We start from the raw sequence: 57,671 nt of genomic DNA on the forward strand, positions 1-57,671 counted from the left end.
AGACGCTGTAATTCAGCTGGAAATAGCAGTCGAAAATCATGAACTCATTACACAGCAAGATATCGATCACCTCGACGAGATAATCCATTTGCTGTTTCAACCGCGGGAGCCCCGCGACACCATTTCAATCGTCAGGTAAAGGGAACAACTTTATGAATACGAAATTACTGATTGTCGACGATCATGAACTAATCATTAATGGCATTAAAAATATGCTGGCAGCTTATCCACGTTATCAGATTGTTGGCCAAGCTGATAATGGGCTGGATGTATACAATTTGTGCCGCCAAACAGAGCCAGACATTGCGATTATAGATCTCGGATTGCCCGGTATGGATGGCCTTGATGTCATTATTCAACTGCTTCGCCGCTGGCCGACGATGAAGATTCTGGCATTAACAGCCCGCCATGAGGAACATCACGCCAGCAAAACGTTAAGCAGTGGCGCACTAGGTTATGTTCTGAAAAAAAGCCCACAGCAAATTCTGCTGGCAGCCATTCAAACGGTCGCGGCGGGTAAACGTTATATTGACCCTGCACTCAATAGTTCTCTGGTTAATAAACTGGCACAAGGTAGCGATGCCCGCCAACCGGTGCTAACGCCACGGGAGCGACAGATCCTAAAACTTATTACCGAAGGTGCCTGTAACCGTATTATCGCAACTCACCTTTCCATCAGCCAAAAAACTGTAGAAACCCACCGCCTTAATATGATGAAAAAACTGGATGTGCACAAAGTCGCTGAGCTTATCCATTGGTCATACCGCTTAGGACTAAATGAATAATGTCACTGGTGTTTTATTGATGATAGACACAAATAAAAACCCCCTATCAGTATCTCACTAATAGGGGGCCTACAAATATCAATGCTCAACTCCAAGCAGCGAATGAATCAGCCCGAATGAACTTATATGAGTAAGTTATTCGGGCCAATACGAATGACTAACATCACCGGAGCATCAAGGGTAAAGAGTATTAGCCTTGGCTAACCGGCGTCTGTTTCGGTGCAAATAACGCTTTCTCATATGCCTTGGCTTTTTTATGGTCAAACTGATGTTCCCACTTAGCAATAACCAGCACTGCTAATGCATTCCCCACCACATTCAGTGCAGTACGTGCCATATCCAGAATACGGTCCACACCGGCGATAAAGGCCAAACCTTCCAGTGGAATACCTACACTGCCTAGCGTTGCTAACAAGACAACAAACGAGACTCCCGGAACACCGGCAATCCCTTTAGAGGTCACCATTAAGGTTAGGACCAGAATGATCTCTTGCCCAATGGACAGCTCGATACCATATAACTGGGCAATAAATATGGCGGCAATACTCTGATAAAGGGTAGAACCATCTAAGTTGAAGGAATAGCCCGTCGGAACCACAAAGCTGGTAATCGATTTTGGCGCGCCATAGGCTTCCATTTTCTCGATGATTCGCGGCAATACAGTTTCTGAACTGGCGGTAGAGTAAGCTAAAATCAGCTCATCTTTCAAAATTCGAATCAAGGTCCAGATCCGTAATTTACATAATCTGGCAACGGTGCCCAGCACGACCAGTGCAAAAAATAGAATCGCGGCGTAAACCAAAATAACCAGCTTGGCCAATGGAATAAGCGAGGCAAAACCAAAATTGGCAACCGTCACCGAGATCAAGCCAAACACCCCGATAGGCGCATAGCGCATAATCATATGAGTGACTTTGAACATGCTTTCAGAAATTGCTTTAAACACATTCAACAGTGGCTCTTTGGTTTCTTTTGGCAATGAAGACAGCCCTAAACCAAACAACACTGAGAAGAAGATAATTGGCAACATATCGCCTTTCGCCATGGAAGCGAAGACGTTGGCAGGAATGAGCGACAATATAGTGCTCACCAGGCTGTGGCTACCACTTTGTACTTGCTCAGTGGTCTTTTCATACTGGGAGATATCGACCACCGTCAATGCCGACATATCAATGCCGTGCCCCGGTTGAAACACATTCGCCAAGGTGATCCCAACAATAATGGCGATGGTAGTGATAACTTCGAAATAGATAATGGTTTTCAGGCCAATTCGCCCAAGCTTCTTCGCATCACCAACACCAGCAATACCCACGATCAAGGTCGAAATAACTATCGGTACAACAATCATTTTAATTAAGCGGATGAAGATATCACCTGCCGGACTTAAAATATTACTAACTAACCACTCTCTGGATTCAATTTGATTATGCAGAACCGCACCAACCAAAATACCTAATACCAGCGCAATGAGTATTTGCCAGGCCAGACCTATTTTTACACTTTTCATACCCTAAAAATTCCTCAAAGCATCCTATAAAATGCAAGTTACCAAGCATTTCAAATAGAATACTTAATCATTAAATACGGGGCTATAGTTGATAAAACGTATGGTTCAGCCTCCCGCCAGCCGACCACGTTATAAATCAGTATCATTTCTGGACACTCTTCTGCAAGCCTTGTTTACACTAAGCCCACATGATGCTGAGGCATAACTTCAGCCCCAAAAATCTTTAAACCACAGTAAATATTTGTTATTAAAATAATAAAATCCATCAGAGACAAATAACATCGCAACTGTCTGTATAAAAAATAAGCTAAATTAAATTACGTGATAAACTCTCATTGTGTTTTATTTTTTGACTTATTTTGTTTTTATTTTGTTAAATTCGGCCGTTTTAATTCTCCGCTTATTCTGGAAGTTTCGCAACCAAAGTCGATTTTTTTCAGCGAAATGAGAGAAATTTATTCAAATAGAGAAAATAATAAATTGCATATTTATTCCATTGGGCTTTGTATTTATATATTCATATTCTCAGTTGATATATATATGTAATTCTAATTACAGTAAGATATAAAAATATAAATTTCCCGATGATTGTAAATTGATTTTTAATTTTTTGGTTAACAACTACTATTAAATTGCATTAGTCACGCTACGTTAGTACTTTTAGTGACATTCCCCCTTCAATATTCTTATTTCACGCTAGAAATGAGCTGATCTGCACATTTCCTTTCCTTTATTGCATGATCACAAGGCGCGTCTCCTATCATTAAGATATCGATTCACCACGCAGCACATTAAGTAAGTCTCTAAATCAACATCTTTTATGCGTGATCTGCCGCCCAAAAAAGAAACAAAACGGCCCTCCACACTATAATTAACTTTTGATTGACATATTATTAACAATCTCAAGGAGAACTATTATGAGCCAAATACATAAACACCCTATTCCAACTGCAATTGCAGAGCATGCCCTGATAAACCCTGAACAATATCAGCAATATTATCAACAATCTGTGCAGAACCCAGATGAATTTTGGGGCGAACATGGCAAGATTATTGATTGGATTAAACCGTATAAAACGGTTAAAAACACCTCCTTTGACCCCGGTCATATCAGCATCCGCTGGTTCGAAGATGGCACACTGAATCTTGCAGCTAACTGCCTTGACCGTCACCTGGCAGAGCGTGGCGATCAAACCGCAATTATTTGGGAAGGTGATGATCCTAACCAATCAAAAACCGTCACCTATAAACAGCTTCACCACGATGTATGCCAGTTTGCTAATGTGCTGAAAAAACTGGGCATCAAGAAAGGTGATGTGGTTGCAATCTATATGCCGATGGTGCCAGAAGCCGCTGTTGCTATGCTGGCCTGCGCGCGTATTGGCGCCGTGCACTCTGTTATTTTTGGTGGATTCTCACCTGATGCCGTTGCTGGCCGAATTATCGACTCTAACTCAAAACTGGTGATTACTGCCGATGAAGGCATTCGTGCTGGTCGCGCAATTCCACTGAAAAAAAATGTCGATGAAGCCTTAAAAAATCCAGCTATCACCAGTATCAAAAATGTGGTCGTCTTCCAACGTACTGGCAATGCCAGCTATTGGAAAGACGGGAGAGATTTGTGGTGGCATGACCTGATAAAAGAAGCCTCCACCGACTGCCCGCCAGAAGAGATGAATGCCGAAGACCCACTGTTCATCCTTTATACCTCGGGTTCTACTGGCAAACCAAAAGGGGTTTTACATACCACCGGCGGTTATCTGGTTTATGCCGCGTTGACCTTTAAATACGTTTTTGATTATCACCCCGGCGATATCTACTGGTGTACCGCAGACGTTGGTTGGGTCACCGGCCACAGCTATTTGCTGTATGGCCCACTGGCTTGCGGTGCTATTACTCTGATGTTTGAAGGTGTTCCTAACTATCCAGGCGTCAATCGCTTGGGTCAGGTTATCGATAAACATCAGGTTAATATTCTGTATACCGCCCCTACCGCCATTCGTGCCTTAATGGCCGAAGGTGACAAAGCCATCGAAGGGACAAAACGCGACTCCCTACGCATTATGGGTTCAGTTGGTGAACCTATTAACCCGGAAGCATGGGAATGGTATTACAACAAGATTGGTAACAGTAAATGCCCGATTGTTGATACCTGGTGGCAAACTGAAACGGGCGGTTTCATGATAACGCCACTGCCAGGAGCCACAGAGTTAAAAGCCGGTTCAGCTACTCGCCCCTTCTTTGGGGTACAGCCAGCGTTGGTCGACAACTTAGGTAACCTGCAAGAAGGTGCAGCCGAAGGCAATCTGGTGATAACCGACTCTTGGCCGGGTCAGGCCAGAACCTTATTCGGCGATCATGACCGTTTTGAGCAGACCTACTTCTCAACCTTTAAAGGCATGTATTTCAGTGGTGATGGCGCTCGTCGTGACGAAGATGGCTACTACTGGATAACCGGCCGCGTCGATGACGTACTTAACGTTTCAGGTCACCGCCTAGGGACCGCTGAAATTGAATCCGCATTGGTTTCACACCCGAAAATTGCCGAAGCTGCCGTCGTCGGGGTCCCACACAGCATTAAAGGGCAAGCTATCTATGCCTACATCACGCTGAATCACGGTGAAGAACCGACACCAGAGCTGTATACCGAGGTGCGTAATTGGGTGCGTAAAGAGATTGGCCCAATTGCGACCCCAGATATTTTGCACTGGACTGATTCACTACCAAAAACCCGTTCAGGCAAGATCATGCGCCGTATTCTGCGCAAAATTGCGGCTGGCGATACCAGCAACTTAGGGGATACCTCAACACTGGCCGATCCGGGCGTAGTGGACAAATTACTGGAAGAAAAACAATCAATGCAAACACCGTCGTAAATTGTGCCGCCTACCGGCGGCAAACTTAATTAATGCCTCAAAGGAGAGACTCTGATGAATGACAGCATTTATCAAGAGATTGAAAATAACCCGCGTTTCAAAGAGTTGGTGCAAAAGCGTGGCCGCTTTGCCTGGACACTGTCGCTCATTACCCTAGCGCTGTATGTCGGTTTCATTTTCCTTATTGCTTTCGAACCACAATGGCTCGGTACCCCGCTATATGCAGGCTCCAGCATTACTCGCGGCATACCCGTTGGTGTGGGGTTGATCGTTATTTCTTTTGTTCTTACAGGTATTTACGTTATTCGTGCTAATGGCGAGTTTGACCGTCTGACGGCAGAAATTCTTCGTGAGGTGAAGCAATGAAGACTCGCCATTGGTCCGTACTTTCCTTACTGACTCTGCCTGCGCTGTCACAGGCAGAAGCAATTACCGGCGAAGTTCATCGCCAGCCGCTCAATATTCAAGCGATCATTATGTTCGTATTGTTTGTTGGCGCGACATTATATATTACCTACTGGGCATCAAAGCGTACCCGTTCCCGGGGTGATTATTATACCGCTGGCGGGCGCATAACCGGTTTCCAAAATGGTTTGGCCATTGCTGGGGACTTTATGTCTGCGGCATCATTTCTGGGTATTTCCGCGCTGGTTTATACCTCTGGCTATGATGGCTTGATTTACTCCATCGGCTTTCTAATCGGCTGGCCAATCATTCTGTTTTTAATTGCCGAGCGGCTGCGTAATCTGGGTCGCTATACCTTTGCTGATGTGGCTTCTTATCGCTTGAAACAAAGGCCGATAAGAACATTATCTGCCTGTGGTTCGTTAGTGGTGGTCGCTTTATATCTGATAGCTCAAATGGTCGGTGCCGGTAAGCTGATAGAGTTGTTGTTTGGCTTGAACTACCACGTAGCCGTGGTGTTGGTGGGCATCCTGATGGTACTGTACGTCTTGTTTGGCGGCATGTTAGCCACAACGTGGGTACAGATTATCAAAGCGGTGTTACTGCTGGCGGGTGCTTCATTTATGGCCATTATGGTTATGAAGTCGGTTAACTTTAACTTCAATACCTTATTCAGTGAGGCCATTAAAGTTCACCCTAAAGGCTTGGCGATCATGAGCCCTGGAGGGCTAGTCTCTGACCCAATATCAGCATTGTCGCTCGGCTTGGCATTAATGTTTGGTACCGCAGGCTTACCACACATTCTAATGCGTTTCTTTACGGTAAGTGATGCCAAAGAAGCCCGCAAGAGCGTGTTCTATGCCACTGGCTTTATCGGTTACTTCTACATATTGACCTTTATTATTGGTTTTGGCGCAATCCTGTTGGTCGGCCCGAATCCAGCCTTTAAGGATGCGGCGGGGGCACTGCTTGGCGGTAATAATATGGCAGCAGTGCATCTAGCTGATGCCGTGGGGGGTAGCTTCTTCTTAGGCTTTATCTCGGCAGTTGCTTTCGCAACTATTTTGGCGGTGGTTGCCGGTCTGACATTAGCGGGGGCATCTGCTGTTTCTCATGACCTTTACGCCAGTGTCATCAAGAAGGGTAAAGCAAATGAACGCGATGAACTGAGAGTTTCTAAAATCACAGTGGTTATTTTAGGGTTTGTGGCAATCGGCTTGGGGATTTTGTTTGAGAAGCAAAACATTGCTTTCATGGTAGGTTTGGCATTCTCCATTGCCGCCAGTTGTAACTTCCCAATCATCTTTATTTCAATGTATTGGGATAAACTGACCACGCGTGGTGCAATGATTGGTGGCTGGTTGGGGTTACTGACTGCGGTGATCCTGATGATTTTAGGCCCAACTATCTGGGTAACCATTCTAGGACACGCAAAACCAATTTATCCATATGAATACCCGGCATTATTCTCAATGATAGTGGCATTTGTCGGGATATGGTTCTTCTCCGTCACTGATAATTCAGAAGAGGGTAAGCAAGAACGTCTGCGCTTTAAAGCACAGTTTGTCCGTTCACAAACGGGGTTGGGCGCCTCTCAAAGTAGCTCTCACTGATCGTATTTGGTGGATAAAAGGCCCCTCGGGGCCTTTTTTATGGCTTCAACCAGCGGTCTAACCAAGGGAAAACCACATCTTGCTGCTCTTGGTAAAATACGTGCCCCAACGCGGGCCAGCTACGAGTGACTAAGCGTGATTCCGCATTTTGTGACCGCCAGATTGCATGCACTTTACTGTAAGCCTGCTCGACCGCATCCGATGGGAACAATTTATCTTTCCCGCCGTTAAAAAGAAGCATCGGTTTTGGTGCCGCTAAGCTGGCAATATCAGGGAAATCCAACTTATTGGCAATACCAGGGTGGAGCATGTAAAAAGCGGATTGCCCACGAAGTACATTATTACCTGGGGTCATCAAACCTTGATAGTTACCAAACCAAGAGATAGCCGCAGTGGCCGCGACCTTATCCGATAATGCAGCTAACTGCCAGGCACGATACGCTCCCATAGAAAATCCAAGAGCACCAATACGTTGGCGGTCAACTGATGGAAGTGTCGCCAGAAAATCAACCGTTCGTATATCTTCATAAGCCATCGTGCCCGCTAATGAACGGCCAAGATTAAAGAAGTTACTGGCTAAGGCCTGCTGTTGCTCATAGCTGATAGGGCCTCTATCACCCCAGCCAATAGCATCAATAGAAAGCACGACATAACCACGTTTTGCCAACTCATCGCCAATGAATTTACCGCTAAAGAATTTATCCGACCAAGCCTGCGCTGAGGCAAGCTGTGCGCTATCGCCCCAAGGGCGGATCATTTTCTCTTTGCCAATATCAAATTTAGACCCATGGTCATGCAAAAGAACAATCGCCGGATGAGGGCCTTTGCTTTTCGGTGTTAATAGCAAGCCTTGGACACGGCTTTCATCTGTGATGTTTAATGCTATTTTTTCAGCAATATAGCGGCCACGATCCTGCTGATCTATTTTCTCTGCTGAAAATGCAATTGTTGAGTCAGGGGTGAGCAATGCTTGTCGGAAGATCTTTCTGGTGTCGCTTTTCCACTGTGCAAAGTCAGTGTATCTCCCTGCCAGCCATGAACTTTGATAAGTCATCTGTTTTTTTAGCTGTGGATAAAATACTGGCAGATTATTTTCAGTAATAGCTTCTTTTTGATACGTCACAGGACTGGCCTGTGCTGTTGCGGCAGTAAGTATCGCTGACAGGGCGAGCGAACAGACAAATAGACCGGCATTCATTCAAACCTCACAATCAAAACATCGTTTCAATTTTTGATTGAATGATTTTAAGGTAAAAAAGGTTATTTTCTGTGGCGAGGGTTATAAAAATGACAGAAAGCACAAAGAAAAGGTTATTCAATGTTCAAACTGCATGTCATGCTCGAGTCGAACCTGTACACCAGACAAACAAAAAAGGCCACCCGTTAGGGTAGCCTCTTTTGCTTGTTTGATGCCTGGCAGTGTCCTACTCTCGCATGGGGAGACCCCACACTACCATCGGCGCTACGGCGTTTCACTTCTGAGTTCGGCATGGGATCAGGTGGGACCACCGCGCTAAGGCCGCCAGGCAAATTCTGTCTAAACTAAACCCGCTATGCAATACTACACACAGCCAGCCAGCCCAATCTCGGAACTTCGCTGAAAATATCAATCTTTCAAATCTAAAACACCTTTGGTGTTGTAAGGTTAAGCCTCACGGATCATTAGTACTGGTTAGCTCAATGCATCGCTGCACTTACACACCCAGCCTATCAACGTCATAGTCTTTAACGTTCCTTCAGGGGGCTTAAAGCCCCAGGGAAGACTCATCTCGAGGCAAGTTTCCCGCTTAGATGCTTTCAGCGGTTATCTCTTCCGAATTTAGCTACCGGGCAATGCCATTGGCATGACAACCCGAACACCAGTGATTCGTCCACTCCGGTCCTCTCGTACTAGGAGCAGCCCCTCTCAATCTTCCAACGCCCACGGCAGATAGGGACCGAACTGTCTCACGACGTTCTAAACCCAGCTCGCGTACCACTTTAAATGGCGAACAGCCATACCCTTGGGACCTACTTCAGCCCCAGGATGTGATGAGCCGACATCGAGGTGCCAAACACCGCCGTCGATATGAACTCTTGGGCGGTATCAGCCTGTTATCCCCGGAGTACCTTTTATCCGTTGAGCGATGGCCCTTCCATTCAGAACCACCGGATCACTAAGACCTACTTTCGTACCTGCTCGAGCCGTCACTCTCGCAGTCAAGCTAGCTTATGCCTTTGCACTAACCTCACGATGTCCGACCGTGATTAGCTAACCTTCGTGCTCCTCCGTTACTCTTTGGGAGGAGACCGCCCCAGTCAAACTACCCACCAGACACTGTCCTCACCCCGGATCACGGGGCCGAGTTAGAACATCAAACATTAAAGGGTGGTATTTCAAGGTTGGCTCCATGCAGACTGGCGTCCACACTTCGATGCCTCCCACCTATCCTACACATCAAGGCTCAATGTTCAGTGTCAAGCTATAGTAAAGGTTCACGGGGTCTTTCCGTCTTGCCGCGGGTACACTGCATCTTCACAGCGAGTTCAATTTCACTGAGTCTCGGGTGGAGACAGCCTGGCCATCATTACGCCATTCGTGCAGGTCGGAACTTACCCGACAAGGAATTTCGCTACCTTAGGACCGTTATAGTTACGGCCGCCGTTTACTGGGGCTTCGATCAAGAGCTTCGCCTTGCGGCTGACCCCATCAATTAACCTTCCAGCACCGGGCAGGCGTCACACCGTATACGTCCACTTTCGTGTTTGCACAGTGCTGTGTTTTTATTAAACAGTTGCAGCCAGCTGGTATCTGCGACTGGCTTCGGCGCCGGGAGCAAGTCCCATTACCTAATGCCAGCGTGCCTTCTCCCGAAGTTACGGCACCATTTTGCCTAGTTCCTTCACCCGAGTTCTCTCAAGCGCCTGAGTATTCTCTACCTGACCACCTGTGTCGGTTTGGGGTACGATTTAATGTTACCTGATGCTTAGAGGCTTTTCCTGGAAGCTTGGCATCAACTACTTCACCACCGTAGTGGCTCGTCATCACACCTCAGCGTTGATAAGCAACCGGATTTACCAAGTCACTCCGCCTACATGCTTAAACCGGGACAACCGTCGCCCGGCTAGCCTAGCCTTCTCCGTCCCCCCTTCGCAGTAACACCAAGTACAGGAATATTAACCTGTTTCCCATCGACTACGCTTTTCAGCCTCGCCTTAGGGGTCGACTCACCCTGCCCCGATTAACGTTGGACAGGAACCCTTGGTCTTCCGGCGTGCGGGTTTTTCACCCGCATTATCGTTACTTATGTCAGCATTCGCACTTCTGATACCTCCAGCAACCCTCACAGGTCACCTTCAACGGCTTACAGAACGCTCCCCTACCCAACAACACCTAAGTGTCGCTGCCGCAGCTTCGGTGCATGGTTTAGCCCCGTTACATCTTCCGCGCAGGCCGACTCGACCAGTGAGCTATTACGCTTTCTTTAAATGATGGCTGCTTCTAAGCCAACATCCTGGCTGTCTGTGCCTTCCCACATCGTTTCCCACTTAACCATGACTTTGGGACCTTAGCTGGCGGTCTGGGTTGTTTCCCTCTTCACGACGGACGTTAGCACCCGCCGTGTGTCTCCCGTGATAACATTCTTCGGTATTCGGAGTTTGCATCGGTTTGGTAAGTCGGGATGACCCCCTAGCCGAAACAGTGCTCTACCCCCGAAGATGAGTTCACGAGGCGCTACCTAAATAGCTTTCGGGGAGAACCAGCTATCTCCCGGTTTGATTGGCCTTTCACCCCCAGCCACAAGTCATCCGCTAATTTTTCAACATTAGTCGGTTCGGTCCTCCAGTTAGTGTTACCCAACCTTCAACCTGCCCATGGCTAGATCACCGGGTTTCGGGTCTATACCTTGCAACTAGACGCCCAGTTAAGACTCGGTTTCCCTACGGCTCCCCTATTCGGTTAACCTTGCTACAAAATATAAGTCGCTGACCCATTATACAAAAGGTACGCAGTCACACCACGAAGGTGCTCCCACTGCTTGTACGTACACGGTTTCAGGTTCTATTTCACTCCCCTCGCCGGGGTTCTTTTCGCCTTTCCCTCACGGTACTGGTTCACTATCGGTCAGTCAGGAGTATTTAGCCTTGGAGGATGGTCCCCCCATATTCAGACAGGATGTCACGTGTCCCGCCCTACTCATCGAGTTCACAGCAAGTGTGTTTTGGTGTACGGGACTATCACCCTGTACCGTGCGACTTTCCAGACGCTTCCACTAACACACAAACTGATTCAGACTCTGGGCTCTTCCCCGTTCGCTCGCCGCTACTGGGGGAATCTCGGTTGATTTCTTTTCCTCGGGGTACTTAGATGTTTCAGTTCCCCCGGTTCGCCTTGCATGGCTATGTATTCACCATGCAATAGTGCAACGAATTGCACTGGGTTTCCCCATTCGGGTATCGTCGGTTGTAACGCTTCATATCAGCTTACCGACGCTTTTCGCAGATTAGCACGCCCTTCATCGCCTCTGACTGCCTAGGCATCCACCGTGTACGCTTAGTCGCTTAACCTCACAACCCAAAGGTGTTTTTCGTTATTGGTGTGGCTGTGAACACACTCTGCTATGTTGTGCAGTGCGCGCAATCCTCATGAACGTTAAGTTCACTCCGGTTGCTGTGCGCTGTACGCCTTGCCGAGTGTCTTCTCGCTCACACTGCAACAATGATTAACCCATTGGCATTGCGATTATTTGAGAGACTCTATTACAGGTTACTCTTTATCTCAGTACATCTACGGAGAGATAAATTTCAGCTGTAATGTTTCAATTTTCAGCTTGTTCCAGATTGTTAAAGAGCAATATCTTAAACACGACTCGTTAAAGTCATCTTTAAGATATTCAGTTGATAATGTCTTTCACACATTATCGGAGTGGCGTCCCCAAGGGGATTCGAACCCCTGTTACAGCCGTGAAAGGGCAGTGTCCTAGGCCTCTAGACGATGGGGACACAAAAATTTCTACTGGATCACTGATTCAGTATTTTTGTGTAAAGGTGAGAATGTGGTGACACATTCGAACGACTGATGCAGTAAAAACTCGATACCGAGGTCTTATTGCACAATCATCACCCTCATCAACAGGTGCTCTTGCTCATTTACATTCATCAGACAATCTGTGTGGACACTGCGCAATGCGTATCGTTAGGTAAGGAGGTGATCCAACCGCAGGTTCCCCTACGGTTACCTTGTTACGACTTCACCCCAGTCATGAATCACAAAGTGGTAAGCGCCCTCCCGAAGGTTAAGCTACCTACTTCTTTTGCAACCCACTCCCATGGTGTGACGGGCGGTGTGTACAAGGCCCGGGAACGTATTCACCGTAGCATTCTGATCTACGATTACTAGCGATTCCGACTTCATGGAGTCGAGTTGCAGACTCCAATCCGGACTACGACAGACTTTATGTGGTCCGCTTGCTCTCGCGAGTTCGCTTCACTTTGTATCTGCCATTGTAGCACGTGTGTAGCCCTACTCGTAAGGGCCATGATGACTTGACGTCATCCCCACCTTCCTCCGGTTTATCACCGGCAGTCTCCCTTGAGTTCCCACCATTACGTGCTGGCAACAAAGGATAAGGGTTGCGCTCGTTGCGGGACTTAACCCAACATTTCACAACACGAGCTGACGACAGCCATGCAGCACCTGTCTCACGGTTCCCGAAGGCACTAAAGCATCTCTGCTAAATTCCGTGGATGTCAAGAGTAGGTAAGGTTCTTCGCGTTGCATCGAATTAAACCACATGCTCCACCGCTTGTGCGGGCCCCCGTCAATTCATTTGAGTTTTAACCTTGCGGCCGTACTCCCCAGGCGGTCGACTTAACGCGTTAGCTCCGGAAGCCACGCCTCAAGGGCACAACCTCCAAGTCGACATCGTTTACAGCGTGGACTACCAGGGTATCTAATCCTGTTTGCTCCCCACGCTTTCGCACCTGAGCGTCAGTCTTTGTCCAGGGGGCCGCCTTCGCCACCGGTATTCCTCCAGATCTCTACGCATTTCACCGCTACACCTGGAATTCTACCCCCCTCTACAAGACTCTAGCTTGCCAGTTTCAAATGCAGTTCCCACGTTAAGCGCGGGGATTTCACATCTGACTTAACAAACCGCCTGCGTGCGCTTTACGCCCAGTAATTCCGATTAACGCTTGCACCCTCCGTATTACCGCGGCTGCTGGCACGGAGTTAGCCGGTGCTTCTTCTGCGAGTAACGTCAATCAACCGTGCTATTAACACGATTGCCTTCCTCCTCGCTGAAAGTGCTTTACAACCCGAAGGCCTTCTTCACACACGCGGCATGGCTGCATCAGGCTTGCGCCCATTGTGCAATATTCCCCACTGCTGCCTCCCGTAGGAGTCTGGACCGTGTCTCAGTTCCAGTGTGGCTGGTCATCCTCTCAGACCAGCTAGGGATCGTCGCCTAGGTGAGCCATTACCCCACCTACTAGCTAATCCCATCTGGGCACATCCGATGGCGTGAGGCCCGAAGGTCCCCCACTTTGCTCTTGCGAGGTCATGCGGTATTAGCTACCGTTTCCAGTAGTTATCCCCCTCCATCAGGCAGTTTCCCAGACATTACTCACCCGTCCGCCGCTCGCCGGCAAAGTAGTAAACTACTTCCCGCTGCCGCTCGACTTGCATGTGTTAGGCCTGCCGCCAGCGTTCAATCTGAGCCATGATCAAACTCTTCAATTTAAGATTTGTTTGATTTGCTACTAATAAAAGCAGCGATGCTCAAAGATTACTTTCTGCAAATAAGCATTCGAACCGAAGTTCAAATGTGTACTGCTTTGGTCACTCTTCAAGACTTTGATATTTCTTCTGCCTGTCGAAACAGGCTTCGATATCGTCTTGCGAGTGCCCACACAGATTGTCTGATAAATTGTTAAAGAGCAGTGCGTTAGCAACCGGTGGTTGGTAACGCGAGGTGCGCATATTACGCTTTCCTCATTCAGAGTCAACTACTAATTTCGTTGAATTTCTCTGTTCTCTTTGCCGGTCACTTAACTACTTGATTCGTTGTGTGCCGTCTCGATGGATGCGCATTATAGGGAGTTCCGCGCCGCCCGCAACCGCTAATTTCAATAAAAATGACTGTTTGCTGCATTCCACAGCAAAACCCCGCTTTATACCCAGTTGTGCACAAACTTATCCACAGATTGAATCTGCACTCAAAATTGACGAGCATCACGCAATCGTTTTCGCTACAATTCCCCGCGGCGAAAAAGAGTGACCTTGTCGGCAAAATATCGATGACATGATGTGATTTTTTATAAAACTGGGGAATACCGCTCAGGATAAAGCGTATTTTATTGTGGTAGAGGATGAATCGCCCTGGTGAAAGCAGCAAAGAGTGGCATTGCTCCCTATTTGGGACGTTATCTGAGTTTGTTCCTCTCTATATAGTTACCTATATAAGAAGGTAGGATTCAGATAACGCTCTATTGAATGATTGCGAAGAATAACTGCGACTCCAAAGCCAAGGGATAAAACCATGCAACAACGCCGCCCAATCCGCCGTGCTCTACTCAGTGTGTCTGACAAAGCCGGTATCATCGAATTCGCCGCCGCACTTTCTCAGCGTGGCATCGAGTTACTTTCCACCGGTGGAACTGCCCGCCTGCTGGCCGATGCGGGTCTGCCCGTCACTGAGGTTTCTGACTATACCGGTTTCCCGGAAATGATGGACGGACGCGTTAAAACGTTGCATCCAAAAGTGCATGGCGGCATTTTGGGCCGTCGTGGTCAGGATGATGGCATCATGGCTCAACATGATATTCAGCCAATTGATATTGTTGTCGTGAATCTATATCCGTTCGCTCAGACAGTTGCTCGCCCGGATTGCTCACGGGAAGATGCAGTTGAGAATATCGATATCGGTGGCCCTACCATGGTGCGCTCCGCCGCCAAGAACCATAAAGATGTCGCCATTGTCGTTAAGAGTAGCGACTACCCAGCGATTATTGCCGAACTGGACGAGAATGATGGTTCATTAACTTATCCAACCCGTTTCGACTTGGCTATCAAGGCGTTTGAGCACACCGCCGCTTACGACAGCATGATTGCCAATTACTTCGGCGCGCTGGTGCCACCTTACCATGGTGATACCAAGCAGCCATCAGGCCGCTTCCCACGCACCCTGAATCTTAACTATATAAAGAAACAAGATATGCGCTATGGTGAAAACAGCCACCAGCAAGCGGCCTTCTATATAGAAGAAGAGGTTAAAGAGGCATCTGTGGCTACCGCACAGCAATTGCAGGGTAAAGCGCTCTCCTATAACAATATCGCAGATACCGATGCGGCATTAGAATGTGTGAAAGAGTTCAGCGAGCCTGCCTGTGTGATCGTCAAGCATGCCAACCCATGCGGCGTGGCGATTGCCGACTCGCTGTTGGCCGCTTACGAAAAAGCCTATAAAACTGACCCAACTTCTGCTTTCGGCGGCATTATTGCCTTTAACCGTGAATTGGATGCCGAAACCGCCAGCGCAATTATCAGCCGCCAGTTTGTTGAAGTCATCATTGCCCCCGCAGTCAGCACTGAAGCACTGGCATTGCTTGCCGCCAAACAAAATGTCCGTGTTCTGACCTGTGGCCAGTGGCAGGAGCGTGCTACCGGTCTGGACTTCAAACGCGTCAATGGTGGTTTGCTGGTCCAAGACCGCGATTTAGGTATGGTGACCGCAGCCAATCTGCGCGTGGTGTCCAAGCGCCAGCCAACGGAGCAAGAACTGCGTGATGCACTGTTCTGCTGGAAAGTAGCTAAGTTCGTTAAATCCAATGCCATTGTCTATGCACGCGACAATATGACTATCGGTATAGGCGCAGGCCAAATGAGCCGTGTCTATTCTGCCAAAATTGCCGGTATTAAAGCGGCGGATGAAGGATTAGAAGTAACCGGTTCTGCCATGGCCTCCGATGCTTTCTTCCCGTTCCGTGACGGTATCGATGCTGCTGCATCTGTCGGGATCAGTTGTGTTATCCAACCGGGTGGTTCAATCCGTGACGATGAAGTCATTGCTGCGGCTGATGAGCATGGTATCGCCATGATCTTTACCGACATGCGCCATTTCCGCCATTAATTAACCCGCTTAACGGAGTCATCTGATGAATATTTTGATTATTGGTAATGGCGGGCGTGAACACGCGCTGGGCTGGAAAGCAGCACAGTCGCCTTTAGCGGGCAAAATTTATGTCGCGCCGGGTAATGCTGGCACCGCGCTAGAATCTGGTTTAGAAAATGTCGATATCGCGGCAACTGATATTGCGGGTCTGTTGGCCTTTGCTCAGAGCCATGATATTGGCCTGACCATTGTCGGCCCGGAAGCACCGTTAGTTATTGGTGTGGTTGATGCTTTCCGCGCAGCCGGTTTGACCATTTTTGGGCCAACGCAAGCCGCGGCTCAGTTGGAAGGATCTAAAGCTTTCACCAAAGACTTCCTGGCGCGCCACAATATCCCAACTGCGTTTTACCAGAACTTCACCGAGGTGGAGCCTGCTTTAGCCTATGTTCGTAAAATCGGTGCACCGATCGTGATTAAGGCTGATGGGCTGGCCGCCGGTAAAGGCGTGATTGTTGCGATGACGTTGGAAGAAGCAGAAACCGCTGTTCATGACATGCTGGCAGGCAATGCCTTTGGTGATGCAGGCCACCGTATCGTGGTGGAAGAGTTTCTCGACGGCGAAGAAGCCAGCTTTATCGTGATGGTTGATGGTGAAAATGTATTACCAATGGCCACCAGCCAGGACCATAAGCGGGTTGGCGATGGTGATACCGGTCCGAATACCGGTGGCATGGGGGCATATTCCCCGGCACCGGTAGTCACTGATGAAGTTCATCAGCGAGTGATGGAAAGTGTTATCTGGCCGACAGTGCGCGGTATGGCGGCAGAAGGTAATGTCTATACCGGCTTCCTCTATGCCGGTCTGATGATTTCCGCTGACGGGCAACCAAAAGTGATTGAGTTCAACTGTCGCTTTGGTGACCCGGAAACTCAACCCATCATGCTACGCATGCGTTCAGACTTGGTTGAATTGTGCTTAGCCGGTGCGCAAGGCAAATTGAATGAGAAGACCTCTGACTGGGATGAGCGCCCATCGCTAGGTGTGGTGTTGGCCGCTGGCGGTTATCCGGCAGATTATCGCCAGGGTGATGTCATTCATGGATTACCACAGCAGGAGGTAGCTGACGGTAAAGTGTTCCACGCCGGAACCAAACTGAATGGCAATAATGAAGTCGTCACTAGCGGCGGTCGCGTATTGTGTGTAACTGCGCTGGGTGCCACCGTCGCCCAGGCACAGCAAAACGCGTATCGGTTAGCTGAAAATATTCAGTGGGAAGGGGCTTTCTACCGTAAAGACATTGGTTATCGGGCGATTGCTCGCGGTAAATAAACCTACCCTTGTATTCTACGGGCGCAGCTTGCTGTGCCCTGCTTCTTATCAGGCCTTACAAACTACCGGCTGTCGGCTCCCAGCGGCAGAAGTCCTGATTGGCAACCAACAGCAATTGCTGACCCTGCGACGAATCCAACCACGCGACGCCCAGAGCTTGCGCACTGCCCTCTCCCCGTTTGCTCAGCCATGCCTGTGAGTTATCGTCAACTTTCAATCGCAACGTCTTCTTATCACAGGTAGTAACCACACCATCTCGCCACTGTCCCTGAATTAACCTGACATTTCCGGCGCGCAGTGCACTGCTCTGTTCGAGAATTCGTTTCGCTTCCAACTGATAGACCGCGATATTATCCGCAGAGAGCTGCTCACGCCGTTCGGCCAGTTGGCGCTGCATAAAACTCACCTGTCCTTGTTCATCAAAACGCAGCTCGACGCTCTGCGGGTTATGACCCAAATCGTTGCGCCGAATTTCCCGCAAAATGCCATTTTGATATTCGTAGAAGGTTACGCGAGTATTGTCCCCGGAATAGGGGCTGTAGACGCTCATCAGCACTTGTGGCTGCTGCTGCGCATTATCCTGACGCCATAAACGAACGACACCGCTATCGGCGATATATCCGCTGGCACTAAATTGAGGGGAACCTGACTGACTGCTACAGGCGCTGAGACCAAAGGCTAAACCGAGGGTCATCAGCACCCGCTGCATAAACAAAAGGGGCTTTGCCACCCCCCTGCTTATTATTTTCACTGACACACTATTAAGATTTAACAGAATCTTTCAGTGCTTTACCAGAAACAAACGCTGGCACATTAGCTGCAGCAATTTTGATTTCTTTACCAGTCTGTGGGTTGCGGCCAGTGCGCTCATTACGATGGTTTACCTTGAAAGTACCAAAACCAACCAATTGTACTGGATCACCGTCTTTCAGAGATTCGGTAATTGCAGCCAGTGTGGACTCCAAAGCAGCTTTAGCTTGTGCTTTAGAAAGGTCCGCTTTGTCCGCGATTACGTCAATCAGTTGAGTCTTATTCATAAGTTATCCTTACAGTGTGTTTATCGTTTGCAAAGCATCGAGTGCGACGGATATGCCGATGGACAGCACTCTCCTGCATACACGCACCGATAGCCACTTTTTTTCGCCCCCCAAATGTAGAACAGACAGGGGGCAGATGTGAAGCCTTAAGACGTGACAAATCAGGCGTTAAATCACGTTTTCTTGCCTTATTGCGTTAAATTTATGCCAATGTTGCTAACAGCCGCTTCCCGCAGGTCAGATCGTAGCCCTTTTATCAGATCTAAGTCGCGCTCTTCACAGTCAGCTAACAGACGGAAAATCTCCCATTGGATATCCCATTCTTCTTCAATCGCAGGCAAAATTTTCAGTTCTTCATCGGTCATTTCTTTACCGGCCAACGTCATTTCCAACATTGCAACGGTACGAATTGATGCTTCGCTGATAGCGACAGCATGTTCCAGTGTTTCACCACTCAAACGCGAATGGATGGCCTCGCCCAATGCAATACAGGCATCGATGGCAGGATAAACACCGTAGATAGCATAGTCATCGGCTGAAGGAATTGCCTCTTCCAGCTTCTCTAACTGGCTATCAAAGTTAACTTTTGCGTCTTTTATGACCAAAGTTTCCCAGATCAGGTCCAGAATGCGCCGGTAAACAGCCGGGTCGCCAAATTCAGTTTCCAGACAAAATTGCTGATAGTTGGGATACATCCGCTCACATAAGCAAGCCATGAAAGTCAGGTGTTGCCAACTTTCCAGCTTCTCGAGACGTAGATGAATCGGATTACGTATCATTATAAGTTCTCATTATTCATTATCTGCGCGGCAGTGTACCCGAAATTAAATCATATCCCTATGGTTGCCAAGTAAATCAGGATTTTTCCGCACCCAACGCTGAAATTGCGGGCGGTTTGAGGCGATAGCATCAGCCCAACGGGTTGGCTCAGGCAAACGGTAGCCCGCCATGCAAGCCTGTACCCACGCCAAAGCACTACTAACACTGACCCGATGACCGGGCGAGATAAACAGTGGATTGCAACGGACTTTGCTGCGCCACACCCAGCCAAGTTGCTCATCACCATCAATGAGTGGTTGTAATGCGCCGTTATCGCTCTCTAGCGGCAGAGAGTGCCCACACAGGCGACTTTTGGCGACACCAATGGTCGGAACATCAACCAACAGCCCAAAATGGCTGGCAACGCCTAAACGACGCGGATGTGCGATACCTTGCCCATCAACAAACACCAGTTGAGGCCGTTGCTGCAACTGCCCCCAGGCGGCTAATAATGCAGGATATTCACGGAAAGAGAGTAAACCGGGGATATACGGCAGTGAAGTTGCCACGCGGGCAACCTGATATTCCACCAGTTCTAGCGAGGGATAACGCAAAATCGCGATAGCAGCACGGGTAATCTCCCCCTGCTGCTCAAAACCAACATCCGCACCGGCAATAAAGTGCACTGACCCACTATCAAAATCATCGTGAAGAATAATGTCAGATGCTCGTTGTAACTGTTCTGCCCGTAACGCTTTGGTATCTATCATCGGCCAACCTCCCTCGCGCTTGAAGCTACAGTGCGGTTACCTGCCGCCCCAATGACTTTGGGTATAAGCGATTAGTTTTGATGATAAGGCTTTGATAACGTATGCACTGCATCAACAAAAGCCCCTGCATGTTGTGGCGGAACATCCTGATGAATGCCGTGCCCCAGATTAAACACATGCCCTTCACCCTGGCCAAAACTTGCGAGAATAGTACTCACTTCCTGCTCAATACGGGCAGGTGGTGCGTATAACACAGAGGGGTCCATATTACCTTGCAGAGCGACCTTATCACCCACCCGACGGCGCGCATCGCCGATATCCGTGGTCCAATCCAACCCTAATGCATCACAACCGGTAGCAGCCATTGCTTCCAGCCATTGCCCGCCACCTTTAGTGAACAAGGTCACCGGTACCCGACGCCCGTCGTTTTCGCGGATCAGGCCATCGACGATTTTATGCATGTAGTTCAAGGAGAATTCAAGATAATCACGCCCTGTCAGTACCCCGCCCCAAGTATCAAACACCATCACAGATTGAGCGCCAGCTTTGATTTGCGCATTGAGATACAAGATGACGCTATCGGCCAGTTTATCCAGTAGCAGATGCAGGGTTTGCGGCTCGGCATACATCATTTTCTTCAGTTTGGTGAACGCTTTGCTACTACCACCTTCAACCATATAGGTTGCCAGCGTCCATGGGCTGCCGGAAAAACCAATTAATGGCACTGCACCTTTCAGCTCACGGCGAATGGTTCTTACCGCGTTCATCACATAACCCAATTCCTGTTCTGGGTCGGGGATGGGTAACTTTTCGACGTCGGCGTGACAAGTAATCGGGGATTGGAAGCGTGGACCTTCACCGGTTTCAAAATAGAGCCCCAGCCCCATAGCATCGGGGATGGTCAGAATGTCTGAAAACAGAATCGCGGCGTCCAATGGATAGCGACGTAATGGCTGCATCGTCACTTCACAAGCCAGTTCCGCATTTTTGCACAGCGACATAAAATCCCCGGCAACCGCGCGGGTAGCTTTATATTCCGGCAAATAACGGCCCGCCTGACGCATCATCCATACCGGCGTTACATCTACCGGTTGACGCAATAAGGCTCGCAGATAGCGATCGTTTTTCAACTCATTCATGGTGGAGCTCCCTTAATTATCTGGCGACCATCTTTTAGCGGACCATATTGTAGCATGTCAGATAATACTTTCCTGCTAACTGCCGCCGCTATTAAGGGCGCGATAATGACTCACTCTCATGGGGTTTAAACTGCGTCGGCTATGAGGTTAGCGCTTCAGTACTCCCTTCTGATTAGATCAACTCACGGTGCTCGCGGCATAACACCACGGTATCTTCAATTAATCGTCGTGCTACGGTGCCTGGCGGCGGCAGTAATGGCAATTGGTCATAACGATACCAACCGGCATTTAGCAGCTCTTTAGGGTCATGTCGTAATTCACCACTGTCATACTCGGCCATAAACGCCATCATCAGTGAATGGGGGAACGGCCAAGGCTGTGATGTTACGTAGCGCAGATTTTTAATGTGAATATTACTTTCTTCTAAAACTTCACGGGAAACCGCCTGCTCCAGAGTCTCACCCACTTCGACAAAGCCTGCCAATACGGTATTAATGCCGCCACGATGCCGTACATGCTGCGCCAATAAAATTTCATCATCACGGCGAATGGCAACAATCACACAAGGGGCGACTTGTGGGTAATAGCGCTCACGGCAATGATTACACAGACAAGCCCACTCGGAACGGCTGGCCTGCATTTGGTGACCGCAATAACCACAAAAACGGTGAGAACGATAAAACTCTGCCAGTTGCACACCACGCCCAGCCAATTGGAACAAGCCGCGATCCACATCCAGTAATTGCCGCACGGACCCCATATCAGTAGACATCATCTGACGGATCAGCCATACCGCCTGCCCTTGCCATTCACCGATTTGCCTTGCCGTTGCGCCCTGCAATGACCAATTAGCGGCATTACCTTGTGGTAACTCCCCTTTCGGCAACCATAATTTGTTTTCATGACTGACAATCCACCAGCCACTTTCTTTACCTGTAAGTTGTAGTTCCATATCGTTGTTGCACAACCTCGACTTCACTGGCAATCTAGAATCCGGCTTGTTACATTTTTGTAACCCACTATTACTTTTCCTTACTCACGGAGTCGTTCATGCTCAACCGACTAGAAAGCCTGACTCAACGCGTTGGCGGCAGTAATGAATTAATTGATCAATGGCTTCATGCGCGTAAAGAACTGTTAGTTTCATATTGCACAGTGATCGGTATTAAGCCGCAAAAAGAAAAGCATACCCCGCTTAACGAAAAAGCGCTGGAGAACTTTTGCCATAATTTAGTGGATTATCTCTCTTCCGGGCATTTTCATATCTATGACAGAATTATCAAACAGGTGGAAGGCGCGTCTAGCCCAAAAATGGCGCTGACGACCAAAGTGTATCCTGCGTTAAAAAATAATACTCAAACGATCATGACATTCCATGATCGTTATACCAACATTGAGATCGATCAGGACAGTTGTATCGAGTTTCAACAAGCATTATCTGATATCGGTGAAGCCCTTGATGCCCGTTTCCGCTTGGAAGATCAATTGATTCAATGGGCATCCGAGTCGTGGCAAGCCGCCCAGCCAGTTATTCAAACAGGGCAGGTAAAATAACCCACTGAACAGCACGGGCTTGTAGTTTTAATTCAACCTCGTATAGTAAAGATTCTTGTCGGAGTGCCTAGCACCTGTTTTCTTAGGAAAGCAAACGCAGGCTGAGACCGTTAATTCGGGATCCGCGGAACCTGATCGGGTTAATACCCGCGAAGGGAACAAGAGTAATTTATCGCTACAGGCCCGGTCTTTATCCTTACAGGTAGCTGCCGGTTACTGGCCAACATCGTTACTCCCGCCAAGCTCCAGACAAGCAATTTTCCCTATAAACCACACTGGTAGGAATTGCTATGTCTAATAATACAACCACTAAAAGTTCATCACGCCCACGTAAACCTATTCCACGTAAACCTATTCCACGTAAACAACAACGTGAACAAGCTCAACAGTTTATTGATACCTTGCAAGGTGTCACTTTCCCCAACTCCCAACGTATTTACCTACAAGGCTCACGGCCAGATATTCTGGTACCGATGCGCGAAATCCAGCTCAGTCCGACACTGATTGGCGGTGGCAAAGACGCACCACGCTATGAAGATAACGAAGCCATCCCGGTGTATGACACTTCCGGCCCATATGGTGACTCAAATGCCAAACTGGATGTTCACCGCGGGCTACCCAAATTACGCGATAGCTGGATAGCTGAACGCCAGGATAGCGCCGCACTGACCTCTGTCAGCTCTGGCTTCACCCAACAACGTTTAGCCGACGAAGGCTTGGATCATTTGCGTTTTGAGCATCTGCCACACCCGAAGAAAGCCATCACAGGCAAATGCGTCACCCAACTGCATTACGCCCGTCAGGGTATCATCACGCCAGAGATGGAGTTTATCGCGCTGCGAGAAAATATGGGCCGTGAACGTATTCGCGGTGAGGTACTACGCCAGCAGCATCCAGGGCAGGCTTTTGGCGCTAACCTGCCAGAAAATATCACTGCCGAATTTGTACATCAGGAAGTGGCGGCGGGCCGAGCTATCATTCCCGCCAATATTAACCACCCAGAATCTGAGCCGATGATTATTGGTCGTAACTTTTTAGTGAAAGTGAATGCCAATATCGGTAACTCTGCGGTGACCTCCTCCATCGAAGAGGAAGTAGAAAAACTGGTGTGGTCAACCCGCTGGGGTGCAGATACCGTGATGGATTTGTCCACGGGACGCTATATCCATGAAACCCGCGAATGGATCCTGCGCAATAGCCCGGTCCCTATTGGTACCGTTCCTATCTATCAGGCATTAGAAAAAGTAAATGGTGTGGCTGAGAACCTAACCTGGGAAATGTTCCGTGACACGCTGTTGGAGCAGGCCGAGCAAGGGGTGGATTACTTTACTATCCATGCCGGTGTGTTGCTGCGTTATGTGCCGATGACCGCCAAACGCTTGACCGGTATCGTCTCCCGTGGCGGTTCAATTATGGCGAAGTGGTGCCTTTCCCATCATCAGGAAAACTTCCTGTATCAGCATTTTCGCGAAATCTGCCAGATCTGTGCGGCCTATGATGTCTCACTGTCACTGGGTGATGGTCTGCGCCCTGGTTCCATCCAGGATGCCAATGATGAAGCCCAGTTCGCTGAACTGCATACCTTGGGTGAATTGACCAAAATCGCCTGGGAATATGATGTGCAGGTGATGATTGAAGGCCCCGGTCATGTGCCGATGCAGATGATTCGCCGCAATATGACCGAAGAGTTGGAACACTGCCATGAAGCACCATTCTATACCTTAGGCCCGCTAACCACGGATATTGCGCCAGGTTATGACCATTTCACGTCAGGTATTGGGGCGGCCATGATTGGCTGGTTCGGTTGCGCCATGCTGTGTTACGTCACACCGAAAGAACATCTTGGCCTGCCTAATAAAGAGGATGTGAAACAAGGACTTATTACTTATAAAATCGCCGCCCATGCCGCAGATTTGGCCAAAGGCCACCCCGGTGCGCAGATCCGCGATAATGCCATGTCGAAAGCGCGCTTTGAATTCCGCTGGGAAGATCAGTTCAATCTGGCGCTTGATCCAGAAACCGCACGAGCCTATCACGACGAAACCCTGCCGCAGGAGTCCGGCAAAGTGGCCCACTTCTGCTCAATGTGCGGGCCGAAATTCTGCTCGATGAAAATCTCTCAGGAAGTCCGCGACTATGCCGCTACGCAAGAACAGGCTGCGGTGCAAGAGCTAGCAGCGACACAAGAAACAGCAGCCCAACCGATCGAAATTTTACAATCAGGTATGGAACAGATGTCAGCGGAGTTCCGCTCTCGCGGCAGCGAGCTGTATCACAGCCCCGTTAACCTCAAGAGCGAGGCCAATAATGAACCTGTCTAATCATGCCTCATTTTCTGCAAAGAAAGGTTTCCCTGCGACGGTACAGCGTCTTGGTCTCTATCCCGTCGTCGATAGCCTACTTTGGATAGAGCGCCTGCTTGCCGCAGGTGTAACTACAATACAACTACGTATCAAAGAGTTAGATGATGCGCAGGTAGAACAAGACATTGCCGCTGCCATAGCGTTAGGCAAACGCTATCAGGCACGCTTATTTATCAATGATTATTGGCGGCTAGCGATTAAGCATGGTGCCTATGGTGTTCATCTGGGTCAGGAAGATCTGGCAACAGCCGACTTGGCCGCGATTCAGCAAGCTGGATTACGGCTGGGCGTATCAACTCATGATGAGCAGGAACTGGCGATAGCTAAAGCTGTCCGGCCCTCTTATATCGCCATGGGTCACATCTTCCCCACACAAACCAAGCAAATGCCGTCATCACCACAAGGGTTGACGGTGCTCAAGCAGATGGTCGACAACACGCCAGACTACCCGACCGTTGCCATCGGCGGCATCAGCATTGAGCGCGTACCGGCGGTCCTGGCCACGGGTGTCGGTAGTGTAGCGGTCGTCAGTGCTATTACCCTGAGTGACGATTGGCAGCAGGCAACAGCACAATTACTGCACCTGATCGAGGGCAAGGAGCTGGCTGATGACAAACAAGCATGAGTTGAGTGACAGCGAATTCTTGCGCTACAGCCGCCAGTTATTACTGGAGGATATCGGCCCTGAGGGCCAGTTGAAGCTGAAAAGTGCCTGTGTGCTGATTATCGGCCTTGGCGGTCTTGGTTCGCCTGCTGCGCTCTATTTGGCGGCAGCCGGCGTCGGTAAGCTATTACTGGCTGATGATGACCAACTGGAACTGACCAATTTACAGCGCCAGATCCTGTATCGCACCACAGATATCAGCCAAACATCCTTTGCTAATCAAAGTAAAGCACGGTTAGCCCAGCGTCATTTGCAAAGCCTCAATCCGTTGATTGAGGTTATCCCATTTGATACGCGGCTGCTAGGTGCGGCATTGGCCGATGCGGTAGCTAACGCTGATTTGGTGCTGGATTGCAGCGACAACATGGAGACGCGCCATCAGGTAAATGCAGCCTGTATCACCGCACAAAAACCATTAATTAGCGGTAGTGCCGTGGGATTCAGCGGGCAATTGCTGGTGATTGAGCCGCCTTATTCTCAAGGCTGCTACGCCTGTCTATATCCCGATAAAGAATTACCACAACGTAACTGCCGTACTGCTGGCGTATTGGGGCCGGTGGTCGGCGTCATTGGCACCTTGCAAGCACTGGAGGCTATCAAGATGTTGGCAGGCCTGCCGTCGGCACTGAGCGGGAAATTACGCTTATTCGATGGCAAGCAGCAGAGCTGGAGCACCCTGCAACTGACTCGGGCGAAGCATTGCCCTGCCTGTGGAGGTTCACAGTGAAAACGGGTCACATACAGATTGTGCTCAATGATCAGCCGTTAGTGGTGGTGAGCAATATCACCGCTGAAATGCTGCTCAATCAGCTCAAACGCCACCAGCCGGGTACGGCTCTGGCAATTAATCAGGTCATCGTCCCCCGCACTGACTGGGAAAAATGCCAGTTACACGAGGGTGATAACATTTTGCTATTCCAAGCGATTGCCGGGGGCTGACATGCTGAAGATCGCCGATACCACTTTTACCTCACGTTTATTTACCGGTACGGGAAAATTCTCCACCCCTGAACTGATGCTGGAAGCATTGCGCGCCTCGGGGTCACAACTGATTACTATGGCGATGAAGCGGGTTGATTTACGGGCCGGGAACGATGCAATTCTTGCGCCCTTGCAACAATTAGGTGTGCGTTTGCTGCCTAATACCTCGGGGGCTAAAACTGCGCAAGAGGCTGTATTTGCCGCCCGTCTGGCGCGCGAAGCGCTGGGTACCCATTGGGTAAAATTGGAAATTCATCCCGATGTGAAGTATTTACTGCCTGACCCAATAGAAACCCTGAAAGCCGCCGAAATACTGGTGAAAGAGGGATTTGTTGTTTTGCCTTACTGTGGCGCGGACCCGGTATTGTGCAAGCGGCTGGAAGAAGCAGGCTGCGCTGCCGTCATGCCATTGGGTGCACCGATTGGCTCAAATTTGGGCTTACGTACCCGCGACTTTCTGCAAATCATTATCGAGCAGGCCAAAGTGCCCGTGGTAGTCGATGCTGGAATTGGTGCGCCAAGCCATGCGCTTGAGGCAATGGAATTGGGAGCTGATGCCGTGCTGGTCAATACCGCAATTGCCGTGGCACGCTCACCCGTGCACATGGCGCATGCTTTCCGTTTGGCGGTTGAATCCGGTGAATTGGCGCGTCAGGCTGGGCTTGGCAACCAACAGTTTGGCAAGGCCATTGCCACCAGCCCACTGACTGGCTTTCTCAGCCAGTTAGAGGAGGAGCATCATGTCTGAAGATTTCAGCCAACACTGGCAACAATTAGATTGGGATGATATTTCTCTGCGTATTAACAGTAAAACCGCCTCTGATGTTGAACGGGCCATTAATGCCGTCAAACCGAATCGCGACGACTTAATGGCGTTGATTTCGCCCGCAGCACTGGCTTATCTCGAACCGATGGCGCAGAAGGCTCAACAATTAACCCGCCAGCGTTTTGGTAACACGGTGAGTTTTTATGTGCCGCTCTACCTTTCTAATCTGTGTGCTAATGATTGCACTTATTGTGGTTTCTCGATGAGCAATCGCATCAAGCGCAAAACCTTAGATGAAGCAGAAATCATCCGTGAGTGTGATGCTATCAAAGCGCTAGGCTTTGAACATCTGCTACTGGTCACTGGTGAACATCAGGCAAAAGTAGGAATGGATTACTTTCGTCGTCACTTCCCAGTCATCCGTAGTCGATTCAGTTCACTGATGATGGAAGTTCAACCATTGGCGCAAGAAGAGTATGCGGAGCTAAAAACGTTGGGATTAGACGGTGTGATGGTTTATCAGGAAACCTATCACCCAGCGACTTACCAGCAACATCACTTGCGCGGGCATAAGCAAGATTTTCACTGGCGACTGGCAACCCCAGATCGTCTCGGTCGGGCTGGGATCGACAAGATCGGACTAGGTGCGTTGATCGGGCTGTCTAATAGTTGGCGCACTGACTGTTATATGCTGGCGGAGCATCTGTTTTATCTGCAACAGACCTATTGGCAAAGTCGCTACTCTATTTCGTTCCCACGACTACGACCTTGTGCGGGCGGTATCGAGCCAGCATCTCTGATGAGTGAGCCGCAACTGCTGCAATTGATCTGTGCTTTTAGATTGTTTGCCCCGGATGTGGAACTGTCGCTATCTACCCGTGAATCACCTTTCTTCCGCGACAATGTCATTCCGGTCGCGATTAATAATGTCAGTGCGGGTTCCAAAACTCAGCCTGGCGGGTATGCAGATAATCATCCAGAACTTGAGCAATTCGCTCCGCATGATAATCGCACACCGGAGCAGGTAGCACAGGCATTGACACGGGCGGGGTTACAGCCGGTGTGGAAGGATTGGGATCGCCATTTAGGGCGTTCTCTGCAATAAACCGACCGTTTAAATCCTAAAAAAAGCAAAAAAAAACCGCCCCATAAGGAGCGGTTTTTACGTTGGTGAGCAACAAAGAGATTAGTCTTTGCTGTTACCAAAACCGGCGTTAAGCAATTCAGCCAGGTTAGCCGTTGCTTCATCCGCGCTAACTTGCGGTACAACAGGAACTTCACCCAGAGCTTTACGGCGTGCACGATCCTGATGATAAGCGTAACCGGTACCGGCTGGGATCAGACGGCCCACGATTACGTTTTCTTTCAGGCCACGCAGTTCATCACGTTTACCGGCAACTGCCGCTTCAGTAAGAACGCGCGTGGTTTCCTGGAACGAAGCCGCAGAGATGAAGGACTCGGTCGCCAAGGATGCCTTGGTGATACCCAGCAGGTCACGCGTGAACGTAGCCTCGATTTTGCCTTCGGCTGCCAGCTTACGGTTAGCGATTTTAACGCGAGACATTTCTGCCTGCTCGCCTTCCAGGAAGTCAGTGCTACCTGAGTCAACGATGGTGCCTTTACGCAACATCTGACGAACGATAACTTCGATGTGTTTATCGTTAATCTTAACGCCTTGCAGACGGTAAACTTCCTGCACTTCGTTGGTGATGTAACGGGTAACCGCGTGAACGCCACGCAGACGCAGAATGTCATGTGGAGATTCTGGGCCGTCGGATACCACGTCACCGCGTTCTACAATTTCACCTTCGAACACGTTGAGCTGACGCCATTTCGGAATCATCTCTTCGTATGCATCGCTACCATCCAACGGTGAGATAACCAGACGACGTTTGCCTTTGGTCTCTTTACCGAACGAGATGATCCCGCTGATTTCAGCCAGGATTGCAGGCTCTTTCGGACGACGTGCTTCGAACAAGTCAGCAACACGTGGCAGACCACCGGTAATATCCTTGGTACCGCTTGATTCCTGAGGAATACGCGCCAGGGTATCACCTGCACCGATCTGAATGCCGTCTTCCAGCTGTACAATCGTTTTACCTGGCAGGAAGTATTGAGCAGGCATATCAGTACCTGGGATCAATACATCGTCGCCTTTGGCGTCAACGATTTTCAGTGCCGGACGCAGGTCTTTACCGCTACCGGTACGCTCTGCGCTATCCAGTACTACCAGAGAAGACAAACCAGTCAGTTCGTCGGTCTGGCGGGTAATGGTCTGGCCGTCAACCATGTCCGCGAAGCGAATGAAACCGCTCACTTCGGTCACAACTGGCATGATGTGCGGATCCCAGTTAGCAACGGTTTCGCCGCCCTGGACTTCTGCGCCATCGCCTTTAGCCATTACAGCACCGTAAGGCACTTTGTAGCTTTCTTTAGTACGACCGAATTCGTCGATCAGCTTCAGCTCGGTATTACGAGAAGTAATAACCAGCTTGCCCGCTGCATTGGTAACGAACTTGACGTTGCTCAGTTTCAAGCTGCCTTTGTTCTTAACCTGAATGCTAGACTCTGCTGCCGCACGAGATGCCGCACCACCGATGTGGAACGTACGCATCGTAAGCTGGGTACCCGGCTCACCGATTGACTGTGCTGCAATAACACCAACTGCTTCACCTTTGTTGATGATGTGACCACGTGCCAGGTCGCGACCATAGCAGTTTGCACACACACCAAAGTCAGTTTCACAGCTTACTACTGAACGAACTTTAACGCTGTCGACGGAGTTTTCTTCTAACAGATCACACCATTTTTCGTCCAACAGGGTGTTACGCGGAACCAGAATATCAGCCGTACCCGGCTTGATAACTTCTTCTGCGGTCACACGACCCAGAACGCGATCGCGCAGTGGCTCTTTAACATCACCACCTTCGATAACCGGGGTCATCACGATACCGTTATGGGTACCACAATCGTCTTCGGTTACCACCAGATCCTGTGCCACGTCAACCAAACGACGGGTCAGGTAACCGGAGTTCGCAGTTTTCAATGCGGTATCCGCCAAACCTTTACGCGCACCGTGGGTTGAGATGAAGTACTGAAGTACGTTCAAACCTTCACGGAAGTTCGCAGTGATTGGCGTTTCAATGATCGAACCATCTGGCTTGGCCATCAGACCACGCATCCCTGCCAGCTGACGAATCTGTGCAGCAGAACCACGCGCACCGGAGTCGGCCATCATAAAGATGCTGTTGAATGACACTTGCTGTTCGACAACGCCGTCACGGTTGACAACATCTTCTACAGACAAGTTATCCATCATCGCCTTGGCAACACGTTCGTTAGCCGCGGCCCAGATATCGATCACTTTGTTATAACGTTCGCCTGCGGTTACCAGACCAGATTGGAACTGCTCCTGGATCTCGGCAACTTCAGTTTCAGCTTCTTCGATGATCCCTGCTTTCGCTTCTGGGATAACCATGTCATCGATACCTACAGAGGCGCCTGAGCGTGCTGCGTAAGCAAAACCGGTGTACATGATCTGGTCAGCAAAGATAACCGTTGGCTTCAAGCCCAGGATGCGGTAACAGGTGTTCAGCATCTTGGAGATAGCTTTCTTGCCCAGCGGCTGGTTCACGATAGAGTAAGGCAGGCCTTTCGGGACGATCATCCACAAAATAGCACGGCCAACTGTCGTATCGATGATGCTGGTGCGCGTAATGCTTTCGCCTTCGACATTACGAATTTCTTCAGTAATACGTACTTTTACGCGAGCATGTAGCGATGCCAGGCCACCACGATAAATACGTTCAGCTTCTTTCGGGCCAGTCAGAACCATGCCTTCGCCTTTGGCGTTAACACAGTCGCGGGTCATGTAATACAGACCCAATACAACGTCCTGAGAAGGAACGATGATTGGCTCGCCGTTCGCTGGTGACAGGATGTTGTTGGTAGACATCATCAACGCACGCGCTTCTAACTGAGCTTCCAGTGTCAGCGGTACGTGAACAGCCATTTGGTCACCATCGAAGTCGGCGTTATATGCCGCACAAACCAATGGGTGCAACTGGATTGCCTTACCTTCGATCAGAACCGGTTCAAACGCCTGGATACCCAAACGGTGAAGGGTTGGAGCACGGTTCAGCAGCACTGGGTGTTCGCGGATAACTTCATCCAGGATATCCCAAACCACAGCTTCTTCACGCTCAACCATCTTCTTGGCGGCTTTAATGGTGGTAGCAAGACCACGCAATTCCAGCTTGCCGTAGATGAACGGTTTGAACAGCTCAAGAGCCATTTTCTTAGGCAGACCGCACTGATGCAGACGCAGGTATGGACCAACGGTGATAACCGAACGACCTGAGTAGTCAACACGTTTACCCAGCAAGTTCTGACGGAAACGACCTTGCTTACCTTTGATCATGTCAGCCAGTGACTTCAACGGACGCTTGTTAGAGCCGGTAATCGCACGACCGCGACGGCCGTTATCCAGCAATGCATCTACTGCTTCTTGCAGCATACGCTTTTCGTTACGTACGATGATGTCAGGAGCCGCCAAGTCCAGCAGGCGCTTCAAACGGTTGTTACGGTTGATCACGCGACGATACAAATCGTTCAGATCAGAAGTCGCAAAACGACCACCATCCAACGGAACCAATGGACGCAAGTCTGGCGGCAACACAGGCAGCACGGTCAGGATCATCCACTCTGGCTTATTGCCAGACTGTACGAACGCTTCCAGCAGCTTGATACGCTTAGTCAGCTTCTTACGCTTGGTTTCAGAATTTGTTTCGTTCAATTCTTCACGCAGGATCTCGCACTCAGCTTCCAGATCCATGTTTTTCAACAGGGCCTGAATCGCCTCGGCGCCCATTTTCGCGTCGAACTCATCACCAAACTCTTCCAACGCGTCCAGATACTGCTCTTCAGTCAGGATCTGACGACGTTCCAGGTTGGTCATACCGCCTTCAACAACCACATAGGATTCGAAGTACAGTACACGTTCGATGTCACGTAATGGCATATCCAGCAGTAAACCGATGCGGGATGGCAGCGATTTCAGGAACCAGATGTGCGCAGTTGGAGAAGCCAGTTCGATGTGACCCATACGCTCACGGCGCACTTTGGTTTGAGTCACTTCAACGCCGCATTTCTCACAAATAACACCACGGTGTTTCAAACGCTTGTACTTACCGCACAGGCATTCGTAATCTTTTACTGGGCCAAAGATACGGGCACAGAAAAGGCCGTCACGTTCTGGTTTGAACGTACGGTAGTTAATGGTTTCCGGCTTTTTAACTTCACCGAACGACCATGAACGGATCATGTCTGGCGATGCCAGAGCAATTTTGATCGCATCAAACTCTTCGGTCTTAGTTTGCGCTTTCAGAAACTTTAATAAGTCTTTCACGGATTGGCTCCTGTCGGAGTTAGACCTGATAGGCGCTCAAACGAAATTTGAGCGCCCCTGTGACCAGTACGAACCACCAGCAGACTCCCGGCTGTAAGAGTCTGCCGTCTGGCGAAGAGTTACTCTTCTTCCAGCTCGATATTGATGCCCAGCGAGCGGATTTCTTTCAACAATACGTTGAAGGACTCCGGCATGCCTGGTTCCATACGGTGATCGCCATCCACGATGTTTTTGTACATCTTGGTACGGCCGTTTACATCGTCGGACTTGACGGTAAGCATTTCCTGCAATGTGTACGCGGCGCCATAAGCTTCCAACGCCCACACTTCCATCTCACCGAAGCGCTGACCACCGAACTGAGCCTTACCACCCAGCGGCTGCTGAGTAACCAGGCTGTAAGAACCGGTAGAACGCGCATGCATCTTGTCATCAACCAAGTGGTTCAGTTTCAGCATGTACATGTAGCCGACAGTAACCTGACGTTCGAATTGCTCGCCGGTACGGCCGTCAAACAGAGTAATCTGACCAGAAGTTGGCAGACCACCTAGCTGTAACAGTTCCTTGATCTCTTTCTCTGTCGCGCCATCGAAGACTGGTGTTGCAATTGGCATACCTTTTTTCAGGTTCTCAGCCAGACGCAATACTTCGTCATCGGTGAAGGTGCTCAGATCAACTTTCTGACAAACGTTGTCGCCCAGATCGTAGGCTTTCTGGATGAACTCACGCAGTTTGGCAACTTCTTCCTGCTTCTTCAGCATGGCGTTGATTTTCTCGCCAATGCCTTTCGCTGCCATCCCTAAGTGGGTTTCCAAAATCTGACCGATGTTCATACGCGATGGTACGCCCAGCGGGTTCAGAACGATGTCTACCGGCGTACCGTTTTCATCGTAAGGCATATCTTCGATCGGGTTAATCTTGGAGATAACACCTTTGTTACCGTGACGACCGGCCATCTTGTCACCCGGTTGAATCTGACGTTTAACCGCCAAATACACCTTGACGATCTTCAGCACGCCTGGTGCCAAATCATCACCTTGGGTGATCTTACGACGCTTGGCATCCATCTTCTTCTCGAATTCGGATTTCATTTCGTCGTACTGCTCTGCCAACTGTTCCAGTTGGTTTTGCTTGTCTTCGTCGGTCAGGCCCAGTTCGAGCCAACGATCACGTGGTAACTTGCTCAGCTTGTCAGCTTCGATGCCACCAGAAACCAGTACTGCATGGATACGTGCAAACAGGCCCGCTTCCAGGATCTGCAACTCTTCAGTCAGGTCTTTCTTAGCCTGCTTCAGTTGCATCTCTTCGATTTCTAACGCACGTTTGTCTTTTTCTACACCGTCGCGAGTAAAGACTTGTACGTCAATAACCGTACCGGAAACACCGTTTGGTACACGCAGAGAAGAGTCTTTAACATCAGACGCTTTCTCACCGAAGATCGCACGTAACAGTTTCTCTTCTGGCGTCAGTTGGGTTTCACCTTTAGGTGTTACCTTACCAACCAGAATGTCGCCGCCAGTCACTTCAGCACCGATATACACGATACCGGACTCATCCAGTTTGGACAGTGCAGCTTCACCCACGTTCGGGATATCAGCCGTTATCTCTTCTGGCCCCAGCTTGGTGTCACGGGACACACAGGCCAGTTCTTGAATGTGGATGGTGGTGAAGCGATCTTCTTGTACCACGCGCTCGGAGACCAAGATGGAGTCTTCGAAGTTGTAACCGTTCCAAGGCATGAACGCTACGCGCATGTTCTGACCCAATGCCAGTTCGCCCAGGTCTGTTGATGGGCCATCTGCCAGCACGTCGCCGCGCTCGATTGGCTCACCCAGATTCACACACGGCATCTGGTTGATACAGGTGTTCTGGTTAGAACGGGTGTATTTAGTCAGGTTATAAATATCAATGCCTGCTTCGCCCGGATACATTTCGTCTTCGTTAACTTTAATAACGATACGGGATGCATCTACGTATTGAACCGTACCGCCACGTTTGGCTACAGAGGTTACCCCTGAGTCAACCGCTACTGCACGTTCCATACCAGTACCCACCAGCGGCTTATCAGCACGCAGAGTAGGAACCGCCTGACGTTGCATGTTCGCACCCATCAATGCACGGTTGGCGTCATCGTGTTCCAGGAATGGAATCAGAGAAGCACCAACAGACACCACCTGTTGAGTGGAAACGTCCATATAGTCAACTTGGTCGCGGCTAAACAGGCTTGATTCGCCTTTGCTACGACAAGTGACCAAGTCTTCAATGAAGCGGCCGTCTTCGTCCAGGTTGGAGTTCGCCTGAGCGATAACGAAATTGCCTTCTTCAATAGCAGACAGGTAGTTAATTTCATCGGTCACCACACCATCGCGCACGCGACGATAAGGTGTTTCCAGGAAACCATACTCGTTGGTCTGTGCGTAGACAGACAAGGAGTTGATCAGACCGATGTTTGGACCTTCTGGCGTTTCGATTGGACATACGCGACCGTAGTGAGTCGGGTGTACGTCTCGAACTTCAAAGCCAGCACGTTCACGGGTCAAACCGCCCGGGCCCAATGCAGAGATACGGCGTTTATGCGTAATCTCAGACAACGGGTTGTTCTGGTCCATAAATTGTGACAACTGGCTGGAACCGAAGAACTCTTTCACCGCCGCCGAAATCGGCTTAGCGTTGATCATGTCCTGAGGCATCAGAGTGTCGAGGTCGCCCAGAGACAAACGCTCTTTAACTGCACGCTCAACACGAACCAGACCTACACGGAACTGGTTTTCAGCCATTTCACCAACGGAACGAATACGACGGTTGCCTAAGTGGTCGATATCATCCACTTCGCCGCGACCATTACGGATATCGATGAGCTTTTTCATCACTTCGGTGATGTCTTCTTTGCTCAGGATACCGGAACCTTCGATTTCGTCACGCAGCAGAGAACGGTTGAACTTCATCCGGCCAACCGCTGACAAATCATAGCGGTCTTCAGAGAAGAACAGGTTCTCAAACAGATTTTCAGCAGCTTCGCGTGTTGGTGGCTCACCAGGACGCATCATGCGATAGATCTCAACCAAGGCGCTCAGACGATCGCTGGTTGGGTCAACACGCAGGGTCTCGGAGATATAAGCACCGTGATCCAGATCGTTGGTGAACAATGTTTCGATGTGCTTGTGGCCAGACTGGCTCAGTTTAGCCAGCAAATCCAGTGACAGCTCCATGTTGGCTGCACAGATAAGCTCACCGGTGTTCGTATCGATATAGTCTTTTGCAACTACTTTACCGGCAATGTATTCAACCGGAACTTCGATGCGATCAATGCCGTCTTTTTCAAGCTGGCGAATATGACGTGCAGTAATACGGCGCGCTTTCTCGACGTAAACCTTGCCATTAGCTTCAATATCAAAGGATGCCGTTTCACCGCGCAGGCGCTCTGGAACTAATTCCATCTGCAGCTTGTTGTCACGAATCTCAAAGACCACTTTCTCGAAGAACAGATCCAAGATCTGTGCAGTGGTGAAACTCAATGCGCGCAGAATGATGGTTGCAGGCAATTTACGACGACGGTCAATACGGACAAACAGGTTGTCTTTCGGGTCAAACTCGAAATCTAACCATGAACCGCGGTAAGGGATGATACGTGCGTTGTACAGCACTTTACCCGATGAATGGGTTTTACCCTTATCACTGTCAAAGAATACGCCAGGGCTACGGTGTAGCTGAGATACGATAACCCTCTCAGTACCGTTAATGACAAAGGTACCGTTTTCGGTCATGAGTGGAATTTCACCCATGTAGACTTCTTGTTCTTTGATGTCTTTGACCGTACCTTCAGGAGCTTCGCGCTCATAGATTACCAGACGCAGCTTAACGCGTAGCGGTGCGGAATAGGTCACACCACGGATCTGGCACTCTTTAACATCAAATACAGGTTCACCAAGACGGTAGCTAACGTATTGCAGCTCCGAATTGCCACTGTAGCTCTGAATTGGAAAAACAGAACGGAATGCTGCTTCCAGACCGTGCTGCCCTTCGGGATCTTGCTCGATGAATTTCTGGAACGAGTCAAGTTGGATAGAAAGGAGATAAGGTATGTCCAGAACTTGTGGACGTTTACCAAAATCCTTACGAATACGTTTTTTCTCGGTATAGGAGTAAACCATAGGGTTCCTCAGCTCGCTGAAAAGTCGACCCACTCTGTCTGCCCTGAACATAGGACAGTTCATGCAACACTATTATTTAGAGAGAAGTTGAAACACTTCTCGAAATACTCTTTTCTATCACTCTTAAACCATTTCATCGCGTTACTTTGACTACCGAGCTACCCGAGTGGGTCGTAGCTGAGAACGCAGTATATTAAGTCGTAAATAGAAAGGAATATTGGGGGTTAGTCAGCCGCTAAACAGTGTGAAATGCGACTAACGCCCTACAGCGCAAAAAGGCTGATGACTAAAAAGTCACCAGCCATCAGCCTATAAGTTAGGCTGCGAACTCAAAGCTAAACTTACTTGATCTCAACAGAAGCACCAGCTTCTTCCAGAGATTTTTTCAGAGACTCAGCTTCGTCTTTGTTCACGCCTTCTTTCAGAACTGCAGGTGCAGACTCAACCAGGTCTTTAGCTTCTTTCAAGCCCAGACCAGTTGCGCCGCGAACAGCTTTGATTACTGCAACTTTGTTGTCGCCGAATGAAGCCAGAACAACGTTGAATTCAGTTTGTTCTTCTACAGCTTCAGCAGCAGCAGCAGGACCTGCAGCAACAGCAGCAGCTGAAACGCCGAATTTCTCTTCCATAGCAGAGATCAGTTCAACGATTTCCATTACAGACAGAGCTGCAACGCCTTCCAGAATTTGGTCTTTAGTGATAGTTGACATAACAAGTGTTCCTAAAATACAGAAATAGTTTATACGTTAAAAAGCAGTGACTGACAAAAGTGAGGGCGATTAAGCCGCTTCAGCTTCTTTCTGATCACGCAGCGCAGCCAGAGTACGAACCAATTTGCCAGCAGCGGCTTCTTTCATGGTTCCCATCAGACGTGCGATTGCTTCTTCGTAGGTTGGCAGAGTTGCCAGGCGGTCGATCTGAGCCGCAGGGATTAACTCGCCTTCAAAGGCTGCTGCTTTAACCTCAAATTTTGCATTATCTTTAGCAAATGCTTTGAACAGACGAGCAGCTGCACCCGGGTGTTCAGAAGAGAATGCGATCAAGGTTGGACCAACAAACGTGTCTTTCAGGCATTCGAATTGAGTGCCTTCAACAATGCGGCACAGCAAGGTGTTACGAACAACTTGCATGTGAACGCCAGCTTCACGACCTGCTTTACGCAGTTCAGTCATTTTGTCAACGGTAACGCCACGAGAATCCGCAACAACCGCAGACAGCGCACCTTTGGCTACTTCTTTAACTTCAGCAACAATCGCTTGTTTGCCTTGAAGATTTAGTGCCATTAGTTCTTGCTCCTGGATTAACCGGAGAGTAATTCCCCGGAACTCACGTCACCCAATCCACTACAAAATGCAATGAACGGGCGTTGAAACACGGTGAGCAGAATTCAGCAAGGACAATTCTTTATAGGAAAGAAAAAAATGCTTTAGGTTCTGTCACCGTCTACGCAGGAAATTAAGTGTCTTACGACACACCTGCGGTCTTGGACGGAGGCTTGGATAAGGCCAAGCTCCAACCGAAAATTCTGGTGTTCTGCTGATAAGTAACCCCATCAACAGAAGCATGGGCGTAAGATTCTAGACAAACCTTACGCCCACGTAAAGCGATAAAATCAATTCGTGATTAGATCACTACTGCTGACAGACCGCTTTGATCGATTGCAACGCCAGCACCCATGGTGGTGGAGAGGCTGATTTTCTTGATATAAACGCCTTTCGCTGTAGCAGGTTTAGCACGCTTCAGCGCAACAACCAGAGATTCTAAGTTTTCTCTCAACTTATCTGAGTCGAAATCAACTTTACCAATGGTAGTGTGGATAATACCGTTTTTGTCGTTGCGATAACGAACCTGACCTGCTTTAGCATTCTTAACTGCTTCAGCAACGTTAGGAGTAACAGTACCCACTTTAGGGTTAGGCATCAGGCCACGTGGGCCCAAGATTTGGCCCAATTGACCTACAACGCGCATTGCATCTGGGGAAGCAATAACAACGTCGAAGTTCATTTCACCTTTCTTGATCATATCAGCCAGATCTTCCATACCTACCAATTCAGCGCCTGCTTCTTTCGCAGCTTCAGCGTTTGCACCCTGAGCGAAAACAGCAACGCGTACTGAACGGCCAGTACCATGTGGCAACACAGTTGCACCACGAACGTTCTGGTCAGATTTACGTGCGTCGATACCGAGATTAACGGCAACGTCTACACTTTCTACGAATTTAGCAGTAGCCAGCTCTTTCAGCAGGGCAACAGCTTCGTTGATATCGTATTGCTTAGTCACATCAACTTTGTCACGGATCACGCGCATGCGCTTGGTCAGCTTAGCCATTTATTAACCCTCCACTACCAGGCCCATGGAACGAGCAGTACCTTCGATTGAACGCATCATGTCGTCAATTGAAGCACCAGTCATATCCGCAGCTTTGGTTTCTGCGATTTCACGGACCTGAGCACCGGTCACAGTCCCTACTTTGTCTTTGTTCGGCTTGCCAGAACCAGACTTAATACCTGCCGCTTTTTTCAGCAGAACTGCTGCTGGCGGGGTTTTAGTAACGAAAGTGAAAGAGCGATCAGAATAAACAGTAATAACAACAGGGATCGGCAGGCCTTTTTCAATGCTTTCAGTCTTAGCATTGAACGCTTTACAGAATTCCATGATGTTAACACCCTGCTGACCCAAAGCTGGACCAACTGGTGGACTTGGGTTCGCCATACCAGCTGCTACTTGCAGCTTGACATAGGCTTGTACTTTCTTAGCCATTTACGATTTCCTCGATTTGGGTAGTATCGCCTCGCGTTCGAGGCTCCCCGTGTTTTGTCTCGCTATTATTTACGATGAAATAAGTTGCCACGGATGACAAAAGCAAGACATCTAAAAACAAAAGGCGCGAAATTATATTTTAATTTCGCGCCTAAGACAAGACTCAAATTTCAATCACTGCTGAAAAATGAATCAGCCTTTTTCTACCTGACTGAAATCCAGCTCGACCGGTGTTGCACGGCCAAAGATAGAAACAGATACTTTCAGGCGGCTCTTCTCGTAGTCCACTTCTTCAACAACACCGTTAAAGTCGGCAAATGGACCATCGCTGACACGCACCAGTTCACCTGGTTCAAACAGTGTTTTAGGACGTGGTTTATCACCCACTTGTTGAAGACGATTCATAATCGCATCAACTTCTTTATCACTGATTGGTGCAGGGCGATCGGATGTACCACCGATAAAGCCCATAACACGTGGCACGCTACGCACTAAGTGCCAGCTGGCATCATTCATCACCATCTGGACCAGTACATAGCCTGGGAAGAATTTGCGTTCACTTTTACGACGTTGACCACCACGAATTTCGACGACTTCTTCCGTTGGAACCATGACTTCGCCAAACAGCTCTTCCATGTCATGTAACTTGATATGCTCACGCAGCGATTGAGCTACGCGGCCTTCAAAACCGGAAAACGCCTGAACGACGTACCAACGCTTTTTTGGTGCTTCAGACATCTTAGAACCTCAGGCCAGTAATAAATGATACCAGGCGGACTAGGATACCATCTAGCCCCCATAGAATCAGTGACATTACAGCAGTTACCGCAGCAACGATTAACGTTGTATGCAGAGTTTCCTGACGGGTAGGCCAAATCACTTTACGCACTTCCGTGCGTGCTTCACGAGCAAACGCTACAGTGGCTTTACCTTTTGCCGTCATCAATGCAACAGCACCGGCAACAGCGATAATTACTACAACTGCCAACGCACGCAACGGCAGGCTGTAATCACGGAAATAATAGTTACCAACAATAGCTGTAACTAATAATACAGCAACGATTAGCCATTTAGCCGTTTCCAGGCCGCGTCCGCTCCCTGGAGCCTCGGTATTCGCACTCATAAACCAACCTGTCACTATGATTCAAAACAACAACTTTGCTTCGCATCGCAAAGCAAACCAAGCCGAAGGATGCTCTAGAGACTCTCTAATCGGCACCACTCGGCACTATTCGCCGTATTTCCAGAGCCCATCTCACCAGTAATTATGATGAAAAAACCACTGATGAGATAGGTTCTAGCATGACAACGTAGAAAAAGGGCATCAAATGATGCCCTTTTATCGCATGTCGCGTCAAATCTTATTCAATGACTTTAGCAACAACGCCAGCACCTACCGTACGGCCGCCTTCACGAATTGCGAAACGCAGACCGTCATCCATTGCGATAGGCGCAATCAGGTTAACAATCATTTGAATGTTATCACCTGGCATCACCATCTCAACGCCGTCTGGCAATTCAATAGTACCGGTTACATCCGTTGTACGGAAGTAGAACTGAGGACGGTAACCTTTGAAGAACGGAGTATGACGGCCGCCTTCGTCTTTGCTCAGAATATAAACTTCTGATTCGAATTTAGTATGTGGCTTGATAGAACCTGGCTTAGCTAATACCTGACCACGCTGTACGTCATCACGTTTAGTACCACGCAGCAGAACACCAACGTTCTCACCCGCGCGGCCTTCGTCCAGCAGTTTGCGGAACATTTCAACGCCAGTACATGTTGTTCTAATGGTATCGATAATACCAACGATTTCAACTTCTTCACCAACTTTAACAATGCCACGCTCTACACGGCCAGTGACGACTGTACCACGGCCTGAGATAGAGAATACGTCTTCGATTGGCAGCAGGAATGGTCTATCGATTGCACGCTCAGGCTGTGGGATGTAGCTATCCAGTGCCTCAGCTAATTCAATAATTTTTGCTTCCCACTCTGGCTCGCCTTCTAACGCTTTCAGCGCTGAACCACGGATAACGGGAGTATCGTCGCCAGGGAAATCATATTGAGACAGAAGTTCGCGGACTTCCATTTCTACCAATTCCAGCAATTCTTCATCGTCAACCATGTCACACTTGTTCAGGAAGACCAGGATGTAAGGAACACCAACCTGACGACCTAACAAGATGTGCTCGCGAGTCTGTGGCATCGGGCCATCAGTTGCAGCAACAACCAAAATCGCGCCGTCCATCTGAGCAGCACCGGTTATCATGTTTTTAACGTAGTCGGCATGCCCTGGGCAGTCAACGTGCGCATAGTGGCGCGACGGGGTGTCATATTCAACATGTGATGTGTTGATGGTGATACCACGCGCTTTCTCTTCCGGAGCGTTGTCGATCTGGTCGAATGCACGAGCACTACCACCGTAGGTTTTAGCCAGTACGGTGGTGATTGCAGCAGTTAGGGTAGTTTTACCATGGTCAACGTGGCCAATAGTACCCACATTAACGTGCGGTTTTGTACGTTCAAACTTTTCTTTAGACATCGATTGTCCCTCTAAGACACGGAATCGGTGGTTTCACCACATCAACCAAGCGCATGCTTGCTGAATCCATAACACAGAAAGAAAATCAGGGGACGAGAGAATGAGAAATGGTGCTGATAGGCAGATTCGAACTGCCGACCTCACCCTTACCAAGGGTGCGCTCTACCAACTGAGCTATATCAGCACATCTTGGAGCGGGCAGTGGGAATCGAACCCACATCATCAGCTTGGAAGGCTGAGGTAATAGCCATTATACGATGCCCGCATCTTAGAACTCGGCTACCTGACTTAATCTGCAGAAATTTGAAAGGAAGGGCTTGGCCACTTCACTCTTCATCGAGAGCGGTGCTCTCGCCTTGAGTGTGTATTAGGAGTTCGATCTTCTGAATCACCCTGAGACTCAAGGTTAAATATGGTGGTGGGGGAAGGATTATTCGTCACTTCACTCCTCACCCTTCGGGCCGCCGCTGCGCGTCGTTGACTCGCTACGCTCGGCTCGAACCTTCGTCGAAGGTTTTCACCTTCCCCTTAAGTGACTCATTTAGATTCATGACACTGAATCGGCTTGAGACTCAAGAGTAAATATGGTGGTGGGGGAAGGATTCGAACCTTCGAAGTCGATGACGGCAGATTTACAGTCTGCTCCCTTTGGCCGCTCGGGAACCCCACCTAAATTTTAGTACTTGAATGGTGCCGGCACCAAGAGTCGAACTCGGGACCTACTGATTACAAGTCAGTTGCTCTACCAACTGAGCTATGCCGGCATCAAGTGCAGCGCATTCTAGGTAGAGCGAGCTTATGATGCAACAAAAAAATTGCATAAGTCGACCTTTCGCTCACAAAACAGCCATTTTTTAAAAGCCAGATGTATTATTAACCATAGTTAGCTCATTTCACATCCAGCACGCCCACTTTTGTAATCAACGCCATGAATGAAAAGTTCCCCCTTAAATGAGTTCACCTCTCATTGTGCCATTAATTTTAGTACCACTGACTGAGTATAAATTTAGTTTTGCGCCTCAAAAAAGGGAGAGCGCCCCAATTGAGTGCATCTCGTCTAAAGAAATATTGCTCCAATGAGGGTAATCACACTACTCATATTTGGCTTGTTTATTGCTTAAACATAGACATAAGCATAGACCAGCAGCGGTTGAGGAGTTTTATCATGAAGATAGTTTTACTTAATGCGGCAACATTGCCTATATATCGCAGTGAGCTGGCAAGTTTACTGATTGATGCCGTAGCTCATGGGGCATCTGTAGGTTATGACTCCCGCTCTCTGTCGCAGAAAGAAGCTGAGAGCTATTACGATGGTCTGCGCCCGGCCATCGCCAAAGGAGCGTTACTATTATGGATAGCACGCGATGAGATGGGGATTACTGGAACTATCCAATTAGACCTTTGCCAAAAGCCAAATGGTTTAAATCGAGCCGAAGTGCAGAAATTATTGGTGCATAGCCGTAGCCGTCGTACTGGTATTGGGCACAAATTGATTCTCGCGATGGAGAGTACCGCGGTTCAACTACGCCGTGGATTGCTATATCTCGATACTCAAGCAGGTTCTCCTGCTGAATCTTTTTACCGTGCACAAGGTTATCGTTGCATGGGAGAAATTCCGGATTATGCCTGCACACCCGATGGCAGCTATCATCCGACCGCAATCTATTTCAAACGTTTATTTTCAGTAAATCAATCACATACTGCCATAGCCAGTTGATGACAGTGATTGTTATCTATAAAAAGGGTAGAACCTGCCATCCGTGTTCTTAATTGATTGGAATAGCAACGTACATCAAATAAATCACTCACTAAGCACAAAAATGTCTACGCCAAAAAGCAAGCTGCCTATAATATGCAGCTTGTTTCTTATCTGGAGTTGGCGTCCAGCGCCTTTCCCAACCTGCGTTAACAGGCAGAATTTGGCTTATGACAAAAAGAGATCAATCTTTAGCGACGCCTTATCTACAGTTCGATCGTACCCAGTGGGCAGCCTTGCGCGACTCAGTACCATTGACACTAACAGAAGAAGAAATCGTTAAACTCAAAGGGATTAACGAAGACCTTTCATTAGATGAAGTGGCACAGATATACCTGCCACTTTCGCGCCTGCTTAACTTTTATATTAGTTCTAATTTGCGGCGACAGGCGGTTCTGGAACAATTCCTTGGAACTGATGGCCAGCGTATTCCCTATGTCATTGGCATTGCAGGCAGTGTTGCTGTCGGTAAAAGCACCACCGCGCGCTTACTGCAAGCGCTACTGAGCCGCTGGCCGGAACATCGCAGTGTAGAACTGATTACAACAGATGGTTTTCTTTATCCCAATAAAGTCCTGAATGAGCGCGGGCTGATGAAGAAAAAAGGATTCCCACAATCCTATGATATGCATAATCTGGTGAAGTTTGTCTCAGAAGTAAAATCAGGGACAGGTTATGTTACGGCTCCGGTTTATTCTCATTTAATATATGATGTTGTCCCTGACGGTAATAAGATCATCAAGCAGCCTGATATTCTCATATTAGAGGGCTTAAATGTTCTACAAAGTGGAATGGATTACCCTCATGATCCGCACCATGTATTTGTCTCTGATTTTGTAGACTTCTCTATATATGTCGATGCCCCTGAAGATTTACTTCAAAGTTGGTATATAAACAGGTTCCTTAAGTTTAGACAGGGTGCATTTTCCAATCCTGATTCTTATTTCCATAACTATGCTAAATTGCCTGAAGCAGAGGCAATCAAGATTGCCACTCAATTATGGAAAGAGATTAACGGGTTGAATTTAAAGCAAAATATACTGCCAACGCGTGAGCGTGCCAGTCTGATAATGACTAAAAGTGCCAACCATGCCGTTGAGAGTGTACGTTTGAGAAAATAGCCAAAGTGGGAGGTTCTAACCTCCCATCTATTATAAAATTAAACGCCACGTAGAGATATTTCACCGCCAATATAAGGTTTTACATTGCCATTTTGCTCCAATAATAATGCACCTTGTTGGTCAATACCTCTAGCAATACCAAATATCTCTTGATTGCCAATAATCAATTTCACAGGGCGATCAAGATAATTGTCCATTTCTCGCCAACGAGAAATAAAAGCAGATAAGCCTTCGTTTTCAAATTTAACGACTGCAAGTCGTAATTCAGATAACAGTTCAGCCGTCAGTTTATTACGATCAATATTAACACCCGCTTCCTGTAAGTTGATCCAATCCTGACTGATGACGTTAGTCGTTGATTCACGCATTGTTAAATTAATGCCCGCACCAATTACCAACTGAGCAGCATCTCCTGTTTTCCCTGTGAGTTCTACCAATATACCTGCCAGTTTTTTATCATTTAAATACAGGTCATTTGGCCATTTTACACGAACCTGCTCAGCACCGAGTTTACGTAGAACCTCAGCCATGACAATCCCAACCACCAGGCTTAATCCCATTGCAGCAGCAGGGCCTTGCTCCAGCCGCCAGAACATAGATAAATAGAGATTCGCACCAAAGGGAGAGATCCACTGACGCCCCCGTCTTCCTCGCCCTGCATGTTGGTATTCAGCCACACAAGCATCGCCAGACTTCAATTCAGTAATGCGGTCTAATAAATATTGATTCGTCGAGTCGACGACAGGCAAGACAGCCACCTGGCCTGCGGGGAGATAATTTAATATTGTTTGTTCATTAAGCAGTTGAATAGGTGCAGGTAAACTATAGCCCTTACCAGGGACAGTAAAGACATCTAGTCCCCACTCTCTGATAGTTTGCATATGCTTGTTAATTGCGGCACGACTCATCCCAAAGGTTTCGCCTAATTGCTCTCCTGAATGGAAAGCACCATCAGCTAATATGCCAATCAACCGTAAAGGGATTTTAATATCTTTCACGACAAACACTCCACAGCATTAACCTCACCATTACTTGCGATAAATCGCACTTCTGGTTCCAACCAGATTGCAAATCTCTTGGCAACTTGCTGACGGATATAACTGGCAAGGCCTATCACATCCTGACCTGTCGCTTCTGCCAGGTTAATCAACACTAACGCCTGCTGCTGATGCACCGCCGCACCGCCAATCTGATATCCCTTAAGCGCACATTGATCGATAAGCCAACCGGCAGCCAGCTTAACAGAACCATCGGGTTGCAGGTAATGGGGCGCATTGGGGTAGCGCTTTACAATCTCTTCAGCTACAGCGGCATCCACAACCGGATTCTTAAAAAAACTGCCTGCATTGCCGGTCACTGCGGGATCGGGTAGCTTACTACGCCGCATGGTACAAACTGAGTTGAATATCTCTTCTGCTGTAACTGTCGATGGATCCATTCGCGTTAAATCACCATAGCCCAATGTTGGGATCCATGATTTTACCAATTTAATGCCTACAGCTACGATGGCAAATCCATGACCATAGTGATGCTTAAAAATGCTGTCGCGATAGCCAAATTGACAATCTTTAGCTGAAAGGCGTATCACTGTGCCCTTATCCATATCAAGCAAATCAACGTATTCGCATACCTTTTGCAGCTCAACACCATAAGCACCAATATTCTGAATGGGTGCAGAACCGACACAACCTGGGATTAACGCCAGATTTTCTAGACCTGGCATGTTATTTAGTAATGAATAACAAACTAATTGATGCCAATTCTCTCCAGCCCCAACATGCAGGTGCCAGGCAATATCATCCTCAGTAGAAGTGATACCCTTAATCCGATTAAGTAATACTGTTCCTGAATAGTTTTCAATAAACAGCACGTTGCTGCCTTCGCCAAGTAAAAGCACTGGCTGATGCTTAGAAACAGACTCATGCCAAGCATTAATCAATTCTTCAGGTGAGTTAACGCTAATTACTTTGCTCGCATAAGCTGCTAATGCAAAAGTATTGAGATGTTTTAGCGGGGAGTGTTGATTCGACATGACATTGGATACTCATTCTAACTAGTTCTGGCGCTAGTCTAACCGATCATAATACTCATATTGTATTTTGTTTTAACTGAAGGTAAAAAAAGCCACCTATCAAGGTAGCCTTCTGTTCTCATCATCGCTGTGACGGCCGGATTTGACTCACCTGCCCCTGCAATATTTGACTCATCTCACTATGAACCCTGCGACGCAACCACTCTAAGGTCACTATTTATACATATTTCACTATTCTGCCCATAGCAAAAACCCCACGCTTTTGGCATGGGGTCTCGGCTTTATTTGATGCCTGGCAGTGTCCTACTCTCGCATGGGGAGACCCCACACTACCATCGGCGCTACGGCGTTTCACTTCTGAGTTCGGCATGGGATCAGGTGGGACCACCGCGCTATGGCCGCCAGGCAAATTCTGTCTAAACTAAACCCGCTATATGTTTCCACACAGCCAGCCAGCCCAATCTCGGAACTTCGCTGAAAATATCAATCTCTCAACCAAAACACCTTTGGTGTTGTAAGGTTAAGCCTCACGGATCATTAGTACTGGTTAGCTCAATGCATCGCTGCACTTACACACCCAGCCTATCAACGTCATAGTCTTTAACGTTCCTTCAGGGGGCTTAAAGCCCCAGGGAAGACTCATCTCGAGGCAAGTTTCCCGCTTAGATGCTTTCAGCGGTTATCTCTTCCGAATTTAGCTACCGGGCAATGCCATTGGCATGACAACCCGAACACCAGTGATTCGTCCACTCCGGTCCTCTCGTACTAGGAGCAGCCCCTCTCAATCTTCCAACGCCCACGGCAGATAGGGACCGAACTGTCTCACGACGTTCTAAACCCAGCTCGCGTACCACTTTAAATGGCGAACAGCCATACCCTTGGGACCTACTTCAGCCCCAGGATGTGATGAGCCGACATCGAGGTGCCAAACACCGCCGTCGATATGAACTCTTGGGCGGTATCAGCCTGTTATCCCCGGAGTACCTTTTATCCGTTGAGCGATGGCCCTTCCATTCAGAACCACCGGATCACTAAGACCTACTTTCGTACCTGCTCGAGCCGTCACTCTCGCAGTCAAGCTAGCTTATGCCTTTGCACTAACCTCACGATGTCCGACCGTGATTAGCTAACCTTCGTGCTCCTCCGTTACTCTTTGGGAGGAGACCGCCCCAGTCAAACTACCCACCAGACACTGTCCTCACCCCGGATCACGGGGCCGAGTTAGAACATCAAACATTAAAGGGTGGTATTTCAAGGTTGGCTCCATGCAGACTGGCGTCCACACTTCGATGCCTCCCACCTATCCTACACATCAAGGCTCAATGTTCAGTGTCAAGCTATAGTAAAGGTTCACGGGGTCTTTCCGTCTTGCCGCGGGTACACTGCATCTTCACAGCGAGTTCAATTTCACTGAGTCTCGGGTGGAGACAGCCTGGCCATCATTACGCCATTCGTGCAGGTCGGAACTTACCCGACAAGGAATTTCGCTACCTTAGGACCGTTATAGTTACGGCCGCCGTTTACTGGGGCTTCGATCAAGAGCTTCGCCTTGCGGCTGACCCCATCAATTAACCTTCCAGCACCGGGCAGGCGTCACACCGTATACGTCCACTTTCGTGTTTGCACAGTGCTGTGTTTTTATTAAACAGTTGCAGCCAGCTGGTATCTGCGACTGGCTTCGGCGCCGGGAGCAAGTCCCATTACCTAATGCCAGCGTGCCTTCTCCCGAAGTTACGGCACCATTTTGCCTAGTTCCTTCACCCGAGTTCTCTCAAGCGCCTGAGTATTCTCTACCTGACCACCTGTGTCGGTTTGGGGTACGATTTAATGTTACCTGATGCTTAGAGGCTTTTCCTGGAAGCTTGGCATCAACTACTTCACCACCGTAGTGGCTCGTCATCACACCTCAGCGTTGATAAGCAACCGGATTTACCAAGTCACTCCGCCTACATGCTTAAACCGGGACAACCGTCGCCCGGCTAGCCTAGCCTTCTCCGTCCCCCCTTCGCAGTAACACCAAGTACAGGAATATTAACCTGTTTCCCATCGACTACGCTTTTCAGCCTCGCCTTAGGGGTCGACTCACCCTGCCCCGATTAACGTTGGACAGGAACCCTTGGTCTTCCGGCGTGCGGGTTTTTCACCCGCATTATCGTTACTTATGTCAGCATTCGCACTTCTGATACCTCCAGCAACCCTCACAGGTCACCTTCAACGGCTTACAGAACGCTCCCCTACCCAACAACACCTAAGTGTCGCTGCCGCAGCTTCGGTGCATGGTTTAGCCCCGTTACATCTTCCGCGCAGGCCGACTCGACCAGTGAGCTATTACGCTTTCTTTAAATGATGGCTGCTTCTAAGCCAACATCCTGGCTGTCTGTGCCTTCCCACATCGTTTCCCACTTAACCATGACTTTGGGACCTTAGCTGGCGGTCTGGGTTGTTTCCCTCTTCACGACGGACGTTAGCACCCGCCGTGTGTCTCCCGTGATAACATTCTTCGGTATTCGGAGTTTGCATCGGTTTGGTAAGTCGGGATGACCCCCTAGCCGAAACAGTGCTCTACCCCCGAAGATGAGTTCACGAGGCGCTACCTAAATAGCTTTCGGGGAGAACCAGCTATCTCCCGGTTTGATTGGCCTTTCACCCCCAGCCACAAGTCATCCGCTAATTTTTCAACATTAGTCGGTTCGGTCCTCCAGTTAGTGTTACCCAACCTTCAACCTGCCCATGGCTAGATCACCGGGTTTCGGGTCTATACCTTGCAACTAGACGCCCAGTTAAGACTCGGTTTCCCTACGGCTCCCCTATTCGGTTAACCTTGCTACAAAATATAAGTCGCTGACCCATTATACAAAAGGTACGCAGTCACACCACGAAGGTGCTCCCACTGCTTGTACGTACACGGTTTCAGGTTCTATTTCACTCCCCTCGCCGGGGTTCTTTTCGCCTTTCCCTCACGGTACTGGTTCACTATCGGTCAGTCAGGAGTATTTAGCCTTGGAGGATGGTCCCCCCATATTCAGACAGGATGTCACGTGTCCCGCCCTACTCATCGAGTTCACAGCAAGTGTGTTTTGGTGTACGGGACTATCACCCTGTACCGTGCGACTTTCCAGACGCTTCCACTAACACACAAACTGATTCAGACTCTGGGCTCTTCCCCGTTCGCTCGCCGCTACTGGGGGAATCTCGGTTGATTTCTTTTCCTCGGGGTACTTAGATGTTTCAGTTCCCCCGGTTCGCCTTGCATGGCTATGTATTCACCATGCAATAGTGCAACGAATTGCACTGGGTTTCCCCATTCGGGTATCGTCGGTTGTAACGCTTCATATCAGCTTACCGACGCTTTTCGCAGATTAGCACGCCCTTCATCGCCTCTGACTGCCTAGGCATCCACCGTGTACGCTTAGTCGCTTAACCTCACAACCCAAAGGTGTTTTTCGTTATTGGTGTGGCTGTGAACACACTCTGCTATGTTGTGCAGTGCGCGCAATCCTCATGAACGTTAAGTTCACTCCGGTTGCTGTGCGCTGTACGCCTTGCCGAGTGTCTTCTCGCTCACACTGCAACAATGATTAACCCATTGGCATTGCGATTATTTGAGAGACTCTATTACAGGTTACTCTTTATCTCAGTACATCTACGGAGAGATAAATTTCAGCTGTAATGTTTCAATTTTCAGCTTGTTCCAGATTGTTAAAGAGCAATATCTTAAACACGACTCGTTAAAGTCATCTTTAAGATATTCAGTTGATAATGTCTTTCACACATTATCGGAGTGGCGTCCCCAAGGGGATTCGAACCCCTGTTACAGCCGTGAAAGGGCAGTGTCCTAGGCCTCTAGACGATGGGGACACAAAAATTTCTACTGGATCACTGATTCAGTATTTTTGTGTAAAGGTGAGAATGTGGTGACACATTCGAACGACTGATGCAGTAAAAACTCGATACCGAGGTCTTATTGCACAATCATCACCCTCATCAACAGGTGCTCTTGCTCATTTACATTCATCAGACAATCTGTGTGGACACTGCGCAATGCGTATCGTTAGGTAAGGAGGTGATCCAACCGCAGGTTCCCCTACGGTTACCTTGTTACGACTTCACCCCAGTCATGAATCACAAAGTGGTAAGCGCCCTCCCGAAGGTTAAGCTACCTACTTCTTTTGCAACCCACTCCCATGGTGTGACGGGCGGTGTGTACAAGGCCCGGGAACGTATTCACCGTAGCATTCTGATCTACGATTACTAGCGATTCCGACTTCATGGAGTCGAGTTGCAGACTCCAATCCGGACTACGACAGACTTTATGTGGTCCGCTTGCTCTCGCGAGTTCGCTTCACTTTGTATCTGCCATTGTAGCACGTGTGTAGCCCTACTCGTAAGGGCCATGATGACTTGACGTCATCCCCACCTTCCTCCGGTTTATCACCGGCAGTCTCCCTTGAGTTCCCACCATTACGTGCTGGCAACAAAGGATAAGGGTTGCGCTCGTTGCGGGACTTAACCCAACATTTCACAACACGAGCTGACGACAGCCATGCAGCACCTGTCTCACGGTTCCCGAAGGCACTAAAGCATCTCTGCTAAATTCCGTGGATGTCAAGAGTAGGTAAGGTTCTTCGCGTTGCATCGAATTAAACCACATGCTCCACCGCTTGTGCGGGCCCCCGTCAATTCATTTGAGTTTTAACCTTGCGGCCGTACTCCCCAGGCGGTCGACTTAACGCGTTAGCTCCGGAAGCCACGCCTCAAGGGCACAACCTCCAAGTCGACATCGTTTACAGCGTGGACTACCAGGGTATCTAATCCTGTTTGCTCCCCACGCTTTCGCACCTGAGCGTCAGTCTTTGTCCAGGGGGCCGCCTTCGCCACCGGTATTCCTCCAGATCTCTACGCATTTCACCGCTACACCTGGAATTCTACCCCCCTCTACAAGACTCTAGCTTGCCAGTTTCAAATGCAGTTCCCACGTTAAGCGCGGGGATTTCACATCTGACTTAACAAACCGCCTGCGTGCGCTTTACGCCCAGTAATTCCGATTAACGCTTGCACCCTCCGTATTACCGCGGCTGCTGGCACGGAGTTAGCCGGTGCTTCTTCTGCGAGTAACGTCAATCAACCGTGCTATTAACACGATTGCCTTCCTCCTCGCTGAAAGTGCTTTACAACCCGAAGGCCTTCTTCACACACGCGGCATGGCTGCATCAGGCTTGCGCCCATTGTGCAATATTCCCCACTGCTGCCTCCCGTAGGAGTCTGGACCGTGTCTCAGTTCCAGTGTGGCTGGTCATCCTCTCAGACCAGCTAGGGATCGTCGCCTAGGTGAGCCATTACCCCACCTACTAGCTAATCCCATCTGGGCACATCCGATGGCGTGAGGCCCGAAGGTCCCCCACTTTGCTCTTGCGAGGTCATGCGGTATTAGCTACCGTTTCCAGTAGTTATCCCCCTCCATCAGGCAGTTTCCCAGACATTACTCACCCGTCCGCCGCTCGCCGGCAAAGTAGTAAACTACTTCCCGCTGCCGCTCGACTTGCATGTGTTAGGCCTGCCGCCAGCGTTCAATCTGAGCCATGATCAAACTCTTCAATTTAAGATTTGTTTGATTTGCTACTAATAAAAGCAGCGATGCTCAAAGATTACTTTCTGCAAATAAGCATTCGAACCGAAGTTCAAATGTGTACTGCTTTGGTCACTCTTCAAGACTTTGATATTGCTTCTGCCTGCCGAAACAGGCTTCGATATCGTCTTGCGAGTGCCCACACAGATTGTCTGATAAATTGTTAAAGAGCGTTCGTTACCCGTTTGCCTTTCGGCGAATCTTACGGTAACGCGGGAGGCAGATAATACGCTTTCCCGCTGAAGAGTCAAGAGTTTCTTTGGTTTCTTTCGAAGTCAAAATCATTCTTTTCGCTTCCTGACCCGGCGAAGTATGTTTCGTTGTTCCCAGTCAGTGGAGGCGCATTATAGGGAGTTCCTGACAGCCTGCAACCCCTAATTTGAAAAAACTTTTCAACCGCGTTTTATTTCAACGATTTGCCGTGATAAACGGCATTATTGCTATTTTTTGTACTGTAGCGCCAAGAAATCCTGAGAAAAACTGCTTACCTGTTGCCAATCCGTATATTCAACTTCTTTACTGGTATCCGTTTCGCCGCCCGTCATACGCATAATAAGTTGAATCATCACCCGATCTATCCAGCGATAACGGGGATAACGCAAAGCGCCCGCAAATACCGTACATAGCGTTGGCTGCCACGGGGTACTGAGTAAGAACTTACGCACATAAGCATTGGTTTGCGGGGATCGCTTTTCCGGCTTGCGTGCTGTCAGATTCACTGCAAAGAACGCACTCGGCATCTGATTAAGTTGTTCAACGTGTTTGTTGACGAATTTACTCAATACTGGGCTGAAGTGCCCATAACGCACCGACGCACCAATCATGACTTGCTGGTATTGATTCAGATCGATTTGCCCTACCTGCGATAAGTCCTGTATTTCACAGGTAGCTGCCGCTGATAACTGTTTAGCTATATAAGAAGCAATAGTCTGTGTTTGGCCATCTCGGCTGGAGTAAAGAATCAGAACTTTCATTGCAATGTTCCTTATGCAGAATTACTCACGCCAGAATGTTGGAGTGAATAGAACCAGCAGGGTGAAAACTTCTAACCGACCAAATAGCATGGTGATCACCAATATCCACTTGGCGGCCGGATTCATCGACGTGAAGTTATCAGCTACCACCCCCAGACCAGGGCCAAGGTTATTCAGCGTCGCAGTCACCGCCGCGAAAGCAGAGAACTCATCAACACCGGTCGCGATAATAGCCAGCATGCTAATAATAAATACCAGAGCATACGCGGAGAAGAATCCCCAGACCGCTTCCAGGATTCGTTCCGGCAGCGCCCGCCGCCCCAATTTGATGGTATAAACCGCATTCGGGTGGACCAGTCGCTTTAACTCACGCGAACCTTGCAGGTAGAGCAACAGAATACGGATAACTTTCAGGCCGCCACCGGTTGAGCCCGCACAACCACCAATAAACGCAGAACATAGTAAGAGTATCGGCAGGAACAACGGCCATTTTGAAATACTGTCAGTGGTGAAACCCGCAGTAGTAGCCATTGATACTACTTGGAAAAATGCCTGATTTATCGTCTCCAGACCGGATTTATAGACATTATGATACCAAAGCACCAAGGTACACACGGCGACCAGTGTCAATTGGACAAAGATAAACATACGGAATTCAGGGTCACGCCAATAAACTTTTAAACTGCGCCCACTCAATACCGCGAAGTGCAAACCAAAGTTACAACCGGAAATCAGCAAGAAGATAGCGATAATGGTGTTAATAGTTGGACTGTTGAAGTAACCGATACTGGCGTCATGGGTCGAGAAGCCGCCAATCGCAATTGTCGAGAAGCTGTGGGAGATGGCATCAAATACCGACATCCCTGCCCCCCATAAAGACAGCGCGCAAGCAATGGTCAGTAAGACATAGATAAGCCACAGAGTTTTAGCCGTCTCCGCAATGCGGGGCCGCATTTTATTATCTTTCAATGGGCCAGGCATTTCCGCCCGATAGAGCTGCATTCCCCCGACCCCCAAGATAGGCAGGATAGCCACTGCTAACACGATTATCCCCATACCGCCGAGCCATTGCAGCATTTGGCGATAAAATAGAATGGCTTTAGGCAGTGAATCTAACCCTACTAATGTGGTCGCGCCAGTAGTAGTCAGCCCGGAGAATGATTCAAAGAATGCATCCGTTAATGAAAGATTAGGCCGCTCTGAGAATAAGAAAGGTAATGCCCCTACACTGCCCAGCACCGTCCAGAACAGAACCACGATGAGAAAGCCCTCACGAGGCTTTAACTCATGCTTCTGTTTTCGGTTCGGCAACCAAAGAAAGAGGCCGATTGCCAGAGCAACAAAAAAGGTTTCGCTGAAGGCACGGCCGGCACCATCACGATAGATCAATGCCACCAGTCCGGGAATAAACATTGTTCCAGAGAATAAGATGACCAGCAGACCAACAATACGGGTTATGGCACGAAAATGCATTCCGGCACGTTCCTTAGCAATTCACTTGGATGGGGATTATTGCGAAATGGGCGTCAATTGCAACGTACCACGACTGAGATCACGCAATTTGTCCCCGGCCTGACTGGCTTGAGTTGCTGGCAAAGAGAGATGAAGCGTTACGAATTGTGCGTACTCACTCCGTATAATCTGGCCTTCAACCTGCTGTAACAAGGTTTCTACTATGGCAAGCTGCCCATAGTCACACTGCAAAGTATATTCTACCTGTGGGACTTTATATTTTACTTCGATCTGTTTTAACGCTTGTTGAACACCGCTACCATAAGCCCTTACTAACCCACCAGTACCGAGTTTGATGCCACCATAATAGCGCACAACTACTGCGGTTATCTCACCAATACCACTCCCCATCAGTTGAGCCAAGATAGGTTTACCCGCAGTACCTGAGGGTTCACCATCATCAGAAAAACCTAATTGCTGCGAATCCGTCGGCTTACCGGCAACAAAAGCCCAGCAATGATGCCGGGCGGTGGGATGCTGCTGCTTAACCTGCTGAACAAAATCTTTCGCTTCACTCACCCCGCTGGTATGGGCCAGCAAGGTGATAAAACGACTTTTTTTGATCTCTTCGCTGATAGTCACCGGACTTGCAGGGATTAGATAAGGCTGCATCAGGCCAGTTTCAGGTCACGTGTCATGTTCTCAACCCGGTTATCGTGAATAACGATATTATCTTCTATACGAATACCGCCGTAAGGCTTCAGCGCATCAATACGTTCCCAATTGAAATACTTGCTGAACTCACCGTTACGCCAAGGTGCCAGCAGAGATTCGATGAAGTACAGACCCGGCTCAATAGTCAGTACCATACGCGGTTGTAAAATACGCGTACAACGCAAGTAAGGGTATTTGGATGGTGCGCCAAGATGGGTGCCTTTATCATCTTGCATAAAACCAGCAGTATCATGCACTTGTAGCCCAAGAGGATGGCCTAACCCGTGCGGCAGGAATGGGCAGGTAATGCCTTGTTCGACCATGGCCTCTTCACTGATACCGGTAACCAGATGATGCGTACGCAATAACTTCGCAATGCGCTGGTGCATCTGGATATGGTAATCGGTATAGCGCTCACCACTTTTAATGGTTTTGATCAGTTCAAGCTGCTCGGTATTAAGGTCATTAACCAACGCGGCAAAATCGTTATCACTGTTTGCGGCGTAAGTGCGAGTCAGATCTGCGGCATAACCGTTATATTCCGCACCGGCATCCATCAAGAAACTACGCATTTCTGCCGGAGGCTGATGTTGGAACGTGGTGTAATGAAGTACCGCCGAGTGTTCATTCAGCGCAACAATATTATCGTAAGGGACATCAGTATCACGATGACCGGTAGCCATCAGATAGGCCAGATTGATATCGAACTCACTCATACCGGACTGGAACGCTTCATGTGCTGCACGATGGCCGACAACTGCCGTCTTTTGTGCTTCACGCATACAAGCCAGTTCATAATCCGTTTTATAAGAACGATAGAAATGCAGGTAATCCAATACTGGTTGCGGGTTAATGTTTTCAGCACTAAACCCCAGCGCCTGCGCACGTTGTTGGGCATAACCGATATAGGCCACACGCTCCCGTTGCACCGGTAATTGCTGAGCAATATCATCTGCATTGGCTAATGGCTGGATATCGATAGCCTTGGTCCAGAAGCTATCTGGTAATGGCTCAACACTGTGCCAATAATCAACTGGGGAATAAAACCATAATTTTGGTGTATTAACCCCATCGATCCATAACCAACAGTTTGGTACTTGAGTGACCGGCACCCAAGCTTTGAACTGCGCATTGGCTTTAAAAGGATAGTCACGGTCATCGAGAAAAATACGTTGTAACTCACCGGAATGAATCAGTAAAGCGTCTAACTGATGGCGTTCCAGCACATCGCGGGTGCGCTGTTGTAGAGTGGATAAATGTTCGTTATATAAAGAAGCCAGCGTTTCCATCACAGTACCCTTTGCTATTAGAACTTAATTTTTTTCATCTTATCATAGTCGCCAGAATCATGTTTTAGCGACCGCTTATCTGCCTATCAAATACATTATCCGCCCCCAAAACTGAATATTTCCCCCTCCAATCCACTGCGAATAAATATGATAGGAATCAATTACCCCATCTGAATGACTGTGATCTTCACTGCAAAAAATC

General features: G+C 48.8%; 40 protein-coding genes, 6 tRNA genes, 6 rRNA genes, 1 other RNA gene and 1 riboswitch (1 of these 54 only partly in view). Of the genes, 16 read left to right on the forward strand and 37 right to left on the reverse strand.

Going from position 1 to position 57,671, the window contains the following annotated elements; all coding sequences use genetic code 11:
- On the forward strand, positions 1-139 hold the final stretch of the coding sequence (locus tag Q2T71_RS17135) for a two component system sensor kinase (protein ID WP_372559999.1). Its footprint begins 2,684 nt before the window's first position; the window shows 139 of its 2,823 coding nt (coding positions 2,685-2,823); the start codon falls outside the window, past its left edge; it ends in the stop codon at positions 137-139.
- 13 nt (positions 140-152) lie between these two features.
- On the forward strand, positions 153-785 hold the full coding sequence (locus tag Q2T71_RS17140) for a two component system response regulator (RefSeq protein WP_372560000.1): 633 nt from the start codon (positions 153-155) through the stop codon (positions 783-785).
- 190 nt (positions 786-975) lie between these two features.
- On the opposite strand, the gene gltP is transcribed toward Q2T71_RS17140, so the two are convergent.
- Positions 976-2,292 (reverse strand): glutamate/aspartate:proton symporter GltP, encoded by a 1,317-nt coding sequence (gltP, locus tag Q2T71_RS17145; RefSeq protein WP_372560001.1) that lies wholly within the window; start codon positions 2,290-2,292, stop codon positions 976-978.
- A 917-nt stretch (positions 2,293-3,209) separates the two neighbouring features.
- On the opposite strand from gltP, the gene acs reads away from it, so the two are divergent.
- From acs to actP, 3 genes are read left to right on the forward strand one after another with little or no spacing between them, the layout of a single operon-like run.
- A complete protein-coding gene (gene acs, locus Q2T71_RS17150) occupies positions 3,210-5,168 on the forward strand; it encodes an acetate--CoA ligase (RefSeq protein WP_372560002.1) in 1,959 nt (652 codons plus the stop codon).
- 54 nt (positions 5,169-5,222) lie between these two features.
- The gene (locus Q2T71_RS17155) at positions 5,223-5,534 is read left to right on the forward strand and encodes a DUF485 domain-containing protein (RefSeq protein ID WP_372560003.1); all 312 of its coding nucleotides are present in this window, start codon (positions 5,223-5,225) and stop codon (positions 5,532-5,534) included.
- Positions 5,531-7,186 (forward strand): cation/acetate symporter ActP, encoded by a 1,656-nt coding sequence (actP, locus tag Q2T71_RS17160; protein WP_372560004.1) that lies wholly within the window; start codon positions 5,531-5,533, stop codon positions 7,184-7,186. The genes Q2T71_RS17155 and actP overlap by 4 nt, the downstream gene beginning before the upstream one ends.
- 37 nt (positions 7,187-7,223) lie before the next feature.
- On the opposite strand, the gene Q2T71_RS17165 is transcribed toward actP, so the two are convergent.
- The 6 genes from Q2T71_RS17165 to Q2T71_RS17190 form a co-directional block, all read right to left on the reverse strand.
- Complete coding sequence (locus Q2T71_RS17165; protein ID WP_372560005.1) at positions 7,224-8,384, reverse strand: dienelactone hydrolase family protein; 1,161 nt, start codon at positions 8,382-8,384, stop codon at positions 7,224-7,226.
- Positions 8,385-8,597: 213 nt separating this feature from the next.
- Positions 8,598-8,713 (reverse strand): 5S ribosomal RNA (rrf, locus tag Q2T71_RS17170).
- Positions 8,714-8,827: 114 nt separating this feature from the next.
- Positions 8,828-11,734: ribosomal RNA gene (locus tag Q2T71_RS17175) — 23S ribosomal RNA — on the reverse strand.
- A gap of 359 nt (positions 11,735-12,093) precedes the next feature.
- Positions 12,094-12,169 (reverse strand) — tRNA-Glu (locus Q2T71_RS17180).
- A gap of 198 nt (positions 12,170-12,367) precedes the next feature.
- Positions 12,368-13,910: ribosomal RNA gene (locus Q2T71_RS17185) — 16S ribosomal RNA — on the reverse strand.
- Together the 16S, 23S and 5S rRNA genes with 1 tRNA gene alongside form the textbook arrangement of a ribosomal RNA operon.
- 99 nt (positions 13,911-14,009) lie before the next feature.
- Positions 14,010-14,150, reverse strand: coding sequence for a hypothetical protein (locus tag Q2T71_RS17190; protein ID WP_193784765.1), 141 nt, complete (start codon positions 14,148-14,150; stop codon positions 14,010-14,012).
- 559 nt (positions 14,151-14,709) lie between these two features.
- Here Q2T71_RS17190 and purH point away from each other — a divergent pair.
- Positions 14,710-16,299, forward strand: coding sequence for a bifunctional phosphoribosylaminoimidazolecarboxamide formyltransferase/IMP cyclohydrolase (purH, locus tag Q2T71_RS17195; protein ID WP_372560006.1), 1,590 nt, complete (start codon positions 14,710-14,712; stop codon positions 16,297-16,299).
- 25 nt (positions 16,300-16,324) lie between these two features.
- Positions 16,325-17,611, forward strand: a complete 1,287-nt coding sequence (purD, locus tag Q2T71_RS17200) for a phosphoribosylamine--glycine ligase (RefSeq protein ID WP_372560007.1) — start codon at positions 16,325-16,327, stop codon at positions 17,609-17,611.
- A gap of 55 nt (positions 17,612-17,666) precedes the next feature.
- Here the strand turns inward: purD and Q2T71_RS17205 are convergent, their stop codons facing one another.
- The 6 genes from Q2T71_RS17205 to nudC all read right to left on the reverse strand — a co-directional run bounded on the left by Q2T71_RS17205 (position 17,667) and on the right by nudC (position 22,268).
- Entirely contained in the window at positions 17,667-18,320 is a 654-nt protein-coding gene (locus tag Q2T71_RS17205; protein WP_372560664.1) for a DUF1481 domain-containing protein, read from the reverse strand.
- Between the two features lie 52 nt (positions 18,321-18,372).
- A complete protein-coding gene (gene hupA, locus Q2T71_RS17210) occupies positions 18,373-18,648 on the reverse strand; it encodes a nucleoid-associated protein HU-alpha (protein ID WP_004876782.1) in 276 nt (91 codons plus the stop codon).
- A 188-nt stretch (positions 18,649-18,836) separates the two neighbouring features.
- The gene (locus Q2T71_RS17215; RefSeq protein ID WP_372560008.1) at positions 18,837-19,427 is read right to left on the reverse strand and encodes a YjaG family protein; all 591 of its coding nucleotides are present in this window, start codon (positions 19,425-19,427) and stop codon (positions 18,837-18,839) included.
- Between the two features lie 45 nt (positions 19,428-19,472).
- Entirely contained in the window at positions 19,473-20,177 is a 705-nt protein-coding gene (gene nfi, locus Q2T71_RS17220; RefSeq protein ID WP_372560009.1) for a deoxyribonuclease V, read from the reverse strand.
- A 71-nt stretch (positions 20,178-20,248) separates the two neighbouring features.
- Positions 20,249-21,316 (reverse strand): uroporphyrinogen decarboxylase, encoded by a 1,068-nt coding sequence (hemE, locus tag Q2T71_RS17225; RefSeq protein ID WP_372560010.1) that lies wholly within the window; start codon positions 21,314-21,316, stop codon positions 20,249-20,251.
- 172 nt (positions 21,317-21,488) lie between these two features.
- A complete protein-coding gene (nudC, locus tag Q2T71_RS17230) occupies positions 21,489-22,268 on the reverse strand; it encodes an NAD(+) diphosphatase (protein ID WP_372560011.1) in 780 nt (259 codons plus the stop codon).
- A 98-nt stretch (positions 22,269-22,366) separates the two neighbouring features.
- Here nudC and rsd point away from each other — a divergent pair, with 98 nt between their 5' ends.
- The 7 genes from rsd (at position 22,367) to thiH (ending at position 28,749) form a co-directional block, all read left to right on the forward strand.
- Positions 22,367-22,870: a sigma D regulator gene (gene rsd, locus Q2T71_RS17235; protein WP_372560012.1), complete on the forward strand. Its 504-nt coding sequence runs from the start codon at positions 22,367-22,369 to the stop codon at positions 22,868-22,870.
- 49 nt (positions 22,871-22,919) lie between these two features.
- Positions 22,920-23,045, forward strand: a riboswitch (TPP riboswitch).
- Positions 23,046-23,160: 115 nt separating this feature from the next.
- A complete protein-coding gene (gene thiC, locus Q2T71_RS17240; protein WP_372560013.1) occupies positions 23,161-25,191 on the forward strand; it encodes a phosphomethylpyrimidine synthase ThiC in 2,031 nt (676 codons plus the stop codon).
- Positions 25,178-25,858 (forward strand): thiamine phosphate synthase, encoded by a 681-nt coding sequence (thiE, locus tag Q2T71_RS17245; protein ID WP_372560014.1) that lies wholly within the window; start codon positions 25,178-25,180, stop codon positions 25,856-25,858. The genes thiC and thiE overlap by 14 nt, the downstream gene beginning before the upstream one ends.
- Positions 25,842-26,624, forward strand: coding sequence for a ThiF family adenylyltransferase (locus tag Q2T71_RS17250; protein WP_372560015.1), 783 nt, complete (start codon positions 25,842-25,844; stop codon positions 26,622-26,624). The genes thiE and Q2T71_RS17250 overlap by 17 nt, the downstream gene beginning before the upstream one ends.
- Positions 26,621-26,836, forward strand: a complete 216-nt coding sequence (thiS, locus tag Q2T71_RS17255) for a sulfur carrier protein ThiS (protein ID WP_372560016.1) — start codon at positions 26,621-26,623, stop codon at positions 26,834-26,836. The genes Q2T71_RS17250 and thiS overlap by 4 nt, the downstream gene beginning before the upstream one ends.
- 1 nt (position 26,837) lies before the next feature.
- A complete protein-coding gene (locus Q2T71_RS17260) occupies positions 26,838-27,626 on the forward strand; it encodes a thiazole synthase (protein ID WP_372560017.1) in 789 nt (262 codons plus the stop codon).
- A complete protein-coding gene (gene thiH / locus Q2T71_RS17265; RefSeq protein ID WP_372560018.1) occupies positions 27,619-28,749 on the forward strand; it encodes a 2-iminoacetate synthase ThiH in 1,131 nt (376 codons plus the stop codon). Before Q2T71_RS17260 ends, thiH begins: the two co-directional genes overlap by 8 nt.
- Before the next feature lie 81 nt (positions 28,750-28,830).
- On the opposite strand, the gene rpoC is transcribed toward thiH, so the two are convergent.
- The 14 genes from rpoC to Q2T71_RS17335 all read right to left on the reverse strand — a co-directional run bounded on the left by rpoC (position 28,831) and on the right by Q2T71_RS17335 (position 43,269).
- Positions 28,831-33,051 carry a DNA-directed RNA polymerase subunit beta' gene (gene rpoC, locus Q2T71_RS17270; protein WP_005192331.1) on the reverse strand — a complete coding sequence of 1,407 codons (4,221 nt, stop codon included), beginning with the start codon at positions 33,049-33,051 and terminating at the stop codon, positions 28,831-28,833.
- A gap of 119 nt (positions 33,052-33,170) precedes the next feature.
- The gene (gene rpoB, locus Q2T71_RS17275; protein ID WP_083162047.1) at positions 33,171-37,199 is read right to left on the reverse strand and encodes a DNA-directed RNA polymerase subunit beta; all 4,029 of its coding nucleotides are present in this window, start codon (positions 37,197-37,199) and stop codon (positions 33,171-33,173) included.
- 341 nt (positions 37,200-37,540) lie between these two features.
- Complete coding sequence (gene rplL / locus Q2T71_RS17280) at positions 37,541-37,909, reverse strand: 50S ribosomal protein L7/L12 (RefSeq protein ID WP_004876762.1); 369 nt, start codon at positions 37,907-37,909, stop codon at positions 37,541-37,543.
- A 69-nt stretch (positions 37,910-37,978) separates the two neighbouring features.
- Positions 37,979-38,482 (reverse strand): 50S ribosomal protein L10, encoded by a 504-nt coding sequence (rplJ, locus tag Q2T71_RS17285; protein WP_083162045.1) that lies wholly within the window; start codon positions 38,480-38,482, stop codon positions 37,979-37,981.
- A gap of 340 nt (positions 38,483-38,822) precedes the next feature.
- On the reverse strand, positions 38,823-39,527 hold the full coding sequence (gene rplA, locus Q2T71_RS17290; protein ID WP_049614735.1) for a 50S ribosomal protein L1: 705 nt from the start codon (positions 39,525-39,527) through the stop codon (positions 38,823-38,825).
- A gap of 3 nt (positions 39,528-39,530) precedes the next feature.
- The gene (rplK, locus tag Q2T71_RS17295) at positions 39,531-39,959 is read right to left on the reverse strand and encodes a 50S ribosomal protein L11 (protein WP_004712403.1); all 429 of its coding nucleotides are present in this window, start codon (positions 39,957-39,959) and stop codon (positions 39,531-39,533) included.
- Positions 39,960-40,151: 192 nt separating this feature from the next.
- Complete coding sequence (gene nusG / locus Q2T71_RS17300; RefSeq protein WP_002210671.1) at positions 40,152-40,697, reverse strand: transcription termination/antitermination protein NusG; 546 nt, start codon at positions 40,695-40,697, stop codon at positions 40,152-40,154.
- Between the two features lies 1 nt (position 40,698).
- Complete coding sequence (secE, locus tag Q2T71_RS17305) at positions 40,699-41,082, reverse strand: preprotein translocase subunit SecE (protein WP_005192343.1); 384 nt, start codon at positions 41,080-41,082, stop codon at positions 40,699-40,701.
- 238 nt (positions 41,083-41,320) lie between these two features.
- Positions 41,321-42,505, reverse strand: coding sequence for an elongation factor Tu (gene tuf, locus Q2T71_RS17310; RefSeq protein WP_042568960.1), 1,185 nt, complete (start codon positions 42,503-42,505; stop codon positions 41,321-41,323).
- Between the two features lie 108 nt (positions 42,506-42,613).
- A tRNA-Thr gene (locus Q2T71_RS17315) sits at positions 42,614-42,689 on the reverse strand.
- Between the two features lie 6 nt (positions 42,690-42,695).
- A tRNA-Gly gene (locus Q2T71_RS17320) sits at positions 42,696-42,770 on the reverse strand.
- 148 nt (positions 42,771-42,918) lie between these two features.
- Positions 42,919-43,046: non-coding RNA, RtT sRNA (locus Q2T71_RS17325), on the reverse strand.
- 44 nt (positions 43,047-43,090) lie between these two features.
- Positions 43,091-43,175 (reverse strand) — tRNA-Tyr (locus Q2T71_RS17330).
- Between the two features lie 18 nt (positions 43,176-43,193).
- Positions 43,194-43,269: transfer RNA gene (locus Q2T71_RS17335), tRNA-Thr, on the reverse strand.
- Between the two features lie 401 nt (positions 43,270-43,670).
- Here Q2T71_RS17335 and Q2T71_RS17340 point away from each other — a divergent pair.
- Entirely contained in the window at positions 43,671-44,222 is a 552-nt protein-coding gene (locus Q2T71_RS17340; RefSeq protein WP_083162043.1) for a GNAT family N-acetyltransferase, read from the forward strand.
- 209 nt (positions 44,223-44,431) lie between these two features.
- The gene (coaA, locus tag Q2T71_RS17345; protein WP_083162041.1) at positions 44,432-45,382 is read left to right on the forward strand and encodes a type I pantothenate kinase; all 951 of its coding nucleotides are present in this window, start codon (positions 44,432-44,434) and stop codon (positions 45,380-45,382) included.
- A gap of 38 nt (positions 45,383-45,420) precedes the next feature.
- Here coaA and birA read toward each other — a convergent pair whose 3' ends face one another.
- The 10 genes from birA to pepQ all read right to left on the reverse strand — a co-directional run bounded on the left by birA (position 45,421) and on the right by pepQ (position 57,469).
- A complete protein-coding gene (gene birA, locus Q2T71_RS17350; protein WP_372560019.1) occupies positions 45,421-46,380 on the reverse strand; it encodes a bifunctional biotin--[acetyl-CoA-carboxylase] ligase/biotin operon repressor BirA in 960 nt (319 codons plus the stop codon).
- Entirely contained in the window at positions 46,377-47,414 is a 1,038-nt protein-coding gene (gene murB / locus Q2T71_RS17355; protein WP_372560020.1) for a UDP-N-acetylmuramate dehydrogenase, read from the reverse strand. Before murB ends, birA begins: the two co-directional genes overlap by 4 nt.
- Positions 47,415-47,704: 290 nt before the next feature.
- Positions 47,705-47,820, reverse strand: a 5S ribosomal RNA gene (rrf, locus tag Q2T71_RS17360).
- A gap of 110 nt (positions 47,821-47,930) precedes the next feature.
- Positions 47,931-50,837: ribosomal RNA gene (locus Q2T71_RS17365) — 23S ribosomal RNA — on the reverse strand.
- A gap of 359 nt (positions 50,838-51,196) precedes the next feature.
- A tRNA-Glu gene (locus tag Q2T71_RS17370) sits at positions 51,197-51,272 on the reverse strand.
- Positions 51,273-51,470: 198 nt separating this feature from the next.
- Positions 51,471-53,013, reverse strand: a 16S ribosomal RNA gene (locus tag Q2T71_RS17375).
- Between the two features lie 467 nt (positions 53,014-53,480).
- Positions 53,481-54,014: a menaquinone-dependent protoporphyrinogen IX dehydrogenase gene (hemG, locus tag Q2T71_RS17380; RefSeq protein WP_083162034.1), complete on the reverse strand. Its 534-nt coding sequence runs from the start codon at positions 54,012-54,014 to the stop codon at positions 53,481-53,483.
- Between the two features lie 21 nt (positions 54,015-54,035).
- Positions 54,036-55,487, reverse strand: a complete 1,452-nt coding sequence (trkH, locus tag Q2T71_RS17385; RefSeq protein ID WP_083162032.1) for a Trk system potassium transporter TrkH — start codon at positions 55,485-55,487, stop codon at positions 54,036-54,038.
- A gap of 36 nt (positions 55,488-55,523) precedes the next feature.
- The gene (locus tag Q2T71_RS17390) at positions 55,524-56,138 is read right to left on the reverse strand and encodes an IMPACT family protein (protein ID WP_372560021.1); all 615 of its coding nucleotides are present in this window, start codon (positions 56,136-56,138) and stop codon (positions 55,524-55,526) included.
- Positions 56,138-57,469, reverse strand: a complete 1,332-nt coding sequence (pepQ, locus tag Q2T71_RS17395; protein ID WP_372560022.1) for a Xaa-Pro dipeptidase — start codon at positions 57,467-57,469, stop codon at positions 56,138-56,140. The genes Q2T71_RS17390 and pepQ overlap by 1 nt, the downstream gene beginning before the upstream one ends.
- Positions 57,470-57,671 lie beyond the last annotated feature (202 nt).

The sequence above is a fragment of the Yersinia sp. 1652 StPb PI genome, assembly GCF_041538345.1.
Lineage (GTDB): Bacteria > Pseudomonadota > Gammaproteobacteria > Enterobacterales > Enterobacteriaceae > Yersinia > Yersinia enterocolitica_E.

Bases quoted from the DNA above. Each gene is read 5' to 3' on its own strand.
- Q2T71_RS17140 (WP_372560000.1), top strand. From the start codon at position 153: ATGAATACGAAATTACTGATTGTCGACGATCATGAACTAATCATTAAT.
- gltP (WP_372560001.1), bottom strand. From the start codon at position 2,292: ATGAAAAGTGTAAAAATAGGTCTGGCCTGGCAAATACTCATTGCGCTG.
- acs (WP_372560002.1), top strand. From the start codon at position 3,210: ATGAGCCAAATACATAAACACCCTATTCCAACTGCAATTGCAGAGCAT.
- Q2T71_RS17155 (WP_372560003.1), top strand. From the start codon at position 5,223: ATGAATGACAGCATTTATCAAGAGATTGAAAATAACCCGCGTTTCAAA.
- actP (WP_372560004.1), top strand. From the start codon at position 5,531: ATGAAGACTCGCCATTGGTCCGTACTTTCCTTACTGACTCTGCCTGCG.
- Q2T71_RS17165 (WP_372560005.1), bottom strand. From the start codon at position 8,384: ATGAATGCCGGTCTATTTGTCTGTTCGCTCGCCCTGTCAGCGATACTT.
- Q2T71_RS17190 (WP_193784765.1), bottom strand. From the start codon at position 14,150: ATGCGCACCTCGCGTTACCAACCACCGGTTGCTAACGCACTGCTCTTT.
- purH (WP_372560006.1), top strand. From the start codon at position 14,710: ATGCAACAACGCCGCCCAATCCGCCGTGCTCTACTCAGTGTGTCTGAC.
- purD (WP_372560007.1), top strand. From the start codon at position 16,325: ATGAATATTTTGATTATTGGTAATGGCGGGCGTGAACACGCGCTGGGC.
- Q2T71_RS17205 (WP_372560664.1), bottom strand. From the start codon at position 18,320: ATGCAGCGGGTGCTGATGACCCTCGGTTTAGCCTTTGGTCTCAGCGCC.
- hupA (WP_004876782.1), bottom strand. From the start codon at position 18,648: ATGAATAAGACTCAACTGATTGACGTAATCGCGGACAAAGCGGACCTT.
- Q2T71_RS17215 (WP_372560008.1), bottom strand. From the start codon at position 19,427: ATGATACGTAATCCGATTCATCTACGTCTCGAGAAGCTGGAAAGTTGG.
- nfi (WP_372560009.1), bottom strand. From the start codon at position 20,177: ATGATAGATACCAAAGCGTTACGGGCAGAACAGTTACAACGAGCATCT.
- hemE (WP_372560010.1), bottom strand. From the start codon at position 21,316: ATGAATGAGTTGAAAAACGATCGCTATCTGCGAGCCTTATTGCGTCAA.
- nudC (WP_372560011.1), bottom strand. From the start codon at position 22,268: ATGGAACTACAACTTACAGGTAAAGAAAGTGGCTGGTGGATTGTCAGT.
- rsd (WP_372560012.1), top strand. From the start codon at position 22,367: ATGCTCAACCGACTAGAAAGCCTGACTCAACGCGTTGGCGGCAGTAAT.
- thiC (WP_372560013.1), top strand. From the start codon at position 23,161: ATGTCTAATAATACAACCACTAAAAGTTCATCACGCCCACGTAAACCT.
- thiE (WP_372560014.1), top strand. From the start codon at position 25,178: ATGAACCTGTCTAATCATGCCTCATTTTCTGCAAAGAAAGGTTTCCCT.
- Q2T71_RS17250 (WP_372560015.1), top strand. From the start codon at position 25,842: ATGACAAACAAGCATGAGTTGAGTGACAGCGAATTCTTGCGCTACAGC.
- Q2T71_RS17260 (WP_372560017.1), top strand. From the start codon at position 26,838: ATGCTGAAGATCGCCGATACCACTTTTACCTCACGTTTATTTACCGGT.
- thiH (WP_372560018.1), top strand. From the start codon at position 27,619: ATGTCTGAAGATTTCAGCCAACACTGGCAACAATTAGATTGGGATGAT.
- rpoB (WP_083162047.1), bottom strand. From the start codon at position 37,199: ATGGTTTACTCCTATACCGAGAAAAAACGTATTCGTAAGGATTTTGGT.
- rplL (WP_004876762.1), bottom strand. From the start codon at position 37,909: ATGTCAACTATCACTAAAGACCAAATTCTGGAAGGCGTTGCAGCTCTG.
- rplJ (WP_083162045.1), bottom strand. From the start codon at position 38,482: ATGGCACTAAATCTTCAAGGCAAACAAGCGATTGTTGCTGAAGTTAAA.
- rplA (WP_049614735.1), bottom strand. From the start codon at position 39,527: ATGGCTAAGCTGACCAAGCGCATGCGCGTGATCCGTGACAAAGTTGAT.
- rplK (WP_004712403.1), bottom strand. From the start codon at position 39,959: ATGGCTAAGAAAGTACAAGCCTATGTCAAGCTGCAAGTAGCAGCTGGT.
- nusG (WP_002210671.1), bottom strand. From the start codon at position 40,697: ATGTCTGAAGCACCAAAAAAGCGTTGGTACGTCGTTCAGGCGTTTTCC.
- secE (WP_005192343.1), bottom strand. From the start codon at position 41,082: ATGAGTGCGAATACCGAGGCTCCAGGGAGCGGACGCGGCCTGGAAACG.
- tuf (WP_042568960.1), bottom strand. From the start codon at position 42,505: ATGTCTAAAGAAAAGTTTGAACGTACAAAACCGCACGTTAATGTGGGT.
- Q2T71_RS17340 (WP_083162043.1), top strand. From the start codon at position 43,671: ATGAAGATAGTTTTACTTAATGCGGCAACATTGCCTATATATCGCAGT.
- coaA (WP_083162041.1), top strand. From the start codon at position 44,432: ATGACAAAAAGAGATCAATCTTTAGCGACGCCTTATCTACAGTTCGAT.
- murB (WP_372560020.1), bottom strand. From the start codon at position 47,414: ATGTCGAATCAACACTCCCCGCTAAAACATCTCAATACTTTTGCATTA.
- hemG (WP_083162034.1), bottom strand. From the start codon at position 54,014: ATGAAAGTTCTGATTCTTTACTCCAGCCGAGATGGCCAAACACAGACT.
- trkH (WP_083162032.1), bottom strand. From the start codon at position 55,487: ATGCATTTTCGTGCCATAACCCGTATTGTTGGTCTGCTGGTCATCTTA.
- Q2T71_RS17390 (WP_372560021.1), bottom strand. From the start codon at position 56,138: ATGCAGCCTTATCTAATCCCTGCAAGTCCGGTGACTATCAGCGAAGAG.
- pepQ (WP_372560022.1), bottom strand. From the start codon at position 57,469: ATGGAAACGCTGGCTTCTTTATATAACGAACATTTATCCACTCTACAA.